Here is a 45978-nt window from a genome sequence, read left to right as displayed (position 1 = left end):
GCCCGGCGGGGCCGGTTCCGGCGGCGCTTCGGCGCGCGGCGGGGTCGGCCCCGCCGCATTTGGGCCGGGCGGCTATGCCACAATAGGCGATTCCCATTTTCCGGAAATCGCGAACGTGAAGCGCCGCCTGCTCGTTCTGCTCGTGCTCGTCGCGCTGCTGGCCGCCGCCTGCGCGCTGACCTGGACGATCACCTGGCAGCGCGGCGTCGACGACCTGCGCCGCAACGCGGCGGTGCGCGTCGATCGCACCACGAGTGCGCTCAAGAGCACGCTCGATCGCTACGAATCGCTGCCGTACCTGCTCGGCGGCCACCCGTTCGTGCAGGACGTGCTGGCCAACGCGAACATCCCCGGCTATGTCGAGCGCGCCAACCGCTACCTCGACGACCTCAATCACCACGCCCACGCCACCACGATCTACATCATCGGTGCGGACGGGCATTGCGTGGCCGCCAGCAACTGGCGCGACCCGGACAGCTTCGTCGGCGCCGAATACCGGTTCCGGCCGTATTTCCTCGATGCGATCAAGGGCGGCGTGGGCCGCTTCTTCGGCATCGGCACGGTATCGCACGATCCCGGCTACTACATCTCGCAACCGGTGCGCCGCAACGGGCGCATCGTCGGCGTGGCCGTCGTCAAGCTCAACCTCGAATGGTTCCAGGGCGCCGATGCGTCCGAGCCGCTGGTGGTGGCCGACGATCACGGCGTGATCTTCCTGTCCTCGGTGCCGGCCTGGAAATACCACACGCTCAAGCCGCTGACCGGCTCGGTGGCCGATTCCATTTTCGCCACGCGCCAGTACGCGCAGCAGCCCGTCACGCCGGTGCCGATTCGAGTGGAGAAGGTGCTCGGCAGCGACGCCGAGATCGTGCGGATCGGCAAGGGCCTGCGCGCGCCGCGCTACCTCGCCACGCAGCGCCGGCTCGGCGAACCCGATTGGCAACTGGTCACGCTCGCGCCGATCGAGCCGGTCGACACCGATGCGCGCAACGCCACCGTGGTGACGGCGTTCGGCTTCATCTCGCTGTGCCTGCTGGCGTTCTACTGGCGCATGCGCCGCGCGCGCGTCAACGAAATGATCCGGGGCCGCGCGCTGTTGCAGAACGCCTATGCCGAACTGAACCAGCGCGTGGCCGAACGCACCGCCGACCTGTCGCAGGCCAACGAACAATTGCAGAAGGAAGTGGGCGACCGGATCCGCGCCGAGCTCGAACTGCGCGCGGCGCACGACGAACTGGTGCAGGCCAGCAAGCTCGCCGCGCTCGGCCAGATGGCGGCCGGCATCACGCACGAACTGAACCAGCCGCTCGCGGCGCTGCGCAGCTTCTCCGACAACACGCGCGTGCTGCTCGACCGCGGCGAGCAGGGCGCGGCGCGCGAGAACCTCGAAGCGATCGCCTCGCTGACCGAGCGGATGGGCAAGATCACCAATCAGCTCAAGCTGTTCGTCGGCCGCGCGCGGCCGCGCAACGAGCGCGCGCTGGTGTCGCGGGCGCTCGGCAACGTCGCGTCGCTGCTGCGCGAGCGCTTGCAGGCGGTGACGCTCGACGTGCGAATCGACGACGCGATGCATCCCGGCCAGGACGGCCGCTTCGATCCCGCGCTCGAATATCCCGATCTGGTCGCGATCTGCGAGGACCTGCGCCTCGAACAGATCCTGATCAACCTGCTCGGCAACGCGCTCGACGCGGTGGCCGGCGTGCCGTCGCCGCGCATCGCGGTGCTGATCGAGGCGTCGGCGGGCAGCATCGCGATCACGGTGGCCGACAACGGCCCCGGCGTGCCGCCCGAACTGCTGCCGCGCCTGTTCGAGCCGTTCTTCACCACCAAGGAAATGGGGCGCGGCCTGGGCCTGGGCCTGGCGATTTCCTCGTCGATCGCGAGCGATGCCGGCGGCGCGCTGGTCGCGCGCAACGCGCCCGAAGGCGGCGCGGTGTTCGTCTTGACGCTGCGCCGCGCCCGCACGCATCATCCGCAGGCTTTCGCCGTCGGCCGCTAGCGCGGCGCCGTCCGCAATATCGATTCACATCGGGTGACACACATGGCGAACCGCCTCCAGGTTATCTATATCGAAGACGACGAACTCGTGCGTCGCGCGGCCGTGCAGAGCCTGCAACTGGCCGGGTTCGACGTGACCGGGTTCGGCTCGGCCGAAGCGGCCGAGAAGGCGATCCTCGGCGAGCGTGTGGGCGTGGTGGTGTCCGACATCCGCCTGCCCGGCGCGAGCGGCCTCGAACTGCTCGCGCAATGCCGCGAGCGCGCGACGGACGTGCCGGTGATCCTCGTCACCGGCCACGGCGACATCACCATGGCCGTGCAGGCGATGCGCGACGGCGCCTACGATTTCATCGAGAAGCCGTTTCCGGCCGAGCGCCTGGTCGAGACGGTGCGCCGCGCGCTCGAACGCCGCGAGCTGGTGCTGGAGAACCTGGCGTTGCGCCGCGAGCTGGCGGTGCAGGGCGTGGTCGCGCCGCGCATCATCGGCCGCAGCCCGGCCATCGAGCAGGTGCGCCGGCTGATCGCGAACGTCGCGCCCACCGACGCCTCGGTGCTGATCAACGGCGACACCGGCGCCGGCAAGGAACTGATCGCGCGCAGCCTGCACGAGATGTCGCCGCGTCGCGACAAGCCGTTCATCGCCGTCAATTGCGGCGCGCTGCCCGAGCCGATGTTCGAATCGGAGATGTTCGGCTACGAGCCGGGCGCGTTCACGGGCGCGGCCAAGCGGCGGATCGGCAAGCTCGAATACGCGTCGGGCGGCACGCTGTTTCTCGACGAGATCGAGAGCATGCCGCTCGCGTTGCAGGTCAAGCTGCTGCGCGTGTTGCAGGACGGTGTGCTGGAGCGGCTCGGCGCGAACCAGCCGATTCGCGTGAATTGCCGCGTGGTGGCCGCCGCCAAGGGCGACATGAGCGAGCACGTGGCGGCCGGCACGTTCCGGCAGGATTTGCTGTATCGCCTGAACGTGGTGACCATCGCGCTGCCGCCGCTGGGCGAGCGCCGCGAGGACATCGTGCCGCTGTTCGAGCACTTCATGCTCGATGCGGCCGTGCGCTACGGCCGCCCCGCGCCGCACCTGACCGACCGTCAACGCGAAGGGCTGATGCAGCGCGACTGGCCCGGCAACGTGCGCGAGCTGCGCAACGCGGCCGACCGCTTCGTGCTCGGCGTGACCGAGGGCGTGCTGGAGGCGGGCGGCGCAGCCGAGGCGCGCGACGTGGCGGGCGGCGAGCAGTCGCTGAAGGAGCGCGTCGAGCAGTTCGAGCGCGCCGTGATCGCCGACACGCTGACGCAAACAGGCGGCGCCGTGGCCGCCACGGCCGACCGGCTGCATCTGGGCAAGGCCACGCTCTACGAGAAGATCAAGCGCTACGGTTTGTCGACCAAGGGCGACAACGAGCGCTGACCCGGGGCAAGCTCGGGGTAAGGGTTGAGGGCGACAAAAAAGCCGGCGGCGCCAGGAAGGCGCGGCCGGCTTTTTGCCGAACCGGGTGTGGAGCGCTCGCTCAGGCGTTGCTGTTGCCGAGCGCCTTTTGCAGCAGCTGGTCGAGTTCCGCGAACTGCGGTTCGCCGACGTAGCGCTTCAGGATCTTGCCGTCCTTGTCGACCACGAAGGTGGTGGGGGTGAGCTGGACGTTGCCGAACTGCTTGGCGAGCGAGCCGTCGTCGAACGCGACCTTGAACGGCAACTGGCGCGTCTTGACGTAGTTCGAGACGTACACCGGCGAATCGTAGTTCATCGCCACCGCGACGAATTCGAGGCCCTGGTCCTTGAAGCGCTTGTACGTGTCGACCATCTGCGGCATTTCCTTCATGCAGGTCTCGCAACTGGTCGCCCAGAAGTTGACGAGGTAGACCTTGCCCTTCAGATCCGAGCCGGTGGAGACCTTCTGACCGGACAGCAGCGTGAACGTGGCGTCCGGCACGCTCGACTTGCCGTTCAGGGCGAAGTAGCCGGCCACGGCGATCGCCACGGCGACGGCCGCGATCGCGACATAGCGCAGCGGGCTCGCGCGGCGGGGGGAAACGGGGGCTTGGCTCATCGTCGGTACCTCGGAAGACTGCGGGGCCGCGCGGCACAGGCGCACGGCGGCGATCATTGTAGCCTCAAAACATGACGGATATCGGTAGGCGTGGGCGCCCCAGCGGTTGCGGAGGGTGCTCGGCTCGATACCCGGAATGGCACGGCCGGCGCGGCTTCCGGGCAGCGGCGGCGCGGCTTGGGCATCGTTCGCTTATGCCGGGCATTTCGGGGCGCGAGGCCGCGCCGGACGACGATAATGGCGGCTCGATGCTTCCTCTTGCCGATGGCCGTTGAGCCGATCCATGTCCGTCCCCCATTTCTTCACCCACCGCATGACGATGGTCCGCCGCCTGGCGCGGCGTTCGGCCGTGCTCGCAATGGCGGCGCTGCTCGTGGCCGCATGCTCGCCGGCGCTCGACTGGCGCACGCTTCACAACGACGCCGGCTACACGATCGACCTGCCGGCCAAGCCGACGCTCGACGCGCGCGAGATCACCATTGGTGGCGCACCGATGACGATGCGGATGCAGGCCGCGCACGTGAGCGGCGCGGTGTTCGCGGTCGGCACGGTGATGCTGCCCGATGCGCACCCGGCCACCCGGCAGGCGGCGCTCGACGTGCTGCGCGCCGCGCTGTCGCGCAACCTGCATGCGCCCGCGGCCCGGCGCGAGGTGACGGTGCCGCTCGCGGCCGGCGGCACGGTGCCGGGCATCGAACTGACCGTGAACGGCGAGCCGGCCGGCACGGCATCGGGTGCGCAGGGCGCGGCAGCCGGCAAGACGCTGGTGGCGCGGCTCGTCGCGCGCGGCACGCATGTCTATCAGGCCGTCGCGATCGCCGACGCACCGCTGCCGGCCGACGTGCTCGACTCGTTCTTCGGCTCGTTCAAGCTCGACTGAAGGATGCGCGGCACCGCGCAATTTGTTGACGAATTGAAGGTCTGCTCGCAGGAAGCCACGCTAATCGCCGGATTTTCCTGGACTTTTCCGCTATCCACAGCGGGTGTGGATAACTTTGTTGACAACCCTCACCCCGCCCCGGCACAGCCGGCGCCGAGTGCTTTCAAATGGTTTTCATCGTTTTTTGCTTCTTAAAAAACGATTGACAATTCAATGCCTTGCGTCGGTCCTTTCAGGCACGCCGCATGCCTTGCGGCGACGACGTTCGATTCCTGTAAATGTGTATAAGTCAAGTCTTGACAGGCCGCTTTTTCGATTCAGACCAACTCGACAGCCCGCCGGTAGCGGATTGCCTCGCCGATCTGGGCGGCGTCCGGATCGGTATCGCCGGCTAGATCGGCGATCGTGCGCGCAACTTTCAGTACCCGGTAATACGCCCGCGCGGACCAATGGAAGCGCTCGCCCGCCTCGCGTAACAGACGTTCGCCGGTGGAATCGAGGCGGCAGAACGCGTCCGTTTCGCGGCCACTGAGCATCTGGTTGGTCTTGCCCTGGCGAGCCAACTGGCGCTCGCGGGCTGCGGCCACACGCCGCGCCACGGCCGCGCTCGGCTCGGCCGGCGTCACGCCGCGTTCGGCCAGTTCGGCCGGGGAGAGCGCCGGCAGTGCGACCTGCAGATCGATGCGATCCATCAGCGGCCCGGACAACTTTCGCAGGTAGCGCGCGGCCACATCCGGCGTGCAACGGCAGCGGCCCGACGGATCGCCGCGCCAGCCGCACGGGCACGGGTTCATGGCCGCCACCAGTTGGCAGGCGGCGGGGAAATCGGCTTGCAGGGCCACGCGCGAGATCGTGATGCGGCCCGCTTCGAGCGGCTCGCGCAGCATTTCAAGCACATGGCGGTCGAATTCGGGCAATTCGTCGAGAAACAGCACGCCGTGGTGCGCGAGCGTGATCTCGCCGGGTTGCGGCGGATTGCGGCCGCCCACCAGCGCCGCCGCGCTCGACGAATGATGCGGCGTGCGAAACGGCCGCCTGCGCCACTGCGCGGGCGAGAAGCCGAGCCGGCTCGCCGACAGCAGCGCGGCCGAGGTCAGCGCCTCGTCGTCCGTCATCGGCGGCAGCAGGCCCGGCAGGCGCGCGGCCAGCATCGACTTGCCGGCGCCGGGCGGCCCGATCATCAGCAGGTGATGCGCGCCGGCCGCCGCGATTTCGAGCGCGCGTTTCGCACCCTGTTGCCCGACCACGTCGGCCAGATCGGGCGCGGTGGCATCGGGTGCGGCATCGGGCGGCGAGACGGCGATCGGGCTCAGGCGCGCGTCGGCGGCGCCGTTCAGATGCGCGCAGAGCGCCGGCAGATCGGCCGCGCCATACACAGTTACGCCCGGTGCGAGCGCCGCCTCGGCCGCGCTGGCCAGCGGCAGATACAGCTCGGGCGTGCGCGTCGGCAGCGGGCCGTCGGACGCGAGCGCGCCGCGTGCGATTCCGCAGGCCATCGCGAACGCGCCGCGCATCGGCCGCAACGCGCCCGTCAGCGACAGTTCTCCCGCGAATTCGCGCCCGTCGAGCGAGGCCGGCGGCAGATCGCCGTTCGCGGCGAGGATGCCGAGCGCGATCGGCAGATCGAATCGCCCCGATTCCTTGGGCAGATCGGCTGGCGCCAGGTTGACGGTGATGCGGAATGTCGCCTTGATTTTACACTCGGTACACCTACCATTAGTACAAGCGGCTTTCGAACGAAGGAACTCAGAGCACTATGGATAGTTCATTTGCGACGGGCGATCTCGTCTTCAGAACAGAGCGAACCATTTACGCTCGACGGAACTCTGGCGCCGATCGACTGGACGTGGAGAAGTTGCGCCTGCCCGTGGCGTCTTGGGCCTATCAAGTGCTTAGGATCCTTTCAAAAGAATCGGAGACGGTTCCACATGAGACTGGGGACTTCCAGCGTTTCCTCCGAATCATCGGAATTGCATGTTTGACGCCTGCACCCAGAGCATATTTGGTGCTACCCACCAGGGATATTGGACGCTATGAAATCAATGCATGTTTTAGAGCTCTAGAAGATTGCATTGCTTCAGATGACTTTAGACATTGGTCGGAGCGAACTAAAAGTAGTACGTCCATGATTTTCCGAAAGTTGGTGATCCGTCCGGTGCGGGACACATTTCGCGAGTCAGTAAGCCCAGGAGATCTCAAGTTTCGATCTCGGTTCCGATATGATGGCGGGCATTTTCAGACGCTGAGCGATAAGCCGGGCGATGTCCGGGATGGAGTGCAGGCAAATCCGATCGGTGCTATGCCGCATGAGAATCTATCGCAGTTGCGCGAGCGTGAAATTGACCGTATGACAAGGGATATCGATCGGCTCCGAAACGGATGCCTCGACGAATTAAGGTTTTGGCGCGGTATAAGGGCGCAGATGATTGAATTGGCTCATTACAAGCCAAGCTTTTATGAATTAAAGTTGGTAAAAGGTTATTTGCTTCAAGTCAATCGTTTGGAAGACATCCGGGGCCTAAGAAAATGCGCTGATGAAGCGATTATATCGTCGGTCGTTCGTTTGATTAGTGATGTCAATTTTCCTCGATACCCTTTATATAAGGGTAAAGACTACGATAGTCTCATTAACGAAAGAATTTTTAACTTACTGAATATCCCGAAAAGCTGGCGCATGGGTGTGCCGGCGCGCGAAATTTTATACCTCACGCAGTTTGCGCTCTCGAGAGAGGTTGTTGCTGCATTTTATCCGATTTTGAGTCACACCCGATTTAATGGGTCATCGCTGCGTGAGGTCACCAGGGATAAAGTGAAATTGGAGAATGGTATTTTTACTTTGCAAGGCTTTAAGTCCAGGGTTGATCAAGATACTCCTATCATAGATATTACAAAAGAAAATATGTCGGCGTATGAGGCTATAGAGCTTGTATTGTGGAATTTTGAGCAAATAAAAAGATTTGGTCATATTTTTGATGATGAGCAGCGGTTATGGTTTGCGTGGCCTGCGAAAAGCCGTCCCAATTATCAAGATAAGATGAAAAATCCGATTACTTACTTTGATGGTCAAAAGAAGAATTTACTTACGAGAATCGGAATGGATTGGTTTGGTGATTCTCAGGTGCGGACGCATATGCTGGTGCTTGATAGGATTTCCAGTGATAGAACTATCCGCGCAATAAGGGATGGCGCAGGTCACAAGTCAGAAAGCACGACGGGAGCATATTTTATGAATGCTACTGCGAATTATCAAAGTAGCTCCATGAATCTTGAGTTTCAGAGGCGAATTGATGCGACGATAAAGTTCGCCATTTCAGAAGAGCAGATTTTTTTTGCCGATAAATTCGATCCAAACTTGGTTGATGATAATTTGCTTTTCCCTATTGGAGACGGCACTGGCTGCGAGGCGCCATTTGATCCGCCGGAACCCCGCTGGCTCACCAATGGGATTTGTGATGCAAAGAATTGTCATGCGGGCGAAGGGTGTAAACGCAACAAGCTGATTATCGGGAAAAAACGAGTGGAGGAAGTTTGGTTAACCTCTTGGTATTACGCCAAGCGTTGGCGGAGTTTGCTTTCTGAAAACGAAGAGGCTTTTCATAAGTGGCACGCCCCCGCGATGTTATTTAATATTTCGCTGAAGGCGTATATAAGGAGCAGTAGTTATTGGTCGGTGATTGAGCCAATAGTGAGGTCTCTCAATGAAGGAAGAAAAGGCGCTTAAGGGTAGCAAGGCTGGGGCAAAGAGGTTTGCGGTCACTGATTTAAACTTTGAAGTTGTTAATAATGATCTTTCTATCACGCCGGAGTGGGTGATTAGGCTCCGCCGAGCTGAGGCTCGACAAGAGGAGCATCAGTATCGAGAATTCGATCTTCGAAAAATTTACATGCCACCTAATGGGTTTTATGTTGCGCCAATGCCTTTGGCGCAATGCCCGCAACTTGCTGCAGCATTGTTTTGCTCGATCGATGCACTTTTATCTAGTAATAGGGCAGCCGCTTCAAGGACCGACCGGGTGTGCGGACTCGTTAGGGATATTATTCTCTTGTTTGAATCCTTTTGGGTAAAGGATATTACGACAATAGATGCAATGAGGGAAGAGCATTTTGTTGAGTTTGCTCATGGTCTTCGGCGTGGATGGTGGCCTGAAGTGTTGCTGCTGGAAAGTCGAGTCATCAACGCGGGAGTGACGGTCGTTGATGTGGAGGGCGAATTGCCTAAGCATCTGGCTAAGCGAATAAATACGAATTACACAATTCCAAAGGTCTATCTGTTGTCGCTGTTTGAGGTTGTTTATTCTAATAACAATAATCGCGCCGATTCGGATGGGTGCATCGATGGTGCGGATCGTAGGTATTCAAGAGGTAGATATAACGGAATTTTTGTGAATATAAATTTTTTATTTCATGCAAATCCTGCGTTTGGGACAAGCTTTCGTCCATTCCCTGACTCTTATAGAATGGCGAAGGCGTTTGGGCTCCCTGATTCGAGAACAAGAAATATCTCAGCAGGCGTGGCTGGAAGATTGTTTCGAGTTTGCATGATTTGGTTGTACCAGCGAGCTCCCTTGTTATTGCCGCTCCTCGATGAATATGTGACCTGTGTGGAGAAAAATGTCAAAAATTCCCAGAGGACATTTGATCACGCGATTCGCACTAGCGAAATCAAGAAGCTTGCGCAAACGGATTCATATAAAAAACTAGTGGCCGCACTCCCATTTCCATTCTCATTAAACTGTCTGGATGCCAGGAGGGGGGGGCATAGGTATTCGTTGAGAAGTATCATTACTCATATTCAGGGTGCCTGCTTCGTTCTCATCGCGTTCATGAACGGACGGAGGAAAGGAGAGATAGACGGGCGATTGTTTGGGCTGATGTGCGGGGCAGTATCTGTTCATAGTGAAGCGTTGGGCATATATCAGGTAGATTTTTATATAGAAAAAACTCATCAATCGAGAATCCCATATTTTGTCAATGACACGACATGTCTAGCGATCAGAACGCTGGAAAACATACAGCGCAACTTCCTTCGTATTGATAAAGCTCGGGGCTCGGCGATATCGAAGATTGCTTATCATCGCATCCCCTTGTTCTCCTATAGAAGGTTTAGTTTGCAGGACGGAATAGGTGATGAGTTCCGGTGGTTTGACTTCAGACAATATGCCGGCTTTTGTCCTGTTCGCGATACGACTGATTTGTTGAGTGAGGCAGGAATGGAGGGGCAGTATATTTTCGGGGACTCGCGTGTCTTCCGCCGGATGTACGCACTTATATTTTATTATCGTTATGAAAATAGCGATATTGTGGCTGTTCAGCATCAATTGGCACATTTCGATTTGCAAGCGACAAGAATTTATCTGACAGACCCGGTGTCAAGGAGGGATGTGGAGTCAATTTTCTTTGTAATGCCGACTGAGGCGGAAGATCGCCGGCGAGCATTCATGGATAATGATTCTGATTTAGAGAAAGAAATGAGAGCTGTTGGTGAGGAGAAGATGGCCGAAGAGGTTTATGGTGTGTTGGCGGGGCAGAGATTTGCAGGTGGATTTGCGAAATATGTTAGGCGAATGCATCTTAAATTTTGCACATTAACATCATTTAAAAATATTGATATCAACGACGCCGTACTTAAAGCGGTGAGACGTCGTGGGCATTTTCCGCGTCCTTATCCACACGGCGAGTGCATGCTAGGATCGGCGCCTCAAAAAAATAGAGCGCACTGTTATTCAGCCCAGGATGGGATTGCACATTTCGAGCATGCCAGCCCAAAGGTATGTGGTGGATGCATGTACCATCTAACAAAAGTGGAATATTTGCAGAGCCTTCGCGCTGATGAGAGCCGAATTTTGAATGAAATTGCTAGCGGCCTTCATGAAGGTTTTGCTCTAGAACGTAAGCAGACTGAGTTGTCGGATCTCAGCTCTGCCATAGTGCTTATAAGTGAGCGCTTGGGAGTGCCAACGTGAAGAATGAACGAGCGGGTAAGCTTAGGACGCCAGGGCGTAAGCCAACCGTTGCATTCCTTTCTGAGGAAAATGCAAGAGATAATATTCTGATTAAGATAGAGCTATTGGAGCGCTTGATCTCTTGGTGTGAAAAAGGCGATAGTATTGTGCCAAATATTAAAAATATGGTGCGTGCGCAAGGGGAAGTTTATATTCCGAAGTCGATCAGGCAGTTTGAGGCGTGGTGTGACGCAAAAGCGCTTTGTGAATTGATGAAAGAGGTTCCGCCTAAAATAAGGGCGATCGGAAACGGGACGCTGGGGCGTCACCTGCCGCTTAAGATGCGGGCCAAGCGTGCGATTGACGAATTATATGTTTTGATTAATGCCTCGGCGTCGGAAGATGGGCGAAACGAGAAGAATAAAGCCAAGAGGATGCTCGCGCAGGCCCAAAGACAAATCGATATACTTGAGAGGGAGTTAATTAACATGCGCATGCAGATGAACAATCTTATGCGCGAGCGCGATAGCGCAAACCACCTGCATGATAATCTCAAACGTCATTTTCGCGAGCAGTTGGAGCTAGCGCGAAGTCAAAGAGAAGGTGTCAAAAGTGCGAAAATTTCTAAGCTTAGATAGCCGACGCGGTAATTCCGAGGAATTTGATGGAGCCACTAAGCTCGTGGTGAAAATTATTGATGGAAAGGCTTATGTTGTAGCATATGATTTGCGCGCAGGTATGATTGTGTGGAGTTTGGTAAACTATGCAATATTTTTAACAGAAACTCTTTTTCTTGAGCCATCGAGTATTGATGCGGCGCTGCGATCAGTGACCACATATCGAAATTTTCTTATTAAAAAGTTCGCTGTAGATCGAAAAAAGCAAGTTGATGAATTTCAAGCGTCTACTGATGCTCTTATGGAGGCGTTTCGTGACGAGGAGTTCGAGGTCGTACGTTCTCGATGGAATTCGAGTCACGAAGACGCCGTAGCGAAACGTACGGTGAATCGGAAGTTAGTGCACATCTATAATTTTCTTAATTGGTATCAATTTTCAAACAGATTTGCTAATTTTTTTGGTGGAGAGCACGGTGCGGTTACCACCTCTCTAAAATCAGAAGATATAAATATTAGAAAAAATCCGCTGAATGAAGGGGGCTCTAAATATCGATATCCACTACTGTATCGGCGTGTTGGTGAACGGGCACGTCAACCGCGCGGATACGAGGCGACGCAGAAGAATGTGGATGCGTTGAGGCACTATTTTTTTGAAAATTTTACGGACTACGTCGCCATTAGAAATAATTTAATAATGGATATCGCTGATCGAATTGGATGGCGCCGAGGGTCAATTAATTCTCTGACATGCGATCAGTTTTCGGATTTTTCATTAGATAAAATGACTGATCGTGGACTTATTTGCGTGCCAGCGAAGCAAAAAAATGGCTATCTCGATTCGTTCTATATTCCACCGGCGTTGGTTTTTCGGATTGTGGAATTTATCCGTGGTCCAAGGCAGACGCTTGTCGAAGAAATGGGTTGGCGTCAAGTTTCGGGAGTCGGCCCTGTCTTTATATCCGCTAGGGATGGTTGCCCGCTTGAGGATAAAACTATTTCGACTATTTTTGGAAAGGCGTTTTCTGCAATTGGTGTTGAAAAACGGGCTGCGCTGCACAGTCTGAGAACTAAATTTGTCAATGACGCCATCGCGGCTGAGACAGATGCAAGGTTGAAGTTGGGTCTCGATACGAGTTCCGATTCAATCTCAGCCGCAGTTTCGCATGATTTAGGGCATCATAATATCGACTCCATCAAGGCATATACCAGTGCGAACCAGACCAGGCTATTAAGTCGCAAGCGTCAGCGCTGACTTATCAGTCGCAATCTGGACCGGGCAATAGTCGCCCGCATCCCATTTGCCATGGACGTAGCTTAAACTCGTATCATTCTTAGAGTCGCTAACACAAGTCATCCACGAATCGCGAGCAGATGACGGCGGCAGCCAAGACAAGCAGAGCGGCATGAATGTCGAGGCGTCGTTCGAAGCGAATCCTAAGCTTGCCGAGTCCGGTGAACTAGGCATGCGTGCGCTCGACGACCCAGCGATGCTGTCCGAGTCGCTCACTGCTTTCCACGCCGCGACGGGCGATGCGGGCCTTGATGCCGCACTGTCTCAGATAACGTCGGCAACGAGCAAAGTCATAGCCCTTGCAGCTTGCTCGGACGTTTGCGCGGCTGACCGTTAAGCCCGGCACTGCCGGAATGGCATCGGCTCGAACGCCATCGAGTCGTGTCGGTTGGCACCGGTGACCGTGGTAGCAGAGGGACGCCGCGAGCGTCTACGACGATATGTCGATTCGATCCGAGCGTTCCCCGATTTGTCAGGTCGGCGCCGGTTTCCTGGCCCCCGGGGGCTGGAGACACTGGCTCCATCGTGGCTTGCCGGCTCTCAATCGATCTGGTCGTGCTCACGCAGCCGACGAAGCATCGCCAGATGTAGCCGTTCCCACACGCCGGCGGCCAACTGGTCCCGTAGACGTCGCCAGCACGTCATGCCACTGCCGAAGCCCAGCTCCTGCGGAAGGTCCTCCCAAGGGATACCGGTCAGCACATAGAGGATGCCGTTCAGGGCTGCTCGATCATTACGGCGTTCGCAGCATCATGTCCAGGTTGTGTTAGCGGCTATTAGGCAAGTGGTCGTGTACGGTGTTTCAGACAACGGCTCTAGACGTCTCGTGGTGTCCAATCGGGGTTTGTATGATTATTTTAAAATTTGCAATTAATTGCGTTCTATTTGATCTTCTATGGTTTTGTGGATGTTCCGTGTAGCGAGGTAGCCTTCAGAAATCATTGCTTGCGCCGTTATTGCGAATGAATTTCCATTTCTCAGTCTTTAAAATTTATTCGTGCAAATGCGCAACATAAAAATTTCAACTCGTCTCATTGTGGGATTTTCACTCCTGACGCTCTTGCTAATCGGCGTCGCTGCTATCGCATTTTTCGGGCTATCGAGAATGAACATCCGAATGGATGATATCGCCCGAGTGAACAACACCGAGTCGCGACTTGCCAACGAGCTGAAAGCATCGATCCAGGACCGTGCAATCGCCGTGCGGAACCTTGTTCTGTTGCAGGACCGTCAGGACGTGCTCAAAGAGGTTGAGCGCATCCATAAGCAGGAGAAGATCTACGCAGACTCGGCTGCACAACTACGTAAGATGTTCGCTGATGAGCCCGGCACTACGGAAACTGAACGTCACATGATGGTTCAGATCGATCACGACGAAGCGCTTGCGGTGCCGGCTATGAACAAAGCCGTTGATCAGGCGGTAGCGAACCAGATTGACGTCGCCACTCAGACGATCATTCACGAGACGCGGGCGCCTCAACTCGCATGGCTGCTGAAGGCTGTCGAATTGGCAAGCCGGGAAGACCAAGAGAGCATCGAGGCGCGCAACGACGCTATCACTACATACCGCAACGTCCGTATTCTGGTTGGCACACTGGTGGCGCTGGCTATAACCTTAGCAGTTATTACTGCTGTTGCTCTGACACGTAGCGTGCTGCGGCAACTCGGTTGCGAACCCAGCGATGCTCAGAAGATCGCTGGAGAAATCGAGGCCGGAAATCTCCTTGTAGCCATTCCAGTTGCGCCCGGAGATACAGGCAGTCTGGTCGCCTCACTTGAGGCGATGCGCAGCAGCCTGACCAAAATTGTTTTGGGAATAAAGGTATCGGCTGAGTCCATTGCGGCTGCGGCTGATGAGATTGCGCAGGGCAATCTTGATCTATCCCAGCGTACTGAGGAGCAGGCTGCCTCGCTCGAAGAAACAGCTGCAAGCATGGAAGAACTGACCGCCACGGTCAAGGCGAACACCGACAACGCACGTCAAGGCAGCTCGATTGCAGGGGCCGCGTCACAAGCGGCCGCGGCAGGCGGACACGTCGTGGATCGCGTCGTGAGTACCATGAACGATATTTCATCGAGCTCATCGAAGGTCTCTCAGATTATTTCGGTGATCGAGAGTATCGCCTTTCAAACTAATATTCTTGCACTCAATGCTGCCGTCGAAGCCGCTCGCGCGGGAGAGGAGGGGCGTGGCTTCGCTGTCGTTGCTGGAGAGGTGCGCACCCTTGCACAGCGCAGCGCAGCAGCGGCGAGGGAGATCAAGGGACTTATTGACGTATCGATGCAGCATGTACATGTCGGGTCGGAACTAGTACACGGTGCCGGAAAGACGATGAATGACGTTGTTCGTTCTGTGCAGCGTGCCAGCGACATCATGAGTGAAATCGCTTCTGCCTCGATAGAGCAGACTATGGGAATTGAACAAGTCAACGTGGCAGTCAGTCAGATGGACGAGGTCACGCAACAGAATGCTGCGCTCGTCGAGCAGGCCAGTGCTGCTGCCCGTGCAATGGCAGATCAGGCTGAGACGCTACGCGCAGCCGTGACCATTTTCAGAGTCGATCAATTTTCGGGAGAGGCTCACCGTCACCGCGCAATGCAGGGCTAGTTCGTTGTCCCCTGCAGCGAGTCGACGATGAAAAAGAGGGTATCGGGGTAGGCGAGCGGAGTTCGCCTACCCCTTGTCTAGCGATTCGGTTCAATTAGCCGCTCGCTGCATGCCGATAGGCGTGAGCCGTTGCTAGATAAATGGCTAATTGAGCGTTCTCATGTCGCGGATCGCGTTGGCGGGGAACAGCTGAGATGCGAGCAATGCCGCTCGGGCAGCCTCTACGTTCGCGGTGAACACGACCACTGCGAGATCTTTGACTGCGCGAGAGCAGCAAACATAGAACAGCCTGCGTGTGCGATCGAGTACCGATTCTTCTCCCGCAGCTATATGCGATTCATCTTTTTCTGAGAGTGGTTCGTATCCGAGGTACTTGCCGTATGAGTACTGTTTGTGAGTTGACTCCTCGTCCAGTACAACCAATACGCGCTCGAACTGCGCACCCTTTACGCCTTGGTGTGTCGCGAACGGCGACTCATCACGCAGGTATCGAAGGTATGACCAGAGTTCGGCGACGCTGCTTTCGAGGAAGGCTGCTACGTTTACGTATCCAGATGATCCATCATCGACAGGGTTCTCTTGAAAATGAGGTCTAAAACGGTCGTCAAGCTCTAACAATTCGCTCTCTCGCACATGTCGAAGGATGTCTCCGGCCGTTGATTCTGAGCCTTCGGCTAGTAGATCATCAAGCTCCTCGACGGCCGCCTCCAGAGCTGCAAGCAGGGGCGCGACCGGTTCAGCGCGAAGCCTATCAGGTCGCAGGCAGGGGCTTGCCGCACGAAGGATCGACATGACCGTAAATTGATCACCCGCACGTCGCGCCGCGATCAGTGGCAGTAGATGTTGAACAAATGGTCGGAGGGGCCAGGCTGTTCCGTCGGTAATGCCTTCACTTAAACTCAACGGAGCACGGTCATTCAGTGCTGCGTAGAGCGAAGCGAAGCCCAACCGTTTGGCTGCCTCGCGGTGTACGAGGACTAGCAGCCGGACATCGCCGCTTCGAAGATCACTGTTCCAGAGTTCGTCCTCAGTCTGCTCGGCTAACCAAGCTCGCACGTGTCTCAAATGGGCAGTCCGATGATCATCGCTCGGTAGGATGAAGATGTTGGCTGTCCCAACAACAGGTTCCGGCTCGCCTGCTCTCTCCACGGTGCGACCGCCTGTTTGTACGAGCCCATCGCCAGCTTCACGAACCCTATTGATGACGCTGAGCACTGAGGTTGGGCAGCGGAAATTCTCTGGCTTCTCTATGCGTGCCCATTCGGGAAGAGGAGTGACTTCGCCTGCTCCTGTCGCATAGATTTTTTGCATTGGGTCGCCAAAGAAGCCCACGCAAAGAGGCTGCTCACGAGCAATGAGCCTGAGTGCGTCAATGATAGATTCTTGAGTATCTTGGCTTTCGTCGACGAATATGTACGGAAACCTGCGCGCTACGATTTCACGAAGCAATTCATGCCGCTCAATACAGGCTGGCGCAAGCTTGAGGATATCGTCGTGACCGAGGATGCCCTCGGAGTAGCGGCTACCTGTTCCGTACGTAAACCTCTCCACCTGGCTTACTGCCGCAAGCTCGTCTTGAAGGGCGGCTATTTCTCCTTCCAGACGAAGTTTGGTCGCAGCTTGTGTTCTGGGCCTATTGATGTGAGCCTGCCGCTCGTCGATTTTCTCCCCTATGCGTTCCGCGACCCAGACACCGATATCTACTTGGAACGAGCGAATAATATTCCAAAGGAAGCTATGAATTGTTGAGATGTGGAATAGTGCCGTTGCTCCCACATCGGCGGTAATTTCACCGACAGCGACTTCCGTATAGGTGATGCATGCGATTTGTTGGCCGGCGCGTCGTAGCGCTGGCCCGCGCGTCTCGCCGAGATGCGAGAGCGCCTTGATCAACGATGTGGTCTTCCCGGAGCCGGCTCCGGCCACCATCACGAACGACCGAGGTGGCGACTCGCCGAGACGGCGGCGTACCTCAACATCGGCTTCGGTATCTGGACTTCCGATTCGGCTTGTCATACCGCCACCCTATCGAGAACGATGTCACCTGGGGCCGGTGGGGCTACCGCATCGCCATCTGGCTCAGCCAGAGGCGCGATTTCGCCTTCGAGCCACTGTAGCCCTTCAGCAATGTAGGTTGGGACCGACCATTGCGTCGGATCCTCGCTCAGCAGAGCGAGAGCAAAGTCCGTTTTGCCGAAGCTCTTGCTTTGTACCTTCTTGTAGATGCGTTTAGCGAGAGCCGTGAGGTCTTTGCCTCTGGGATTTCCGATGCGGAGCTTCAGAGCCTTCCGGTCAATGCTTTGACACCATTCCAAGTTTTCCAGTGCGAAAGCCTCTTCGAGCGTTCGGCCGGACAAAGATTGGGTTTCCCCAAGCCACTCGACGTCGATACGCGTCTGATAGGCAACGCGCACAAGTGCCTCGCAGTGCTCCTCGCGAGCCTGGGTCTTTTGTTCTGGCGTGGCTGCCCAAAGATCAGCGACGGATACTTTCCTCGGCAGCCATTGTTTCAATGTCTGGTTGGAGGTGACGGCATCAGGGTGATTTGCGATGCATGCTTTGCCAGGCTTGCCTTCCACCTGGTCGTCACCATCGTCGTTATCTTCGTCGTCTTCCTGATCGTCGGCCGGGGCTGCATCCGCGTCATCGTTGGGCGGTTCGGGATCACCAGCAAGCGCTGCCGGTCGCGGATGGACGCTGTCGAGATCAGTGATGACAAGTGCCGTGATACCGAGGAATTCGATCAGTGACTTGAAGCGATAGCCAAAAGCACCTCCGACCTCAAGGATCGTCAAATAGGTTGATTGGAGCCCGGGCGCAGCATTAGTAATCATTTGAGGCAGCAGCAGTCGTTCGACGTTGCCTTCCACGAGGACTGCACCGTCAGCAAAGAACAGATCGCAGTGGGCGAGCTTCAAATAACGTTCTAGGAAGGTGCGCACGTCGGGATCGGTCGCGTCATAAAACGACGACATGTTCAGGACCGACGATGTTGAGACGCCGGCCGAGCGGTTTCGCCGGAAGTAGCGAATTGGCTTGAAGCCGCGCTCGTACAAGATGTGCGTCGAATGCGTCGTGACGACGACTTGGCTCGTATAGTGAACTCGCTCAACTTCATCCAGCGTGAGGATGGACATCACCTTGCGAATGAAGGCCTGTTGAAGTTGAGCATGTAAATGGGCCTCGGGCTCCTCGATAAAGATGAGGTGTAGCGGTGGCCGATTCTCTTCGATCGCAAGCCATTGCGCCTGCAAATCGAGCAGCTCAACCACCATGAAGATCAGGTTCTTGAAGCCAAGGCCGTTGTAGCTATCCGGTAAGGTCGGTGGGTCTGCCGCGCCATCGTCTGGGCCGAGCGCGTAATGCACGCGTGTGCCGTTTGAACTGCTCATGATCGCAGTTGGATTGAGGGCGGAGCGGAGCATCAGTCTGGGGTTACTGACGCCGGGGTAGCCAAGTTGAGCGAGGCGTCGTAGCGTTGGCTCGAAGACGCGTTCAAGGTGGTCATTGAGCAAACTCTCGGACGCCGCCAGAGCCCGCAACGTAGCGTGATCCGTTGCTCTCTGTTCTAGGTTGCGCTCGTAGAAGCGGCTTAGTACGCGAGAAAGTGTCTCGGCTCGTGCACTGCCTGGTGCGTCCGCCAGATGCCGCTGGGCATGCAAGAAATCGATACGAAGCAGTCCGTTGAGTATCTCGCGTCCAGTGCGGTCGCGACCTGTCAGAGGCATGGGCGAATAGCCGGGCTCCGCGCGCATACTTTCATTGAAGCGAGTATGGTCGAGCACGAAGTAACGCAGTTCGTACTCGTTGTGAATCTGCTCGCTCAAGAAATCTTGGAGATTGCGCGGCGACGGATCAATGTCGGGTCCCGCCCCCTCACCGATGGCTTCGAGCGCGAGTTGCCGAGCGTGCCGGTATCGGGCGCGAGTGGCCGCAGGATCTACTGGAGCGAAGGCCACTCTCAAGCCAACTAGCGAGCCTTGCCACGTAAGGCTAGGGAGAAGATCGACAACCCGGTGAACGTCATCCGCCGTGATCTCAAACCAGATATCGGCTTCAATTGTTGGTAGCGTCACGTCATCAGCGCCCTCGCCATACGCGACGATTTGTGGCCATAGGTTGGCACTAAAATCGTGGACGCTGAACTTCCCTCGATCTGTGAAGATCTGGAGCGCATGTCCTGCCGATGTCTTGCCGCTGTTGTTCGCTCCGACAAATATCGAAATATCGGAAGCGAGATCGATCACGACGTCGTGTAGACGTCGAAAATTGCGCAAAGCAAGTTTCTTAAGGTGCATCTTTCCCCCGCTTGGTCATTTACCCGATTTCCTATTATGTGACTGGATCAGATGTTAGCGGAATATGGGCCGGTTGCGGTGAAATGGGAGGCCCCTATCGGCATCGCGTCGCCCGCGATAAACGGCTTAGTCGAGATTCCAATAATCGGGAAGCCCCTGGCGCATCATTTTAATAGTCGAAAGCACGCTCGGTTATCAAGAATGCACGCGTTAGGCAACAGCAGAAATTCGTCCGAAGGCTCTGTGTATTCCAGTTGCGACGAGCGAAATGCATTCTGAATGCCGTGCGGTTTTAGATGGCACCCACCTGTGCCTGGACGCATCCTGCGCGGCGGTTGTCACCACTGACCGACTGGCGCCCCCACTGCGGTGGAACGGGAGAGACCCCCAAAAGTCGCGGATCGGCTCAAAAATCGAGAGTTTTGGAGTGGCTAATGATGCGTTTTCTTATGTTTTGAGTGAAAATTGACTGGTACGAATATGGCAAAAGGATCGTGTGGTATGAGAAGACGCGCAAGGGACGATTTTAAACAGAAAATTAAAATGGCGCTGTGCTTGCGAGCTGGGACCCACTGCTCCAATCCGGGATGTCGTAAGCCAACTAGCGCCCCAATCTCCGATAATAGCCTTGATGTCAGTAGCGTCGGCCAAGCGGCGCACATTACAGCAGCCGCACCAGGCGGACCTCGCTACGACCCGTCTCTGACACAAGAGCAACGCGCAGGTATCGATAACGGTATCTGGCTGTGCAACAACTGTGCAAGGAAAATTGATCTCGACGAGTCGCGTTTTCCGATCGCTTTGCTGCGACAGTGGAAGCAAGAGGCCGAAACGGCCGCACTAGAGGAGCAAGGCGAGTCTCCTATTGCTCGGGCCGAGTACGATCTGATGCGTGCCACAGTTTTTAAGGCACCGGTGGGACGATCTGTTGCAACCGCAGTTGCCACGATGTCTCGCATGGCTGCTTCGGAGCTGGAGCGTCTTGACCCGCGCTTTGCGGTCCAGGTCAACTCCGTGGGAAATTCGACCCATATTGCGCTTCGAGCCAAAGAGCCGGTTCGATTCACCGCGAGCATTGCTCCAAGCCATCAAGTGGAATATCGCGCCAAGATGCGCGATCTTAAGGCCCATGGAACTCCGGTCGAGATGAGTGCCGACAAGATTCAGCTTAGCGGTTCTGCTCTGTTGGAACTGATGCCTACTGATTCAAATGGAGTTGTCAGGTTTGCCGCTAGCTACCGGCAACGCGCGGTGCAAAAAATAACGCTTCAAAACTCGGAAAGCCAAGCTGTATTTGCTATGGATGATGTCGTTGGTGAAATTTTCGGAGGAAATGAGTCGATTACCTTCGAGGGGAGCACATTCAATGGCATTCTTGGTATGCGCTATCGATATAATTACGCGACCGAACTCGCGCGACAGCAGCAGGATGTCGAAGTTACACTTCACTACGATACCTGGCGCGATCGAACGCTCCGCAAACTGCCTTATTTTGATAGGTTGTATCGGTATTTCGAATGCATGTGTAGAGGATGGGATATTTCGATTTCATTAGAAATTGAAGGGATTTCTGTCATTTCTGGATCCAGAGAGAAAGTATATAGCGCTAAATCACTTGGTGAGATTTGGTCTTCCCTCTTGTATTTGAAACGTGTTCGAGATTTGCTATCGTTTTGGAATAAAGATTTGCCATTCCAAGTTGCTAGTGTTTCTGCTGAAGAAATCCGCGAAGTGTTTCGGGTGTGGGAGATGCTGTTGGGCGGACCTGTTGTGCGAGGGCGAGATATTGAAGCAGGCACCTGGGAGGTAGTGCCGCAAGGAGAGCAGGAGGTGGCGATGCTTCGACAGATCGTCGGGAAAAATGAGGCGCGCTCTTTTGCTCTTGTTCGACCTTTCGATACACCATTGAATTTTATGGGGACGTACGTCTCGCTTGGATCTGTCAGTGTGCAATATTCGAACGTAATTTTTAGGTCAAGGAAGAATCCAGACGATTTTAAGGATGGCGAGTTGATTGAGCTTTTCGTTGAGCCTACTGAAGACAGTGTGCTGTCGCTAGAGCCTTCTCCGGACTCTCCGTTTGCCATAATCAATACAATGAAGTCGACGGGATACATTTCGGACAAATCGTAAACGAAAAATTATTGTCAATTTCAGCTCCGCGCGCAGCTATTGCATCGTCAAGATTTAGAGCCGCTAACACAAGTCATCCACGAACCTCGCGCAGATGACAGCGGCAGCCAGCACAAGCAAAGCGGCATGAATATCGAGGCGCCGCTCGAAGCGAATCCGCAGCTTGCCGAATCCCGCGAACCAGGCATGGGTGCGCTCGACCACCCAACGATGCCGGCCGAGCCGCTCGCGGCTTTCGATACCGCGACGTGCAATGCGGGCCTTGATGCCGCGCTGTCTCAGATAGCGCCTGCAACGAGCGAAGTCATATCCTTTGTCGGCGTGCAGTTTGGCCGCTCGCTTGCGCGGCTGACCATTCAGGCCCGGCACGGCAGGAATGGCATCGAGCGTGGACTCGAATGCCATCGAATCGTGTCGGTTGGCCCCCGTGACCGTGACGGCCAGAGGAATGCCGCGTGCATCTACGACGATGTGTCGTTTCGATCCGAGCTTGCCGCGATCAGTCGGGTTGGGGCCGGTTTCCTGGCCCCCCGGGGGCTGGAGACGCTGGCTCCAGCCAGGCTAGCTCGCTCCCAATCGATCTGGTCGTGTTCACGCAGCCTGCGCAGCAGCGCCAGGTGTAGTCGATGCCATACACCGGCCGCTTGCCAATCTCGCAGACGTCGCCAGCACGTCATGCCACTGCCGAAGCCCAGCTCTTGCGGGAGGTCTTCCCACGGGATGCCGGTTTGCAGCACATACAGGATGCCGTTGAGCGCAGCTCGGTCATCGACCGTGCGCCGGCGTCCGCCCTTGGGCGAGGGGGTGAATTCCGGGATCAGAGGTGCCAGCGACACCCACAACTCGTTGCTGATTTTGCGTCTTGCCATACCGCAGACGATACGACCTTCGCTGCTTCATGTACAGGTTGTGTTAGCGACTCTTAGATTCATGCGCGTTGGCGCTGTGCCGATGGCTGGGCGCTAATCGGAAACTCGGCCGAATTGTTCAATATACCAAGCCATAAATAACTAAGAATTACATATGGTCGTTGTATTAGGCTGGCCGAGTATCCCAGAAACTGTGCGTTATGTCATGCACATCATTACTGAGTTCCCATATTAAAATGGGTGCGTGAGGTGAATTGGGTTTGCTGAATAAGTTATTTAACTTATCCTGAAGATTGTCAATCGAAACTCCTTCTTTGAGATTTGAAATTCTTGAGCCCGAAAAACCTGTGCCGCTATGTCCGACGAAAAGCTTCTCTACGTAGTCGATGGCTTTTAAAGTCATCCAAATATATTCTTTTCGCCCGCTATGGACGAAGCGGCAGCTCCAGTCATAAATTTTCTTTAATTCAGCGAAGGAGATTGGAAGTAAGAAATATGAATCTCCGTACTCTTTCAAGAATGTAAATGCTGGGCCGGCTGGGAAATGATCGGAAGAAAATTTTGATCCGTTTGGGTTGATGGTCTTGATGGACTTAAAGCCCATCATGGTGCTTAATTTGCTTTCGATGGAAAGTCGCAGTAAAAATATGACTGAGAATGAATCGATGACTTGCTTTTGTCCTTGCAGTTCTATGTGATTATATGTCGCCTTTAGTAGCGTAGACCGAGCAAGTGTGAAAAGTGTGTGCCCAGGAATAACTGTTTGTCCAAAGATCACTCTTTTGGTTGCTATTGCTTCTTGCAGTTCGGTTTCGAGTTCGGAAATTTCGTCTATTATCTGATCGAGTAAGTTTACCAGGTCATCCTTCTCTGTCCATATGCCAAGAAGGCTGGGCTTATGGGGGTGATCTGTTAAAAGATCAACTATCAATTGCATCTGCTCAACAATTATTGGAAGATTGGCCAGGGGATTTTCTCTAAGTGTCTTTGCGGAAGGGAATTTTCCGAGATATTTCTTGTTGTATTTTTTGTGATTTTTTATTTTTCCGATGATGTTTGTTGCATTTGTGATAAGATTTTTTGTTTCGGTGCTATTCATTAAGGGTCTCGGTGATTGGTGTTGGGGGGGGAATTCAGTTAACTTTTATATGGCTGAAATAGGATTGACCTAATCAAGGGTGCAACGTTTTGGTGCGTGGCTGCTTCGAATCGTCAACCGGCGCTTGACCATCGCCGATAGTAGCGTTACGTCATCCTGCAGTTCCAGCGACTTACGGAGCAACTACGGCTGATCGCTGCTGGCATCGTGTTTCGAGTGCGGGAAGTTTGCTTCGGAATGTTCGATCAAAAGCGTAAGCAATCGCTGATTGAATGCTGCGATCGTAGGGTTGTATGGCAGGGTGTATGGGGAAAAATCGTGGTCTCGGGCCGGCCGTGGTCGATGCGTGTGCCGTGTCGCGGCAAACGTGTCTTTGCACGCACGCCATAGAAACCCTGCCTCAGTAGTATTCAACGATTTGCTGGCAATTTCGACGAAGCGTTCTTCGATCCACTGCCAACGGTCAAGAACGTCTTTTTCATCCATGTATTTCACGCATCCCTTGTAATCATCCTCAAATTCGGCCTTCGCTTGTTTGTCGAGATTTTTAAAAAAATCAAATAAATTCAAGCGAGTGCACAAATTTTTTAGTATATCCTTAAGGGGTATAGGGGGGGAATATACTTGCCCTGATGAGTCCTCTTGCCAAGATCTTTCCAGATGATGTCGATACTCGCTGTCATCTTCAATCAAATCTTCTGCGATGTCAAACAGGTGATTGATTAACGTGAAAATAAAATTAACCTTTCTCTTTCCTGCAATGAGGTCCGATTCTCCCCAGATCACAGGAGACTCCCAGCGCATGAGTTCGCCGGCATCAATTCTGAATATTGGAATGGCGGGAAAATCCGTCAAGCCGTGCTGGAAACCGAGTTCGGCCGCACATTGGTCAACACGGTGCTTCAGTCGATCAAAATTCGTCAAACGATCGCGGTCAAACACCATGGCTGCAGGAACCAAACTACGCTCGCCTAGCGCCTCCCGTAGGGCATCGAAAAGTTTGATAAATCGAGACCCCGTTATCACGTCATCTAGCAGGATGACAGTTGCAGTTTCCGGTAAATCATCGCAAAATTCGCTGGCAGCATCGTTGACCGTCCGACCACGAACCCTTCTATCGTTGCGTGGAGCGCTCCAAACGCGCACCTCAGCCGGAATAGAATGTGCCGCGCAGGTCAATTTTAAAAGCTGCGTGGGAACGGTATTGCCTAATGGTGATTCCACAATGAAAAGGGTCGTAATCTCTTGGCTTTTGGCCCACATTACGATTGAATTAATGAGATGAACTAATTTGGAAAATTGGTCTTTCCCTACAAAATAAAGCCCTTCAGCACCTCGCTCCATTGCCAGCGTCAGCTCGGCCGGGTGCTTTTTTGACGGATCAAGCGCTGTGGCGGTAAGCACCAGATTGGCAATGGCTTGTGCAGCCCAAAACAGACAGGCAGCCTTGCCTGTTTCGTCGCGCGCGCTGTTAGCCAGTATTCGTCGATTCCATATGCGTATTTTCTCAAGTGAATTTACTCGGACCGGCTCCTCGGCGAGCGCATGGGCAACGCTTTGATCACCAATCCCGAGAATGCGCAAGAGTTTCTTCGCTTCGCGTTCGATCAAGGAGGCGTCGGCGATCGCGTAGAGGTTCGATAGGTGCTTCGAGTTTTGAAATGCCATAAGCGATGGATGTGGGTATCGAGCGATGAAATCCGTCATGCTACATTGGTCGGCCAATCTTATAATGATGCTCGTAGCGATAAGTGGCGGTATTGTCCGAGAAGCACTGGCTGTGGCGGGCCGTGGATCAGCACGGCGCCGTCCTTGATGTCCTGGTGCAACGCCGGCGGGACGCAGTTGCCGCCGAGCGCTTGATGCGCAAGTTGCTCAAGCACCACGGCCGCCCGCGGGTGATGGTGACGGACAAACTGCGCAGCTACGCGGCAGCCAACACGGCATTGGGCCTGAACGTCGAGCACCGGCAGCACAAGGGGCTGAACAACCGGGCGGAGAATACGCACCAACCGACCCGGGTACGCGAGAAGGTGATGCGGCGGTTCAAATCGGCGCGCCAGCTACAGCGGTTCGCCTCGGTTCACGGCCAGGTTGCGAACCTGTTCATGGGGTGTCATTACCAGGGCGACGCGCAACAGAAACGCGCAGCGCGTGCCCAGGCCATGGCGGTCTGGGAAAAGGCGTCGTGCGCCCGCTTGGCGGCGTAAGCTAATCAATGAGCCGCGACCATCGCCATGTCTCGTCGCCTGCCGAACAACCTGACAGTATCATCGCGGGTGCTCGGCCGGAGCGATGGCCAAGCCAGTGGTTATGCCGGCTTCTCGGCATAGCTCGGCGCGCGGTGCTGCTCACGCAACCAGCGCGTGTCTGCCAGTGCTTCGACTAGCTCACGCGAGACCGGCTGCCAATCTAACCCTGCCTCTTTTGCGTCCGGTTCTTTGATCTGCCGACGCAGGCAACTGAGCCAGCCACCCAGCGCGGAGATAGGACGCACGTGTCGCCCTTCGGCAGCCCAATACTTGGTAAGGCCACGAGAGTGCGTACGCAGATAGACGATCAACGTCCCTTGGGGACGTGCGGCATCCACCCGTGCGCCGGCGTCGAGCGCTTCGGCGATGACCCTGAGCGCTGCCTGATTGACTGGCGAGTAGAGAACTTCGACTTTCCGCAACCTGGCGTTTTCACCGTCCTTTGCGGCTAGCCAACAAACCGCCGCCACCAGTCGGTGCATGCCGTTAGTGCAGATAAGCACTCCACCGAAGGCCTGCATCCGGAGCGGACGGGCAGCCTCAGGGACCGGGAATGGCGAGGCGCCAATTTCCGATTCGAAGTAGTCGAGCGCGTCGTGCTCCCAGCCGATACCGTGAATTCCATCCAGCAAAGACCGCCAAGTTTTCGCCTTCTCTGCGAAGCTCTTGTGGCTGAGCGCAAAGATCTTCACGAGCGGTACATCCAAGTAGGCGCGACGGTATAGCGGTAGCGCCAAACCGGATGTCGCCGCGAATATTTCGCACTGGTGGGCGACCGGTCGATCAACGATTACGGCCGGCGCGGCCGACAGCGCGTTCCGAATAGCGGGAAGTGTAGGTGCATCGAGCATTTCCAGTGCGCGCGATTCGCCGTAAATGGCGGCCAGATCGGCCAGGGTGGGTTTGTCGGACATGTCACCTTGATTCAAAATAGTACGCTAGTTGTTCACGGGCCGGCTGTTTGAGTAACCGAAAAGTGAAGTGGCTCCTCAGGACCTTAGTATCGCCGAAGGGGGCATCCAATTGCCGTGCCCCGCGCCGACCAGTTTCACACGGCATGCGGCGATCCTCTAATGCCTGCAGCCGGCAACATCACGCAGCAGGCACAATACCGTGTTTCGGGGGCAGGTGTTGAGGTTCGAAAACACGCGTGTGCTTTCTTCCCCAGAAATCATTCCAATTGTGCGTTTGCAACGCCTAACGGATATCTCAATCCTTTACGGCAATTTCAGCAAGCCTACCCAGCAGCGCTCGCGCATCATCTTCAGGCAATTCGGTGAACAGTTCGGGTAAATAGTCCACGAAAAGTTCGGGCTCACTTTGTCCGCGATCGAGACGCCATGACACTTTTACATTGGAGAGGACATTTTTCAAACCTTCATCCAGCGTCAACAGCTCGACTTCGATTCGCATATTCTGGGATTCGGCAATCCATTTCACAAGCCCCATCCTTGGAATCAGGTAAATGTCACTCAATACATTGTGAATTTTATGCAAATCCTTGAGCTTGAGAATGTCGCGCGCATCGTCATTTCCGTATAAGCACGCGATGAACATCACAACGATGACATCATTTTTTTTTAGCCCGAAAGATTCCGCCGTGCGAAACAAAAAGTCCTCTGAGGAGCGGCGTTTGTTGCTGGGAACTTTGTTGAATACAACCTCGATAGCCTTCTCTCGAAACGCTGCCCTGGTGTCACTGCTCCCCTCTCTATATCCTGAAAATATTTTAATAAAAATTTCTTTATTATTTGTCAAGTACGAGGAATCTGTGCGAGCGCGCTTAAAGAACCGGCTAACAACGTCCGTTTCCTTTTCAACTTGCTCATCCTTCTCGGTCGGACTGTCGGGTCGACCTTTTTCCCCTTCCATCAAGGATATTATCGGGCTGATCGCATTTTGCCGTGCGTCGATCTCCTTGAGGTGGGCGAGCATGCGCTTCTCTTTTTCTCCTTTTTGCTCCTTGTTCACCAGGGAATGTTTGATGACTGAAATAACGTTTCGATCAAGAAGAAATAGGGCTTCAGTTCCCACATTTGCTTCCTCAGCGTTCTTTTGTCGTTGAATAGCTTGTGCTACCCGCTCTTCACGACTTCCCCTCTGTCTTGCTTGGCCCATGTTTTCCTTTTTTGAAGCATCGCCGGCACATATATCCGGTTGGCAGTTCACTACGTATCAACGGGTAAATAAATGCTACGAAGTGTCTTTCGTCAAATGGCAAGCCCGCTCGATACCGATATGGTCAAGCGGAAAGTTGCGACATGACAAATAGAGGGTTTTAGCGCACCCCTCGTTTCACGACTGAATCGACGAATTCTTTCATGGCCTTTTCATGCTCGAAAATGCTATCGATGCTGCTAGAGTCCTCACCTGTGACCACTTCGAAAGCAGCAGCCAACAGCGGATTCAGCATCGAGCGCGTCTCCCTCATCCACGCTTCGCTACCGATCGTGCTTGAGTAGTTGAAGCGCGCGTCGTCTTGATCTGCATACCATGGGAAGAAGGCCTCGGTCGCATCAATCGAATACCGGAGAAAGACGGAATACTTGCCCAGGCGACATGCGATTTCCGAGTAGGACGTTCTGTCTGGTAGGAGATCTGCACATCCCGCTAGCCTCGCGATGTCGTGGCTGGCCAATCTGAGCTTCTTGTACGTTGCTGCCGGCTCCAGCTCATCTCGCGCGCCGGCAAGCGCGATATGGGCCTTCAGAGCACATTCGATCCCCATCAACAGATCGACAAACGATTTGATACGTCCGCTTTTGATCGTCACTCGATCCCAAATAATATCAAACCTCTCAGCGAAATCGCGCGCGTCGAACGCGTAAAGCTGCCCCACCTCGTGAAGAATGGAAAGCGGTAGAATAGACATGAATTCGGTTTTTTCCTATGGGGACCATCTATTTGCCGAGTAGGCTCACCAACCGGGCATTGTACTTTGAATCATCCCGCCGCATTCACTGGTTGGCATTCAGGTAGGTCGTAGTGGCCTGCAAAGATGTTTGTGAGACATCTCTCGTTTAAGGGCGCCTCCGGTTTTTAAAATATCGGCTGGATTCTCTTTCCCCACTATAACCAATGCGACGTCCCCCCCGCCCTTGAGTAGCGCAACGCTTTAGAGTCCAATCACGTAGTTAGGAGATTGGGCATGAAGAAACGATTCACCGAAGAGCAGATCATTGGCTTCTTGTGCGAGGCGGAGGAGTATTTTTTTGTCCTGTCAGAGATGAATCAGCCAGTCGTCTGGTGCGTCAGCAGATCTTAGCCGTCAGTGCGCGAGTGTTTCGCCCAGTTTGATTCGTGAATCGATCAACGACTGCTGCATGAATCCGATTGGTAGACAGGGTGTCAGGATATTATTAAAGTTTGTGCGTCCAATGCCGTTATTTGAGTTGCGATCGTGCGAAAAGTGATTTTGTAATTTAAATTTGACGTTCGACGTAAATTTATAAGTTTTTAGTGTTGAGGGAAAAATGAGTGGCCAAAGCAAAACCCCAATCCCTGGAATCACGGGCCTTTCCGTCCAATCGTTAGCAGACAGAAAAAGGAGCAGAGAAGAGCGTCGTCTTAGGAAAACGCAGCCGTCTCGTATCGTCATCGATATAATGAGCTTGTTTGCGTTGGCTCTATTGGTCGGCAGTGAGTTCTTCTTCCCCTTGGCTGACAAGGAGTTTCCGGATCGCTCATCAACGCTTGTTGTTGAGCTTGCACTACTTGGCGGACGGACGCAGAACTCGATGGAGAAGTTCGACGCCAAACTTGCTGAATTCAAGATAGCGACATACGGGAAGTCACGAGATATCGCTGCAATTGGAGTCGACCTCGATAAAATCCTCGCATACGAGGTTCAATATCTTGGTTACTTCATACCTGCAGGGATGGTTTTGGCCGATGAGCTGGACAGGTTGAAACTGTTGGTGAGTCAAACAACTAGTTGGGAGAACACGGGCGAAGGGAGGCAAATTTTGGAGGCCGTAAAAAATATCAAAGTACTTCAGCCAAGACTTAACGAGTGCTATCAAGATGCATTGTCGAGGCAGCGGACGATCGACGCGGCGCTGTCGGAAGGACCCAATGATAAAACTCGAGTCGACTTGTCGATAGCTTCAATCAATTCCATTGGAGACTTATTAAAGGGAAAGACTGGTCGATGGATGACATGCCGAAGTGATCTCGAAGAATTCGATCGTCAGCTCGTATCGATGACAGCAAACTATTCGTTTGTGGTTGAGCAACTTGAAAATCGCGCTACTTGGGACCGGCGACTCAGGCTAATGTTGAAGGCCTTGGCGACCCTGATTCTGGCAATTTGCGGCGCGACGTACCGTAACAAATGGCTAAAGGCGGCAACCAATTCGTTTGGAGGGTGATGGTTCTGTGAACTCTGTAGTGGGCCGCTTTCAGAGAGTTGCGTGGCGATGATTTTATTGAGAATCAACGCATCGAGATCATCCTCAATGCATACAATCAAGGTTGTATAAATTATGTTTGAAAAAATAAAGAATTATCCTGGTGAGGTGCTCACTCGATTGTTGGCGATATTTCTGAGTGTGCTGTTTTTCTATTATTTCCCGTTCCTCGTCTTTGTGAGCTACATGGGCTACAAGGGGTTTTTTTCATACGACCTCTTGGCGGTGGGGCGCGTTGGCATAGATGTGTTCTACGCTGTTGGTGAGTTCTTGGTGGTGCTTTTGTCGGTCGCTCTTTTTGGTGTGGTTACCCAAGTTGTGCGTTCCGTTGCGCATCGCCATCCAAGTTTGAGGCCTCCATATGCGAGAGAGATAAAGGTATCGCGCGGAGATCGATTCGGCACTTGGGCGTTGGGGGGGCTCAATGCGCTGATGATAATATTGGTCGTTATGGGTGTGTATCGAAGATCGGGGGATTGGGAATTCCCCGATCTCGTCTTTAGTTTCATCCACTTGTCGATACTTGGCATCTGGGTAAATGCGCATATCGGTGTTGTTATCTATATGAGAGCCAAGGCAGTTCTTGGCTCGCTGTTGATGGGTGCGATGTGGCTAGTATATATTGTCGTCGCTTATCCGTTGCCGCTAGTCCGTTTCATGGATTTGTCGCTTCAGTATTTTGGTGTGGGCGGCGGTCTGCAAGTGAGTCTGCACGTGAGAGAGGGTGGTGAGATAAAGAATTTAGAAGGGAAGCTGCTCTTTCTCTCTCCCGAAAACGTCTATTTATTACCTCCCGGCGTAGATGGTCATATCCTGATCGTGCAGCGACGTGATGCGATAATGCTAGATATCAAAAATCTCAGCGGATTTGGCCATCGTGGCCAACATTCCTCTTAGCGTCGCAGAACACGTCGCCGACGAATCTTGAGCGCATGGACGGAATGTACATTTGAGAAGCGCCGTTCGGAGATATAACCGTCATAAGAACGGATGCGGACTTTTCCTGCGTCGGCAAACCGAGCAGGCGTGAACTTGACGACCTGTCGCCCGCGTGCTTCGTATCTCTCCATCCAGATTACGGGCTGTTCGTCTCGACAACGAGCAGCATCCGGACCAGCTGAAGACTAGAAGAAGTCGCCGATCTCGACCCCGAAAGCGTGGGCTAGGCGTTCGATGTTGTCGATCGAAATGTTCCTGGCGCCACGTTCAACGTGAGCGATGAACGAGCGATCTAATTCGGCCGCGGCAGCAAGTTCCTCTTGAGACCATCCGCGCTCAGCTCGCATGCGACGAAGGCTTTGAGCTAGCTGTAGCCTTGCCGATTCGACGCGAGATGAAGGGGGCGGGAGCTGCATCCGCCGAATAGTGGGGAAATTTGACTATACCGTCAGTAGCCTTTGAGTCACAATTTCGCCCCTTCATAACTCCAAAGAACGAGCATGTTTTTGACGCACGACGATTGGGCCGCAAGCCGAACCGCCCAATTAATTTCAGCTCCGCTTATTCCTTGGCGGCAGCTCGCCTTGACGCCGGCTGGCCCGAAGTTCTTGATCAAGGTCAGCCCCAGCGTGGATGGAGTGGCGAAGACATGGTTGGCTTCTGGGCTCGACGCTCTTCGAGACTTTGCGCGTGACTGGGCCGGGCGGGTAGATAGTGTGTTCCTGATCAAGGCGGATGGCCCTGGCCAAAGCGAACCGGCATTTGATCGGGTGATGGAGATACGAGAAATTCACGACGACTCGACGCCACCATTCTTCGTCTATCAGCGCCGGGATGGACACTGGGAGTGTCTAGAGACGTTTCCGCGACAGAAATTTAATCAACATTCAGCAGATAGAGCGGCGAGCGTTTTGTGCTTTCAAACTGATCAATTAGTTAGTGAAATGAAAGATTTGTAACGCTGGAGCCGCGCATCCACATTATTTCATAATGTGGAAAATCTTCCTCGAAGTCCCGCGACGTTTCCTTCTCCGTACCTAGGGCAATTAAAAAAAAACGCGGTTCGCGACATAAGATGCGCCTGACCGGGAAATCGAAGCCGCAGTTCTGCAGCGCCGCGCGCACGCGCTCGCGGCTTTCGCGGACTTCGAGATCGGGCAGGCCGACGATCGAGAACGACGGCAGGCCGTTCGCGAGATGGACTTCGACGGTGACTTCCGGCGCACGGCCGGCAGCGGGCGCGCGCGAGCGCACGACGGCAAGCGACATGAGGCACTCCGAGGAGCAGGCCCGCGGGCGGTGGGCCGCCCGGCGGGAGATTCCATTGAGGTGCGCGCTTGCCGGCGTGGCGCGGGCGGGTACAGCGGGGAGCCGCGGCGTGGGCCGCGGCGGGAGGATCAGAGGCCCGAGGGGCGCTCCGTGAGCTTGCGTTCGAGGTCGGCCACGCGGCGCTCCAGCTCCTCGAGGCGCGCGCGGGTGCGGGCCAGGACTTGGGTTTGCGTGTCGAATTCCTCGCGGGTCACGAGGTCGAGTTTCGAGAAGCCTTGCGTGAGCATGGCCTTCACGTTGCGTTCGACGTCCTTGGCCGGCGAGTTTTTCAGCAGATCGCTGACGCGCGACTGCAGATCATTGAAAACGTCGCTGGGTTGCTTCATGGGATTCCCCTTCTCTGCACAAAAAATGTGCAATTTCCGTTGCGTTCGTGCCCACGATGCATGCATGAGCGGATTTGGTGCGTGCCGTGGGCCCGTTTCCGGGCATCGTGCGCCCCGTTGCGGCGCGCCGGGTGCCCCGGACGTCCGTGCACTCTAACAACCTTCGATTACGCACGCCAGCAATGAGCCGCCATGTTGGCCGTTCGGGCAGGCTCCAGGCGGTCCGGGCCTGACTTTTCGGTGACCGAAACGTATTCGGCCGGTGACTTGGCACGCGAGTTGCTGAGTGTGTTCCCGCTACCTACGGAACGCGCTCGGTCGGACCTCCGACCTGACAACCAGAAAGCGAGAGGACTTCATGAAACTGATTACCGCAATCATCAAGCCGTTCAAGCTCGATGAGACGCGCGAAGCGCTCTCCGCGCTCGGCGTCTCCGGCATCACGGTGACGGAGGTGAAGGGCTTTGGCCGCCAGAAGGGCCATACCGAGCTCTATCGCGGCGCCGAATATGTCGTCGACTTCCTGCCGAAGATGAAGATCGAGGCAGCAGTGTCCGACGATCTCGTCGACCAGGCTGTCGAGGCCATCGAGCGGGCAGCCCGCACGGGGAAGATCGGTGACGGCAAGATTTTCGTCACGCCGATCGAACAGGTTATCCGGATTCGCACCGGGGAGACGGGCGCCGACGCCCTGTAAATCAAACAGAACGACAAGCGACAAGAGGAAACCTAAGATGCGCAAACTTTTGATGTCACTGCTGATGGCCGGATCGCTCGTCGCGACCGGCATCGGTGCTGCGATGGCCGACGATGCGTCGTCGGCGCCCGCCGCAGCCTCGGCTGCCGTTGCTTCGGACGCCGCCGCCAGCGCCCCTGCCGCCAGCGCCGCACCTGCGCCGGCCCCGGCTGCTTCGGCCGCCCCTGACGCCAGCGCGGCCGCCGCCGCACCGGCCTCGGCTGCCTCGGCCCCGGCCGCTCCTGCCGCACCGACCGCGCCCGTCTCGGTGGATTCCTCGAAGATCAACTCCGGCGACACCGCCTGGATGCTGACCTCGGTGGCACTCGTGCTGTTCATGACGATCCCGGGCCTGGCCCTGTTCTACGGCGGCATGGTCCGCAAGAAGAACGTGCTCGCCACGGTCATGCAAAGCTTCGCGATCACCGCGCTGATCACGGTGCTCTGGACGGTGATCGGCTACAGCCTCGCGTTCACGCCGGGCAATGGCTTCATCGGCGGCTTCTCGCGCGTCCTGCTCTCGGGCATGAGCTACGTGAAGGGCGACACGGCGACCACGCTGACCGTCAGCCACCTGGCCACGACGATTCCGGAATCGGTCTATGTCGTGTTCCAGATGACGTTCGCGATCATCACGCCGGCCCTGATCTGCGGCGCGTTCGCCGATCGCATGAAGTTCTCGGCGATGCTGGTGTTCATGACGATCTGGTCGCTGGTGGTGTACGTGCCGATCGCCCACATGGTCTGGGAACCGACCGGCTGGCTGGCAACGGACGGCGTGCTCGACTTCGCAGGCGGCACGGTGGTGCACATCAACGCCGGTATCGCGGGCCTGGTCTGCGCCCTGGTGCTCGGCAAGCGCGTCGGCTACGGCCGCGAAGCGATGGCGCCGCACAACCTGGTCCTGACGCTGATCGGCGCCTCGATGCTGTGGGTGGGCTGGTTCGGCTTCAACGCAGGTTCGGCAGTGGCGGCTGACGGCCGTGCCGGCTTCGCGATGCTGACGACGCAGGTCGCCACGGCTTGCGCCGCACTGGGCTGGATGTTTGCCGAGTGGATCGCCAAGGGCAAGCCCTCGGTGCTGGGTATCGTGTCGGGCGCCGTTGCGGGCCTGGTGGCCATCACCCCGGCAGCCGGCTTCGTCGGCGTGGGCGGTGCACTGGTGATCGGTATCGCCGCGGGCGTGGTCTGCTTCTGGTCGGCCACGTGGCTCAAGGTCAAGCTGGGCTACGACGACTCGCTCGACGCATTCGGCGTGCACGGCGTGGGCGGTATCCTCGGCGCGCTGCTGACGGGCGTGTTCGCGGTCAAGGACATCGGCGGCTTCGACGGCAGCCTGCTGGTTCAGGCCAAGGGCGTGCTGATCACGCTGCTCTACAGCGGCATCGTGACCTTCATCATCCTGAAGGTGATCGACATGGTGATGGGCCTGCGCGTGACGGAAGAAGAGGAACGCGAAGGTCTGGACATCATTCTGCACGGCGAACACGTCGAGTAAGCATCGCATCGCATACCGGTAATGCGCCGGGCGGCGCCGCGAAACGCCGCCCGGCCAACAGAATGAGCGCAGCGACTTCGACCCGCCTTCCCGGCGGGTCTTTTTTCGTCTGCTGTTTCGCACACGCATCGCACGCGTCGCGCGCCTCGCGGCCTGGCTGGAAAACCCTTCCGCCTATCGGGTCAATAGCGAGAAAAAGAACTGGACAACCTTGCGAACCCGGGAACAATCCCCAAATGGGCGCAGTAATTGCTCTACAATCTTTTTTCTCCTGTTCGCGAGTGATTCATGGTTCCCCATCTCGTTACGGCGTTAAACGGTCCGCTGCTCGAGCTGGAGCGGAAGATCCTCGATGCAACGCCAGCAATCGAACGCTGGTTCCGCCTCGAGTGGCAGGAACACACGCCGCCGTTCTACTGTTCGGTCGATCTGCGTAACGCCGGCTTCAAGCTCGCCCCCGTCGACGCCAATCTGTTCCCCGGCAGTTTCAACAATCTGCCGCAGGAAGTGCTGCCCCTCGCCGTGCAAGCGGCGATGGCCGCGATTGAAAAAATTTGCCCGGATGCGAAAGGCCTGCTGGTCATTCCGGAGCTGCCCACCCGCAATGCGTTCTACCTCGAAAACGTCGCGCGGCTCGCCGCGATCATGCGTCAGGCCGGCCTGAACGTGCGTTTCGGTTCGCTCGACCCGAGCGTGACGGATACCACGCCGATCACGCTCGCCGACGGCCAGAAGATCGTGCTGGAGCCGCTCGAACGCTCGCAGCGCCGCCTCGGCCTGAAGAATTTCGACCCGTGCTCGATCCTGCTGAACAATGATCTGTCGGGCGGCATTCCCGACGTGCTCGAAAACCTGCACGAGCAATACCTGCTGCCGCCGCTGCACGCGGGCTGGGCCGTGCGCCGCAAGTCGACGCACTTCGCCTGCTACGACGACGTCGCGAAGAAGTTCGCGAAAATGGTCGGCGTCGATCCGTGGATGGTGAATCCGTACTTCGCGCATGTGGGCGACATCGACTGGCAGGCCGGCAACGGCGGCGAGGCGCTGGCCGACGCGATCGACGCGGTGCTCAAGAAGATCGCCCGCAAGTATCGCGAGTACGGCATCAGCGAGAAGCCCTACGTGGTCGTGAAGGCCGATGCGGGCACCGCGGGCCGTGGCGTGATGACGGTGCACGATGCCTCCGAGATCGGCGGCATGACCAAGCTCGAACGCGCGCAGATGTCCGAAACCAAGGCCGGGCTGCCGGTGAGCGACGTCATCGTGCAGGAAGGCGTGTATACGTTCGAGCGGATCGGCGACGACGTGGCCGAGCCGGTCGTCTACATGATCGACCGCTACGTGGTGGGCGGCTTCTACCGCACCCACTCGGCGCGCGAGCGCGACCAGAACCTCAACGCGCCCGGCATGCACTACGTGCCGCTCGGTTTCGAGCACACCGCGCTGCCCGACGCGCACGCGAAGCCCGGCGCCGCACCGCCGAACCGCTTCTATATGTACGGCGTGGTGGCCCGGCTCGGCCTGCTCGCCTCGTCGATCGAGCTCGAAAAGACCGATCCCGAGGCGATTCAGGTCTGAGGCGCCGCCGCCGATCCAATCGCCCGACATCACAGGATTCGCATGGACATTCTTTTTATCGCCGACCCGCTGGATCGCTTCAAGATCTACAAGGACACGACCTACTCGATGATGGCCGAGGCCGCGCGCCGCGGCCACGCGATCTATGCGTGCGAGCCGCAGCAACTGGCCTGGACGGGCAGTTCGGTCGAGGCCGACGTGCGGCGTGTGACGATCGTCGGTGATCCGGCCGATCTGCACCGCGATGCCTGGTTCGAGGCCGCCGCGCCCGAATCGCGCGCGCTGACCGCGTTCGGCGCGGTGCTGATGCGCAAGGACCCGCCGTTCGACATGGAGTACGTGACGTCGACCTGGCTGCTCGAAGTGGCCGAGCGCGCCGGCGCGAAGATCGTCAACCGCCCGCAGGCGATCCGCGATCATTCGGAAAAGCTCGCGATCGGCGAATTCCCGCAGTTCGTCGCGCCCACGCTGGTCACGCGCGACGCCGCGCGGCTGCGTGCGTTCCATGCCGAGCATGGCGACGTGATCGTCAAGCCGCTCGACGGGATGGGCGGGATGGGCGTGTTCCGCGTGAAGGCCGACGGCATGAATCTCGGCTCGATCGTCGAGATGCTCGGCGAGGACGGCCGCCGCTCGCTGATGATTCAGAAGTTCATTCCCGAGATCAAGGCCGGCGACAAGCGCATCCTGCTGATCGGCGGCGAGCCGGTGCCGTTTTCGCTCGCGCGCATTCCGCAGGGCAATGAAGTGCGCGGCAACCTGGCCGCGGGCGGCATCGGCGTGGCGCAGCCGCTGACCGAGCGCGACCGCGAGATTGCCGCCGCGCTCGGCCCGGTGCTGGCCGCGCGCGGCCTGCTGCTGGTCGGGCTTGATGCGATCGGCGACTGGCTCACCGAAGTCAACGTCACGAGCCCCACCTGCTTCCGCGAGATCATGGAGCAGACCGGTTTCGACGTGGCCGGCATGTTCGTCGACGCGCTGGAGCGCCTGGTCGGCTGAGGATTGCTGAGTATTGCCGGCGGCGGCCGCGCAGGTCCCCCGCCGCCGGATCTAGCGGGGCCACTTCAATGTGGAGTGGCCCCGAAATCGGCCTGCTACAATGCCCGCACGCCCGGTAGGACTACTACTCGTGGCTTCTGGTCCGGCGGTCGGGCCGACATTGTTGCAAGGTTGACATGGCAGGCATCCTGATCATCGCTCATGCTCCGCTCGCCACTGCATTGCGGGAGTGCATTTCCCACATCTATGGCGGGCTGCCCGCGCGCATCGGCGCCATCGATGTGATGGCGGACAGCGATCCCACTCAAGTCATGGCGTACGCCCATTCCGAAATCGCGCGTCTGCGCGAGGAAAACGGCGTGCTGGTGCTGACCGACATGTATGGCGCGACACCGGCCAACATCGCCGGCCAGCTCGCGAAGCTCGATGGCGTGCGCGTGCTCGCCGGCGTCAATCTGCCGATGCTGGTGCGTTCGGTGTGCTATCGCACCACGCCGATCGACACGCTGGTCGAAAAGGCGCTGGCCGGCTCGACCAAGGGCATTCATGAAGTGGCGGCCGGCACGCCGCCGCCGCGTCCCGGCCTGGGCTGCGGCGAGTGCGCTCCGATTCCGCCCGAACCCAAGCCGCAAACCGAAACGCATTAGCCGACGGCCGCCTCGCGCGGCCGTTTGGCATCCCTTCGCCGGCGCGAGGGCGCCGGCTGTCTCCACCCGAACGGAACACCATGCTTCAGCAAGAAACGACCATCGTGAATAAATTGGGGCTGCATGCCCGCGCGTCGGCCAAGCTGACCCAACTGGCCGGCAACTTCCAGTCGGAAGTCTGGATGACCCGCAACGGCCGGCGCATCAACGCGAAAAGCATCATGGGCGTCATGATGCTGGCGGCCGGCATCGGCAGCACGGTGACCCTCGAGACCGAAGGCCCGGACGAGCAGGAAGCGATGACGGCGCTGCTCGGGTTGATTGCCGACAAGTTCGGCGAAGGCCAGTAAGGCCGGCTCGCTGCCGGACTGGTTCTGAATCCGGAATGCCGCGTGATCTCACGCGGCATTTCTCTTTATTCAGACAACAGATCATTGTTGGCGGATGGTGCGGCGCATGCAGCCACGCGGGGCGTGCGGAATTTATAATCGCGAGTCGGGGTCATATGCGCAGCGCGGCGATGGGCCGCGGCAGACCGGACTCACAGGAGGTGCGCGTGTCGTTCACGCTGCAAGGAATTCCCGTTTCGAGAGGCATCGCGATCGGTCGTGCGTATCTGATCGCGCCGGCGGCGCTCGACGTCGCGCATTACCTCGTCGAGGCGCTGCAGCTCGACGCCGAGGTCGACCGATTGCGCGCGGCCTTGCTGGCCGTGCGCGGCGAGCTCGACGCGCTGCGCGCCGACCTGACCGAAGAGACGCCGAGCGAGGTGGCCGCCTTCATCGACGTCCATTCGATGATCCTCAACGACGCCATGCTCGTGCAGGAAACCATCGACCTGATCCGCGACCGCCGCTACAACGCCGAGTGGGCGCTGACCGAGCAGCTCGATGTGATCGTCGGCCATTTCGACGACATCGAGGACGAGTACCTGCGCGAGCGCAAGGCCGACATCCAGCAGGTGGTCGAGCGCGTGCTGAAGGCGCTGGCCGGCGCGCCGTCGGCCTCGCAGGCGCTCGGCGGCGCGGCCAGTGGCAAGGACGACATGATCGTGGTCGCGCACGACATCGCGCCGGCCGACATGATGCAGTTCAAGAACCAGGCGTTCCGCGCGTTCGTCACCGATCTCGGCGGGCGCACCTCGCACACGGCGATCGTCGCGCGCAGCCTCGGCATTCCGGCGTCGGTCGGCGTGCAGCACGCGAGCGCGCTGATTCGCCAGAACGACGTGATCATCGTCGACGGCGATCAGGGCATCGTGATCGTCGATCCCGCGCCGATCGTGCTCGAGGAATATTCGTACCGGCAATCGGAGAAGGCGCTCGAACAGCGCAAGCTGCAGCGGCTGAAGTTCTCGCCGACGCAAACGCTCTGCGGCACCAAGATCGAGCTGCTCGCCAATATCGAATTGCCCGACGACGCGAAGACAGCCGTGGACGCGGGCGCGGTGGGCGTCGGCCTGTTCCGCACCGAGTTCCTGTTCATGAACGACGTGCATGCGCTGGCCGAGGAGGAGGAGCAGTTCCGCGCCTACCGCCGCGCCGTCGAGCTGATGAACGGCATGCCGGTGACGATCCGCACCATCGACGTGGGCGCCGACAAGCCGCTCGATTCGCACGACGAAGGTTACGAAACGGCGCCGAACCCGGCGCTCGGGCTGCGCGCGATCCGCTGGAGCCTGTCCGAGCCGCAGATGTTCCTGACGCAGCTGCGCGCGATCCTGCGCGCGTCGGCCACCGGGCCGGTCAAGATCCTGATTCCGATGCTCGCGCATGCGCAGGAGATCGACCAGACGCTCGACCTGATCCGCGAGGCGAAGCGCCAGCTCGACGATGCCGGCATGGCCTACGATCCGAACGTGCAGGTCGGCGCGATGATCGAGATTCCGGCCGCGGCGATCGCGGTGCCGCTGTTCCTCAAGCGCGTCGATTTCCTGTCGATCGGCACCAACGATCTGATCCAGTACACGCTGGCGATCGATCGCGCCGACAACGAGGTCGCGCACCTGTACGACCCGCTGCATCCGGCCGTGCTGCACCTGATCGCCTTCACGCTGCGCGAGGCCAAGCGGGCCGGCGTGCCGGTGTCGGTGTGCGGGGAAATGGCCGGCGATCCGGCGATGACGCGCCTGCTGCTCGGCATGGGTCTGACCGAGTTCTCGATGCATCCGAGCCAGTTGCTGGTGGTCAAGCAGGAAATCCTGCGTGCGCACCTGAAGGCGCTGGAGAAGCCCACCGCCGACGTGCTGGCGTCCTACGAACCGGAAGACGTGCAGCTTGCGCTCAAGCAGTTGTCGGCGGCGGAACCTAAGGCCGACATGGCGGCCTGAGCACGGTTCACGGCGGCAAAAACAAAACGGCGGCGCATCGCAACGATGTGCCGCCGTTTTGTTTTGCCCGCGTCGTTCAGTGCCGGCCGCCGCAGACAGGGCAGTCGGGTTGCCGCGCGATGCGCATCGTGTTCCATTCCATGCGCAGCGAATCGAGCATCATCAGCCGGCCCACGAGCGGCTCGCCGATGCCGCCGATCACGCGCAGCGCCTCGGCCGCCTGCATCGCGCCGATGATGCCGACGGTCGGCGCGAACACGCCCATCGTCGAGCAGGCCGTTTCCTCGAACGGCTGATCCTCGGGAAACACGCAGGCGTAGCAGGGCGAGGCCGGATCGCGGAAATCGAACGTGCTGATCTGGCCGTCGAAGCGCAGCGCCGCGCCCGATACGAGCGGCACGCCGTGCGCCGCGCAGGCGCGGTTGATCGCATGGCGTGTCATGAAGTTGTCGCTGCAATCGAGCACCACGCTCGCGCGCGGCACGGCCGCGTCGAGCCAGGCCGCGTCGGCGCGCTCGGCCACGGCGTGCACGGTCACCTCCGGGTTGAGCCGCGCGAGCGCCTCGCGGCCCGACGCCACCTTGGGCTGGCCGATCGATTCGGTGACGTGCAGGATCTGCCGTTGCAGGTTGGTCAGATCGACCGTGTCGGCGTCCACCAGCGTGATCGTGCCGACGCCGGACGCCGCCAGATACATCGCGGCCGGCGAGCCGAGGCCGCCGGCGCCGATCACGAGCGCATGCGCGTCGAGAAAGCGCTGCTGCGCCTCGATGCCGATCTCGTCGACCAGGATGTGGCGGGAATAGCGGAGCAGTTGTTCGTCGTTCATCGCGGGGCGGATTGCGGATTGGGCGCCGTGCTTGGCTTTGGCTTCAGCCGCTATTTTAGGCGCGTTCACCTGCCGGCTGCCGGGCACGGGCCGACGGCCGCACCAAAGGAAACGGGCCACCGCGGCAGCGCCGCGATGGCCCGTTGCAGGCGCAGCGACCGGCTTACTTGGTCGCCGAGGCCGGCTTGGCTGCCGCCGGCTTGGCCGGCGTCGTGACCTTCGGGGCCGAGGCCGACGGCGCGGCTGCGGCTGCCGTCAACGGCTTCGAGGTGCTTTCGGCCAGCAGCGACTTCGATTCCTGAACCGGCTTGCCTTCGAGCTTGGCCAGCGCTTGCTGGAGCATGAAGTCGTCGGCGCTGCCGAATTCCACCGGCTTGCGGTTGCGATCCTTCTCGCGCTGCTCCGGCGTCTTCTTGTCGTTCTGCTCCTCGAGAATGCGGAGCTGGTCGAGACGGCGCTGTTCGCGGGCCTCGAGTTCCTTCTTCTCGTTCGGATCCTGGGTGTTCGCGAGGTGGTTCGTGTAATCCACTTCGCGCGTGACGAGCACGTCGTCCGGATCGCCGTCGGCGAACTGATCGACCGGGATATCCGGCACGATGCCCTTGTTCTGGATCGAACGGCCGCTCGGCGTGTAGTAGTACGCCGTGGTCAGGCGCAGGCCGGTGTCGGCGGTCAGCGGACGCACGGTTTGCACCGAGCCCTTGCCGAACGTGGTCTTGCCCATGATCTGCGCGCGGTGCGAATCCTGCAGCGCGCCGGCGACGATTTCCGATGCCGATGCCGAGTAGGCGTTGGTCAGCACGATCATCGGCACGGTCTTGAAGACGGCCGGCAGGTTCTTCAGCGGATCGGAATCGAAGGTCGGCAGACGGTAGTTGTCGTAGTCGTCGCGATAGACCTGCTTCGAATCGGGGATCTGGCCGTTGGTCGACACCACCACCGAGTTCGGCGGCAGGAACGCGCCGGCCACGCCGACCGCGCTCTGCAGCAGGCCGCCGCCGTTGTTGCGCAGGTCGACCACGAGGCCCTTCAGGTTCGGTTGCTGACGCGCGATGTCCTGCAGGCGGGCGGCGAGATCGGGCGTGGTGCGTTCCTGGAAGCTGGTGATGCGGATGTAGGCGTAGCCCGGATCCAGCATCTTCATCTTCACGCTCTGCACCTTGATGATGGCGCGCGTGACCGACACCGGGAAGGTGCGGTCGTCGGTCTTGCGGAAGAGGGTCAGCGTGACCTTGGTGCCCGGATCGCCGCGCATCTGCTTGACGGCCTTGTCGAGCGTCATGCCGCGCACGGGCTTGTCGTTGATGCGGGTGATCAGGTCGCCCGGACGGATGCCGGCGCGGAACGCGGGGGTGTCCTCGATCGGCGAGATGACCTTGATCAGGCCGTCTTCCTGCGAAATTTCGATGCCCAGGCCGGCGAAGCTGCCCTTCGTCTGTTCCTGCAGTTCCTGGTAATCGGTCTTGTCGAGATAGGACGAGTGCGGGTCGAGGCTCGACACCATGCCCTTGATCGCGGCGGTCAGCAGCTTCTTGTCGTCGACCGGTTCGACGTATTCACGCTTGATCTGGCCGAACACCTCGGCGAACAGCCGCAGTTGGTCGAGCGGCAGCGGCGTCGTGATCGTGGCTTGCTGGGCGGACGCCGAAATTTGGAGCGTCGCGAAAACACCGGTGGCAAGGCCCGCGGCAACGAGGCCGATATTCTTCAATTTCATTCGCATAGGATCGTGTGCGTCGGAAAGCGCGTGTGGCTATGGCTTGAAGGTGTGAGGACGGACAAGTATATCCCCGATCGTTCGAATGCTTCGCCGTTGCGGGCGGAAGCGATGACGAAGCGGGTTCGACAGCGGCGGCGCGGCGGGGTTCTCGTGAATTTGCGACGACCCCGCCGTGCCGTTTCGAGCCGATTTCAACCGGATCGAGCCGATTCGCGCTGTGTGAAGCGGCTGGCTGGCGCGAACCTGACACGCGGCTGACCGACGCGACCGCTACTGTGTCGTGCCGGCGCCGCGCCGCGCTTACTTCGACTTGCCCTGTTGCGCGACGGCGGCTTGCGCGGCCGCGATGGCGGCCTGGTCGCCGAGGTAGTAATGCTTGATCGGCTTGAGGTTCTCGTCGAGTTCATAGACGAGCGGCACGCCGTTCGGGATGTTCAGGCCGACGATGTCGGCATCCGAAATGCCGTCGAGGTACTTGATCAGCGCGCGCAGCGAGTTGCCGTGCGCGGCGATCAGCACCTGCTTGCCGGCCTTGACCGCCGGCGCGATCGACTCGCTCCACAGCGGCAGCACGCGGGCCACGGTGTCCTTCAGGCATTCGGTGAGCGGGAGTTGCTCGCGCGGCACCTTGGCGTAGCGCGGGTCGGCGAACGGCGCGCGCTCGTCGGTCGACTCCAGCGCCGGCGGCGGCGTGTCGTAGCTGCGGCGCCAGACGAGCACCTGCTCGTCGCCGAACTTGGCGGCCGTCTCGGCCTTGTTCAAGCCCGACAGCGCGCCATAGTGGCGTTCGTTGAGGCGCCACGAATGGACCACCGGCAGGTACATCTGGTCCATCTGGTCCTGCACGTGCCACAGCGTGCGGATCGCGCGCTTGAGCACCGACGTGTAGGCGATGTCGAACGCGTAACCGGCTTCCTTCAGCAGCACGCCGGCCTGGCGCGCCTCGTGGTTGCCTTGCTCGGTCAGGTCGACGTCGACCCAGCCGGTGAAGCGGTTTTCCTTGTTCCAGGTCGATTCGCCGTGGCGGATGAGAACGAGCTTGTACATAGCGATAGCTTGCAGGTCGGTAGTGAGGAAGCGGGCCGGAAGGCGCGTTCGTTGCGGGTGCGCCATCGTGTCGTAGCGGTTATTTTATAATGGCGGGATTGTCCTTTTCGATTTCTCTTTTTAGCGGCGGATCCTCCGTGACGTTCTTTACCGATTACTTCAACCTTGCGCTCATCGCGATCCTGCTCGTTTCGGGTGGTTTGCTGGTCTTCCCGACGCTGCGTCGCGGGGGCGGCGGCCTGTCGAGCGCCGAGGCGACCCAACTGATCAATCGCCGCAACGCGATCGTCATCGACCTGCGGCCGTCCGCCGAATACGCGGTTGGGCACCTGCCGGCGTCGCGCTCGGTCGAATACGCGGAGCTCTCGACCAAGCTGGGCCAGGTTGCCAAGAACAAGAGCGCACCGCTGCTGCTGGTTTGCCAGAACGGCCAGCAATCGAACAAGGCGGCCAAGGTCGCTCGCGAAGCCGGCTACGGCGAAGTCCATGTACTGCAAGGCGGCGTTGCCGAGTGGCAGAAGGCCGGCATGCCGGTCGTCAAACAAGGAGTGGCGAAGTGAACAAAGTAGTCATGTACAGCACGCAGGTCTGCCCGTATTGCATGATGGCCGAGCGCCTGCTGAAGCAGCGCGGCGTAGAGCTGATCGAGAAGGTGCTGATCGACAAGGAACCCGCGCGCCGCGCCGAGATGATGGAGCGCACCGGGCGTCGCACCGTGCCGCAGATCTACATCGGCGAAACGCATGTCGGCGGCTACGACGACCTGTCGAAACTCGATCGCGAAGGCGGCCTGCTGCCGCTTCTGGAAGCCGCCTGATTCCGGCAGAATGTCGCCTCCCGGGCGCCGGGGCGGGGCAACGTGCCGTGCGGGCATGTCAAGACAATCGGGTGGTCGGTCAAAACCGGCCGCCGTCATATCATTTTTAGGGAGCCAACATGTCCGACGTCGAAAACCAGCCGTTCTTCAACATCCAGCGTATCTACCTGAAGGATCTGTCGCTCGAGCAGCCGAATTCGCCGGCGATTTTCCTCGAGCAGGACATGCCGTCGGTTGAAGTGGAAGTCGACGTGAAGGCCGAACGTCTGGCCGAAAGCGTGTACGAAGTGATCGTGTCGGGTACCGTCACGGCGAAGGTGAAGGACAAGGTCGCGTTCCTGATCGAAGCCAAGCAAGCGGGTATTTTCGACATCCGCAACATCCCGGAAGAGCAGCTCGATCCGCTGGTCGGCATCGCCTGCCCGACGATCCTGTTCCCGTACCTGCGCTCGAACATCGCCGACGCGATCACGCGTGCCGGTTTCCCGCCGATCCACCTCGCGGAAATCAACTTCCAGGCGCTCTACGAGCAACGTCTGGCGCAAATCACCCAGCAGCAGGGTGGCGCCAACGGCGCGACGCTGAACTGAGCGCTTCCCACGAACCGGTGCTGGGTCTATGAAAGTTGCTGTTCTCGGCGCCGGTGCGTGGGGCACCGCGCTTGCCGCGCATCTGGCCGCGCGGCACGATACGCTGTTGTGGGCGCGCGATCGCGCGCTCCTCTCGGGGCTGGCCGCCCATCA

General features: G+C 58.1%; 37 protein-coding genes and 4 pseudogenes. 24 read left to right on the top strand and 17 right to left on the bottom strand.

Annotation, left to right across the window (positions count from 1 at the left end; all coding sequences use genetic code 11):
- On the top strand, nt 1-1999 hold a 1999-nt coding region (locus ACYP33_RS02590; protein WP_459619531.1), incomplete at its 5' end, for a sensor histidine kinase.
- Between the two features lie 42 nt (nt 2000-2041).
- Complete coding sequence (locus ACYP33_RS02585) at nt 2042-3406, top strand: sigma-54-dependent transcriptional regulator (protein WP_459619529.1); 1365 nt, start codon at nt 2042-2044, stop codon at nt 3404-3406.
- 100 nt (nt 3407-3506) lie between these two features.
- Here the strand turns inward: ACYP33_RS02585 and ACYP33_RS02580 are convergent, their stop codons facing one another.
- A complete protein-coding gene (locus ACYP33_RS02580) occupies nt 3507-4043 on the bottom strand; it encodes a TlpA disulfide reductase family protein (protein WP_459619527.1) in 537 nt (178 codons plus the stop codon).
- A gap of 283 nt (nt 4044-4326) precedes the next feature.
- Here ACYP33_RS02580 and ACYP33_RS02575 point away from each other — a divergent pair, with 283 nt between their 5' ends.
- A complete protein-coding gene (locus tag ACYP33_RS02575) occupies nt 4327-4923 on the top strand; it encodes a hypothetical protein (RefSeq protein ID WP_459619525.1) in 597 nt (198 codons plus the stop codon).
- Nucleotides 4924-5240: 317 nt separating this feature from the next.
- Here the strand turns inward: ACYP33_RS02575 and ACYP33_RS02570 are convergent.
- A pseudogene (locus ACYP33_RS02570) lies at nt 5241-6602 on the bottom strand (YifB family Mg chelatase-like AAA ATPase); the annotation flags it as partial.
- A 77-nt stretch (nt 6603-6679) separates the two neighbouring features.
- Between ACYP33_RS02570 and ACYP33_RS02565 the strand changes: the two are divergent.
- Genes ACYP33_RS02565 through ACYP33_RS02550 form a run of 4 tightly spaced genes read left to right on the top strand, consistent with a single transcriptional unit; the run spans nt 6680 to nt 12734 of the window.
- A complete protein-coding gene (locus tag ACYP33_RS02565; protein WP_459619523.1) occupies nt 6680-8644 on the top strand; it encodes a hypothetical protein in 1965 nt (654 codons plus the stop codon).
- On the top strand, nt 8622-10886 hold the full coding sequence (locus ACYP33_RS02560) for a hypothetical protein (protein WP_459619521.1): 2265 nt from the start codon (nt 8622-8624) through the stop codon (nt 10884-10886). The genes ACYP33_RS02565 and ACYP33_RS02560 overlap by 23 nt, the downstream gene beginning before the upstream one ends.
- Nucleotides 10883-11503 carry a hypothetical protein gene (locus ACYP33_RS02555; RefSeq protein WP_459619519.1) on the top strand — a complete coding sequence of 207 codons (621 nt, stop codon included), beginning with the start codon at nt 10883-10885 and terminating at the stop codon, nt 11501-11503. Before ACYP33_RS02560 ends, ACYP33_RS02555 begins: the two co-directional genes overlap by 4 nt.
- Before the next feature lie 43 nt (nt 11504-11546).
- Nucleotides 11547-12734, top strand: a complete 1188-nt coding sequence (locus ACYP33_RS02550; protein WP_459619517.1) for a hypothetical protein — start codon at nt 11547-11549, stop codon at nt 12732-12734.
- Between the two features lie 88 nt (nt 12735-12822).
- On the opposite strand, the pseudogene ACYP33_RS02545 reads toward ACYP33_RS02550, so the two are convergent.
- Nucleotides 12823-13514, bottom strand: a pseudogene (locus ACYP33_RS02545) (IS5 family transposase); the annotation flags it as partial.
- A 262-nt stretch (nt 13515-13776) separates the two neighbouring features.
- On the opposite strand from ACYP33_RS02545, the gene ACYP33_RS02540 reads away from it, so the two are divergent.
- A complete protein-coding gene (locus ACYP33_RS02540) occupies nt 13777-15381 on the top strand; it encodes a methyl-accepting chemotaxis protein (protein WP_459619538.1) in 1605 nt (534 codons plus the stop codon).
- Between the two features lie 144 nt (nt 15382-15525).
- On the opposite strand, the gene ACYP33_RS02535 is transcribed toward ACYP33_RS02540, so the two are convergent.
- On the bottom strand, nt 15526-17310 hold the full coding sequence (locus ACYP33_RS02535) for a UvrD-helicase domain-containing protein (protein ID WP_459619536.1): 1785 nt from the start codon (nt 17308-17310) through the stop codon (nt 15526-15528).
- Nucleotides 17311-17393: 83 nt separating this feature from the next.
- On the bottom strand, nt 17394-19679 hold the full coding sequence (locus tag ACYP33_RS02530; protein WP_459619515.1) for an ATP-dependent nuclease: 2286 nt from the start codon (nt 19677-19679) through the stop codon (nt 17394-17396).
- A 501-nt stretch (nt 19680-20180) separates the two neighbouring features.
- On the opposite strand from ACYP33_RS02530, the gene ACYP33_RS02525 reads away from it, so the two are divergent.
- Nucleotides 20181-21812 (top strand): hypothetical protein, encoded by a 1632-nt coding sequence (locus ACYP33_RS02525; protein WP_459619513.1) that lies wholly within the window; start codon nt 20181-20183, stop codon nt 21810-21812.
- Nucleotides 21813-21875: 63 nt separating this feature from the next.
- Here ACYP33_RS02525 and ACYP33_RS02520 read toward each other — a convergent pair.
- From ACYP33_RS02520 to ACYP33_RS02510, 3 genes are all read right to left on the bottom strand, one after another.
- Nucleotides 21876-22681 (bottom strand): IS5 family transposase gene (locus tag ACYP33_RS02520; protein ID WP_459619511.1). Its coding sequence is split into 2 segments (ribosomal slippage): nt 21876-22351 and nt 22351-22681, totalling 807 coding nucleotides; the frame shifts between segments, so codons are not numbered across the junction.
- Between the two features lie 166 nt (nt 22682-22847).
- A complete protein-coding gene (locus ACYP33_RS02515) occupies nt 22848-23780 on the bottom strand; it encodes a hypothetical protein (protein ID WP_459619509.1) in 933 nt (310 codons plus the stop codon).
- Nucleotides 23781-23963: 183 nt separating this feature from the next.
- Nucleotides 23964-25487, bottom strand: coding sequence for a hypothetical protein (locus ACYP33_RS02510; protein ID WP_459619507.1), 1524 nt, complete (start codon nt 25485-25487; stop codon nt 23964-23966).
- Between the two features lie 44 nt (nt 25488-25531).
- Between ACYP33_RS02510 and ACYP33_RS02505 the strand changes: the two are divergent.
- Nucleotides 25532-25990, top strand: a pseudogene (locus ACYP33_RS02505) (IS6 family transposase); the annotation flags it as partial.
- Between the two features lie 101 nt (nt 25991-26091).
- Here the strand turns inward: ACYP33_RS02505 and ACYP33_RS02500 are convergent.
- The 3 genes from ACYP33_RS02500 to ACYP33_RS02490 form a co-directional block, all read right to left on the bottom strand.
- On the bottom strand, nt 26092-26946 hold the full coding sequence (locus ACYP33_RS02500; RefSeq protein WP_459619505.1) for a hypothetical protein: 855 nt from the start codon (nt 26944-26946) through the stop codon (nt 26092-26094).
- Between the two features lie 295 nt (nt 26947-27241).
- Nucleotides 27242-28150 carry a hypothetical protein gene (locus tag ACYP33_RS02495; protein WP_459619503.1) on the bottom strand — a complete coding sequence of 303 codons (909 nt, stop codon included), beginning with the start codon at nt 28148-28150 and terminating at the stop codon, nt 27242-27244.
- Between the two features lie 160 nt (nt 28151-28310).
- Complete coding sequence (locus ACYP33_RS02490) at nt 28311-28904, bottom strand: hypothetical protein (RefSeq protein ID WP_459619501.1); 594 nt, start codon at nt 28902-28904, stop codon at nt 28311-28313.
- 601 nt (nt 28905-29505) lie between these two features.
- Here ACYP33_RS02490 and ACYP33_RS02485 point away from each other — a divergent pair.
- Both ACYP33_RS02485 and ACYP33_RS02480 read left to right on the top strand, forming a co-directional pair.
- Entirely contained in the window at nt 29506-30402 is an 897-nt protein-coding gene (locus ACYP33_RS02485; protein WP_459619499.1) for a hypothetical protein, read from the top strand.
- A 114-nt stretch (nt 30403-30516) separates the two neighbouring features.
- Entirely contained in the window at nt 30517-31338 is an 822-nt protein-coding gene (locus ACYP33_RS02480) for a hypothetical protein (RefSeq protein ID WP_459619498.1), read from the top strand.
- A 227-nt stretch (nt 31339-31565) separates the two neighbouring features.
- On the opposite strand, the gene ACYP33_RS02475 is transcribed toward ACYP33_RS02480, so the two are convergent.
- Complete coding sequence (locus tag ACYP33_RS02475) at nt 31566-31796, bottom strand: helix-turn-helix domain-containing protein (RefSeq protein ID WP_459619496.1); 231 nt, start codon at nt 31794-31796, stop codon at nt 31566-31568.
- Nucleotides 31797-31880: 84 nt separating this feature from the next.
- Here ACYP33_RS02475 and ACYP33_RS02470 point away from each other — a divergent pair, with 84 nt between their 5' ends.
- Nucleotides 31881-32339, top strand: a complete 459-nt coding sequence (locus tag ACYP33_RS02470; protein ID WP_459619494.1) for a hypothetical protein — start codon at nt 31881-31883, stop codon at nt 32337-32339.
- A 115-nt stretch (nt 32340-32454) separates the two neighbouring features.
- On the opposite strand, the pseudogene ACYP33_RS02465 reads toward ACYP33_RS02470, so the two are convergent.
- Nucleotides 32455-32649, bottom strand: a pseudogene (locus tag ACYP33_RS02465) (magnesium chelatase domain-containing protein); the annotation flags it as partial.
- 128 nt (nt 32650-32777) lie between these two features.
- Nucleotides 32778-33035, bottom strand: coding sequence for an accessory factor UbiK family protein (locus ACYP33_RS02460; protein WP_206131574.1), 258 nt, complete (start codon nt 33033-33035; stop codon nt 32778-32780).
- A gap of 358 nt (nt 33036-33393) precedes the next feature.
- On the opposite strand from ACYP33_RS02460, the gene ACYP33_RS02455 reads away from it, so the two are divergent.
- The 7 genes from ACYP33_RS02455 (at nt 33394) to ptsP (ending at nt 40822) form a co-directional block, all read left to right on the top strand.
- Entirely contained in the window at nt 33394-33732 is a 339-nt protein-coding gene (locus ACYP33_RS02455; RefSeq protein ID WP_006398175.1) for a P-II family nitrogen regulator, read from the top strand.
- A 37-nt stretch (nt 33733-33769) separates the two neighbouring features.
- Nucleotides 33770-35269 (top strand): ammonium transporter, encoded by a 1500-nt coding sequence (locus ACYP33_RS02450; RefSeq protein WP_414443170.1) that lies wholly within the window; start codon nt 33770-33772, stop codon nt 35267-35269.
- Between the two features lie 288 nt (nt 35270-35557).
- Complete coding sequence (gene gshA, locus ACYP33_RS02445; RefSeq protein ID WP_414443169.1) at nt 35558-36847, top strand: glutamate--cysteine ligase; 1290 nt, start codon at nt 35558-35560, stop codon at nt 36845-36847.
- Nucleotides 36848-36889: 42 nt separating this feature from the next.
- Nucleotides 36890-37846 carry a glutathione synthase gene (gshB, locus tag ACYP33_RS02440; protein ID WP_414443168.1) on the top strand — a complete coding sequence of 319 codons (957 nt, stop codon included), beginning with the start codon at nt 36890-36892 and terminating at the stop codon, nt 37844-37846.
- A 176-nt stretch (nt 37847-38022) separates the two neighbouring features.
- Nucleotides 38023-38493: a PTS sugar transporter subunit IIA gene (locus ACYP33_RS02435; RefSeq protein ID WP_414443167.1), complete on the top strand. Its 471-nt coding sequence runs from the start codon at nt 38023-38025 to the stop codon at nt 38491-38493.
- Between the two features lie 80 nt (nt 38494-38573).
- Nucleotides 38574-38843, top strand: a complete 270-nt coding sequence (locus ACYP33_RS02430; protein ID WP_414443166.1) for an HPr family phosphocarrier protein — start codon at nt 38574-38576, stop codon at nt 38841-38843.
- A gap of 155 nt (nt 38844-38998) precedes the next feature.
- Nucleotides 38999-40822, top strand: coding sequence for a phosphoenolpyruvate--protein phosphotransferase (gene ptsP, locus ACYP33_RS02425; protein ID WP_414450935.1), 1824 nt, complete (start codon nt 38999-39001; stop codon nt 40820-40822).
- 76 nt (nt 40823-40898) lie between these two features.
- Here ptsP and ACYP33_RS02420 read toward each other — a convergent pair whose 3' ends face one another.
- From ACYP33_RS02420 to gpmA, 3 genes are all read right to left on the bottom strand, one after another.
- The gene (locus ACYP33_RS02420) at nt 40899-41651 is read right to left on the bottom strand and encodes a HesA/MoeB/ThiF family protein (RefSeq protein WP_459619488.1); all 753 of its coding nucleotides are present in this window, start codon (nt 41649-41651) and stop codon (nt 40899-40901) included.
- Between the two features lie 163 nt (nt 41652-41814).
- Entirely contained in the window at nt 41815-43374 is a 1560-nt protein-coding gene (locus ACYP33_RS02415; protein WP_459619486.1) for a S41 family peptidase, read from the bottom strand.
- A gap of 297 nt (nt 43375-43671) precedes the next feature.
- Nucleotides 43672-44418 (bottom strand): 2,3-diphosphoglycerate-dependent phosphoglycerate mutase, encoded by a 747-nt coding sequence (gene gpmA / locus ACYP33_RS02410; protein ID WP_414443162.1) that lies wholly within the window; start codon nt 44416-44418, stop codon nt 43672-43674.
- Between the two features lie 137 nt (nt 44419-44555).
- Between gpmA and ACYP33_RS02405 the strand changes: the two genes are divergently transcribed.
- The 4 genes from ACYP33_RS02405 to ACYP33_RS02390 all read left to right on the top strand — a co-directional run.
- Entirely contained in the window at nt 44556-44978 is a 423-nt protein-coding gene (locus ACYP33_RS02405; protein WP_414445666.1) for a rhodanese-like domain-containing protein, read from the top strand.
- On the top strand, nt 44975-45235 hold the full coding sequence (grxC, locus tag ACYP33_RS02400; RefSeq protein WP_414443161.1) for a glutaredoxin 3: 261 nt from the start codon (nt 44975-44977) through the stop codon (nt 45233-45235). Before ACYP33_RS02405 ends, grxC begins: the two co-directional genes overlap by 4 nt.
- A gap of 119 nt (nt 45236-45354) precedes the next feature.
- On the top strand, nt 45355-45825 hold the full coding sequence (secB, locus tag ACYP33_RS02395) for a protein-export chaperone SecB (protein WP_414443160.1): 471 nt from the start codon (nt 45355-45357) through the stop codon (nt 45823-45825).
- A gap of 28 nt (nt 45826-45853) precedes the next feature.
- Nucleotides 45854-45978, top strand: a 125-nt coding sequence (locus ACYP33_RS02390; protein WP_459619533.1) for a 2-dehydropantoate 2-reductase N-terminal domain-containing protein, incomplete at its 3' end; no start/stop codon positions are given.

Source organism: Burkholderia sp. 3C (assembly GCF_054589155.1).
Note: the sequence above shows the minus strand (reverse complement) of the source record. Positions and strands in the feature narration are given on the sequence as shown.

Excerpts from the sequence above, each read along its gene's own strand:
- ACYP33_RS02420 (WP_459619488.1), bottom strand. The coding sequence starts at position 41,651 with ATGAACGACGAACAACTGCTCCGCTATTCCCGCCACATCCTGGTCGAC.
- ACYP33_RS02530 (WP_459619515.1), bottom strand. The coding sequence starts at position 19,679 with ATGCACCTTAAGAAACTTGCTTTGCGCAATTTTCGACGTCTACACGAC.
- ACYP33_RS02560 (WP_459619521.1), top strand. The coding sequence starts at position 8,622 with ATGAAGGAAGAAAAGGCGCTTAAGGGTAGCAAGGCTGGGGCAAAGAGG.
- ACYP33_RS02485 (WP_459619499.1), top strand. The coding sequence starts at position 29,506 with ATGAGTGGCCAAAGCAAAACCCCAATCCCTGGAATCACGGGCCTTTCC.
- ACYP33_RS02535 (WP_459619536.1), bottom strand. The coding sequence starts at position 17,310 with ATGGTGGCCGGAGCCGGCTCCGGGAAGACCACATCGTTGATCAAGGCG.
- ACYP33_RS02515 (WP_459619509.1), bottom strand. The coding sequence starts at position 23,780 with ATGAATAGCACCGAAACAAAAAATCTTATCACAAATGCAACAAACATC.
- ACYP33_RS02575 (WP_459619525.1), top strand. The coding sequence starts at position 4,327 with ATGTCCGTCCCCCATTTCTTCACCCACCGCATGACGATGGTCCGCCGC.
- ACYP33_RS02490 (WP_459619501.1), bottom strand. The coding sequence starts at position 28,904 with ATGTCTATTCTACCGCTTTCCATTCTTCACGAGGTGGGGCAGCTTTAC.
- ACYP33_RS02565 (WP_459619523.1), top strand. The coding sequence starts at position 6,680 with ATGGATAGTTCATTTGCGACGGGCGATCTCGTCTTCAGAACAGAGCGA.
- ACYP33_RS02430 (WP_414443166.1), top strand. The coding sequence starts at position 38,574 with ATGCTTCAGCAAGAAACGACCATCGTGAATAAATTGGGGCTGCATGCC.
- ACYP33_RS02525 (WP_459619513.1), top strand. The coding sequence starts at position 20,181 with ATGAGAAGACGCGCAAGGGACGATTTTAAACAGAAAATTAAAATGGCG.
- ACYP33_RS02435 (WP_414443167.1), top strand. The coding sequence starts at position 38,023 with ATGGCAGGCATCCTGATCATCGCTCATGCTCCGCTCGCCACTGCATTG.
- gshB (WP_414443168.1), top strand. The coding sequence starts at position 36,890 with ATGGACATTCTTTTTATCGCCGACCCGCTGGATCGCTTCAAGATCTAC.
- ACYP33_RS02470 (WP_459619494.1), top strand. The coding sequence starts at position 31,881 with ATGTTTTTGACGCACGACGATTGGGCCGCAAGCCGAACCGCCCAATTA.
- ACYP33_RS02460 (WP_206131574.1), bottom strand. The coding sequence starts at position 33,035 with ATGAAGCAACCCAGCGACGTTTTCAATGATCTGCAGTCGCGCGTCAGC.
- ACYP33_RS02510 (WP_459619507.1), bottom strand. The coding sequence starts at position 25,487 with ATGACGGATTTCATCGCTCGATACCCACATCCATCGCTTATGGCATTT.
- ACYP33_RS02475 (WP_459619496.1), bottom strand. The coding sequence starts at position 31,796 with ATGCAGCTCCCGCCCCCTTCATCTCGCGTCGAATCGGCAAGGCTACAG.
- gpmA (WP_414443162.1), bottom strand. The coding sequence starts at position 44,418 with ATGTACAAGCTCGTTCTCATCCGCCACGGCGAATCGACCTGGAACAAG.
- gshA (WP_414443169.1), top strand. The coding sequence starts at position 35,558 with ATGGTTCCCCATCTCGTTACGGCGTTAAACGGTCCGCTGCTCGAGCTG.
- ACYP33_RS02540 (WP_459619538.1), top strand. The coding sequence starts at position 13,777 with ATGCGCAACATAAAAATTTCAACTCGTCTCATTGTGGGATTTTCACTC.
- ACYP33_RS02455 (WP_006398175.1), top strand. The coding sequence starts at position 33,394 with ATGAAACTGATTACCGCAATCATCAAGCCGTTCAAGCTCGATGAGACG.
- ACYP33_RS02500 (WP_459619505.1), bottom strand. The coding sequence starts at position 26,946 with ATGTCCGACAAACCCACCCTGGCCGATCTGGCCGCCATTTACGGCGAA.
- ACYP33_RS02585 (WP_459619529.1), top strand. The coding sequence starts at position 2,042 with ATGGCGAACCGCCTCCAGGTTATCTATATCGAAGACGACGAACTCGTG.
- ACYP33_RS02415 (WP_459619486.1), bottom strand. The coding sequence starts at position 43,374 with ATGCGAATGAAATTGAAGAATATCGGCCTCGTTGCCGCGGGCCTTGCC.
- ACYP33_RS02480 (WP_459619498.1), top strand. The coding sequence starts at position 30,517 with ATGTTTGAAAAAATAAAGAATTATCCTGGTGAGGTGCTCACTCGATTG.
- secB (WP_414443160.1), top strand. The coding sequence starts at position 45,355 with ATGTCCGACGTCGAAAACCAGCCGTTCTTCAACATCCAGCGTATCTAC.
- ACYP33_RS02450 (WP_414443170.1), top strand. The coding sequence starts at position 33,770 with ATGCGCAAACTTTTGATGTCACTGCTGATGGCCGGATCGCTCGTCGCG.
- ACYP33_RS02580 (WP_459619527.1), bottom strand. The coding sequence starts at position 4,043 with ATGAGCCAAGCCCCCGTTTCCCCCCGCCGCGCGAGCCCGCTGCGCTAT.
- ptsP (WP_414450935.1), top strand. The coding sequence starts at position 38,999 with ATGCGCAGCGCGGCGATGGGCCGCGGCAGACCGGACTCACAGGAGGTG.
- ACYP33_RS02495 (WP_459619503.1), bottom strand. The coding sequence starts at position 28,150 with ATGGGCCAAGCAAGACAGAGGGGAAGTCGTGAAGAGCGGGTAGCACAA.